This window comes from Paraflavitalea devenefica, from assembly GCF_011759375.1.
Taxonomy (GTDB): Bacteria; Bacteroidota; Bacteroidia; order Chitinophagales; family Chitinophagaceae; genus Paraflavitalea; species Paraflavitalea devenefica.
The window spans coordinates 1-57671 of record NZ_JAARML010000002.1; the positions used below are offsets into that span (position 1 = coordinate 1).

General features: G+C 47.9%; 34 protein-coding genes and 1 riboswitch (1 of these 35 running past the window's edge). Of the genes, 27 read left to right on the top strand and 7 right to left on the bottom strand.

Annotated elements, in window-relative coordinates:
• The first annotated feature begins 82 nt into the window (after window positions 1–82).
• The gene (locus tag HB364_RS09705) at window positions 83–397 is read left to right on the top strand and encodes a DUF3467 domain-containing protein (protein WP_167287794.1); all 315 of its coding nucleotides are present in this window, start codon (window positions 83–85) and stop codon (window positions 395–397) included.
• Between the two features lie 17 nt (window positions 398–414).
• Here HB364_RS09705 and radC read toward each other — a convergent pair whose 3' ends face one another.
• Complete coding sequence (gene radC, locus HB364_RS09710) at window positions 415–1107, bottom strand: RadC family protein (RefSeq protein WP_167287795.1); 693 nt, start codon at window positions 1105–1107, stop codon at window positions 415–417.
• A gap of 127 nt (window positions 1108–1234) precedes the next feature.
• On the opposite strand from radC, the gene HB364_RS09715 reads away from it, so the two are divergent.
• The 16 genes from HB364_RS09715 to HB364_RS09790 all read left to right on the top strand — a co-directional run bounded on the left by HB364_RS09715 (window position 1235) and on the right by HB364_RS09790 (window position 27904).
• Window positions 1235–1456, top strand: a complete 222-nt coding sequence (locus tag HB364_RS09715) for a hypothetical protein (protein ID WP_167287796.1) — start codon at window positions 1235–1237, stop codon at window positions 1454–1456.
• Window positions 1457–1651: 195 nt separating this feature from the next.
• Window positions 1652–2602, top strand: coding sequence for a ribose-phosphate pyrophosphokinase (locus HB364_RS09720; RefSeq protein ID WP_167287797.1), 951 nt, complete (start codon window positions 1652–1654; stop codon window positions 2600–2602).
• Between the two features lie 41 nt (window positions 2603–2643).
• Complete coding sequence (locus HB364_RS09725) at window positions 2644–3294, top strand: 50S ribosomal protein L25 (protein WP_167287798.1); 651 nt, start codon at window positions 2644–2646, stop codon at window positions 3292–3294.
• 125 nt (window positions 3295–3419) lie between these two features.
• Window positions 3420–3998: an aminoacyl-tRNA hydrolase gene (gene pth / locus HB364_RS09730; RefSeq protein ID WP_167287799.1), complete on the top strand. Its 579-nt coding sequence runs from the start codon at window positions 3420–3422 to the stop codon at window positions 3996–3998.
• 146 nt (window positions 3999–4144) lie between these two features.
• A complete protein-coding gene (locus HB364_RS09735) occupies window positions 4145–4756 on the top strand; it encodes a fumarylacetoacetate hydrolase family protein (RefSeq protein ID WP_167287800.1) in 612 nt (203 codons plus the stop codon).
• Window positions 4757–4931: 175 nt separating this feature from the next.
• A complete protein-coding gene (locus HB364_RS09740) occupies window positions 4932–6968 on the top strand; it encodes an alpha-ketoacid dehydrogenase subunit alpha/beta (RefSeq protein WP_246228458.1) in 2037 nt (678 codons plus the stop codon).
• Between the two features lie 190 nt (window positions 6969–7158).
• Window positions 7159–7869 carry a hypothetical protein gene (locus HB364_RS09745; protein WP_167287802.1) on the top strand — a complete coding sequence of 237 codons (711 nt, stop codon included), beginning with the start codon at window positions 7159–7161 and terminating at the stop codon, window positions 7867–7869.
• A gap of 538 nt (window positions 7870–8407) precedes the next feature.
• Complete coding sequence (locus tag HB364_RS09750; RefSeq protein ID WP_167287803.1) at window positions 8408–11524, top strand: SusC/RagA family TonB-linked outer membrane protein; 3117 nt, start codon at window positions 8408–8410, stop codon at window positions 11522–11524.
• Between the two features lie 22 nt (window positions 11525–11546).
• On the top strand, window positions 11547–13058 hold the full coding sequence (locus HB364_RS09755; protein ID WP_167287804.1) for a RagB/SusD family nutrient uptake outer membrane protein: 1512 nt from the start codon (window positions 11547–11549) through the stop codon (window positions 13056–13058).
• Window positions 13059–13270: 212 nt separating this feature from the next.
• A riboswitch (SAM riboswitch) is annotated at window positions 13271–13415 on the top strand.
• 409 nt (window positions 13416–13824) lie between these two features.
• On the top strand, window positions 13825–14379 hold the full coding sequence (locus tag HB364_RS09760; protein ID WP_167287805.1) for an RteC domain-containing protein: 555 nt from the start codon (window positions 13825–13827) through the stop codon (window positions 14377–14379).
• A 114-nt stretch (window positions 14380–14493) separates the two neighbouring features.
• A complete protein-coding gene (locus HB364_RS09765) occupies window positions 14494–15066 on the top strand; it encodes an RNA polymerase sigma-70 factor (protein WP_167287806.1) in 573 nt (190 codons plus the stop codon).
• Between the two features lie 11 nt (window positions 15067–15077).
• A complete protein-coding gene (locus HB364_RS09770; protein ID WP_167287807.1) occupies window positions 15078–16064 on the top strand; it encodes a FecR domain-containing protein in 987 nt (328 codons plus the stop codon).
• A gap of 39 nt (window positions 16065–16103) precedes the next feature.
• A complete protein-coding gene (locus tag HB364_RS09775) occupies window positions 16104–17960 on the top strand; it encodes an STN and carboxypeptidase regulatory-like domain-containing protein (RefSeq protein ID WP_167287808.1) in 1857 nt (618 codons plus the stop codon).
• 329 nt (window positions 17961–18289) lie between these two features.
• Window positions 18290–21088, top strand: coding sequence for an immunoglobulin domain-containing protein (locus HB364_RS09780; protein WP_167287809.1), 2799 nt, complete (start codon window positions 18290–18292; stop codon window positions 21086–21088).
• 113 nt (window positions 21089–21201) lie between these two features.
• Window positions 21202–26421, top strand: coding sequence for a T9SS type A sorting domain-containing protein (locus HB364_RS09785; RefSeq protein ID WP_167287810.1), 5220 nt, complete (start codon window positions 21202–21204; stop codon window positions 26419–26421).
• 82 nt (window positions 26422–26503) lie between these two features.
• Window positions 26504–27904 carry an autotransporter outer membrane beta-barrel domain-containing protein gene (locus HB364_RS09790; protein WP_167287811.1) on the top strand — a complete coding sequence of 467 codons (1401 nt, stop codon included), beginning with the start codon at window positions 26504–26506 and terminating at the stop codon, window positions 27902–27904.
• Between the two features lie 107 nt (window positions 27905–28011).
• On the opposite strand, the gene ppsA is transcribed toward HB364_RS09790, so the two are convergent.
• Both ppsA and HB364_RS09800 read right to left on the bottom strand, forming a co-directional pair.
• Complete coding sequence (ppsA, locus tag HB364_RS09795; protein ID WP_246228460.1) at window positions 28012–30672, bottom strand: phosphoenolpyruvate synthase; 2661 nt, start codon at window positions 30670–30672, stop codon at window positions 28012–28014.
• Between the two features lie 318 nt (window positions 30673–30990).
• Window positions 30991–31551 (bottom strand): helix-turn-helix domain-containing protein, encoded by a 561-nt coding sequence (locus tag HB364_RS09800; protein ID WP_208419923.1) that lies wholly within the window; start codon window positions 31549–31551, stop codon window positions 30991–30993.
• A gap of 132 nt (window positions 31552–31683) precedes the next feature.
• On the opposite strand from HB364_RS09800, the gene HB364_RS09805 reads away from it, so the two are divergent.
• The 10 genes from HB364_RS09805 (at window position 31684) to HB364_RS09850 (ending at window position 49855) form a co-directional block, all read left to right on the top strand.
• Entirely contained in the window at window positions 31684–32607 is a 924-nt protein-coding gene (locus HB364_RS09805) for a helix-turn-helix domain-containing protein (protein WP_167287813.1), read from the top strand.
• 149 nt (window positions 32608–32756) lie between these two features.
• Window positions 32757–34154 (top strand): TolC family protein, encoded by a 1398-nt coding sequence (locus HB364_RS09810; RefSeq protein WP_167287814.1) that lies wholly within the window; start codon window positions 32757–32759, stop codon window positions 34152–34154.
• 7 nt (window positions 34155–34161) lie between these two features.
• On the top strand, window positions 34162–37383 hold the full coding sequence (locus HB364_RS09815) for an efflux RND transporter permease subunit (RefSeq protein ID WP_167287815.1): 3222 nt from the start codon (window positions 34162–34164) through the stop codon (window positions 37381–37383).
• 98 nt (window positions 37384–37481) lie between these two features.
• Complete coding sequence (locus tag HB364_RS09820) at window positions 37482–38609, top strand: efflux RND transporter periplasmic adaptor subunit (protein WP_167287816.1); 1128 nt, start codon at window positions 37482–37484, stop codon at window positions 38607–38609.
• A 19-nt stretch (window positions 38610–38628) separates the two neighbouring features.
• Window positions 38629–39615, top strand: a complete 987-nt coding sequence (locus tag HB364_RS09825; protein ID WP_167287817.1) for an aldo/keto reductase — start codon at window positions 38629–38631, stop codon at window positions 39613–39615.
• A 253-nt stretch (window positions 39616–39868) separates the two neighbouring features.
• Window positions 39869–41530, top strand: coding sequence for a sensor histidine kinase (locus HB364_RS09830; RefSeq protein ID WP_167287818.1), 1662 nt, complete (start codon window positions 39869–39871; stop codon window positions 41528–41530).
• A gap of 383 nt (window positions 41531–41913) precedes the next feature.
• Window positions 41914–43266 (top strand): TolC family protein, encoded by a 1353-nt coding sequence (locus HB364_RS09835; protein WP_167287819.1) that lies wholly within the window; start codon window positions 41914–41916, stop codon window positions 43264–43266.
• Window positions 43267–43284: 18 nt separating this feature from the next.
• Entirely contained in the window at window positions 43285–44436 is a 1152-nt protein-coding gene (locus tag HB364_RS09840; RefSeq protein ID WP_167287820.1) for an efflux RND transporter periplasmic adaptor subunit, read from the top strand.
• 55 nt (window positions 44437–44491) lie between these two features.
• The gene (locus HB364_RS09845) at window positions 44492–47686 is read left to right on the top strand and encodes an efflux RND transporter permease subunit (protein ID WP_167287821.1); all 3195 of its coding nucleotides are present in this window, start codon (window positions 44492–44494) and stop codon (window positions 47684–47686) included.
• A gap of 234 nt (window positions 47687–47920) precedes the next feature.
• Window positions 47921–49855: a glycoside hydrolase family 97 protein gene (locus HB364_RS09850; RefSeq protein WP_208419924.1), complete on the top strand. Its 1935-nt coding sequence runs from the start codon at window positions 47921–47923 to the stop codon at window positions 49853–49855.
• Window positions 49856–50072: 217 nt separating this feature from the next.
• Here HB364_RS09850 and HB364_RS09860 read toward each other — a convergent pair whose 3' ends face one another.
• The 4 genes in view from HB364_RS09860 to HB364_RS09875 are tightly spaced (at most 39 nt apart) and all read right to left on the bottom strand, a layout consistent with a single transcriptional unit that may run on beyond the window.
• Complete coding sequence (locus HB364_RS09860) at window positions 50073–53723, bottom strand: glycosyl hydrolase 115 family protein (protein ID WP_208419925.1); 3651 nt, start codon at window positions 53721–53723, stop codon at window positions 50073–50075.
• Between the two features lie 21 nt (window positions 53724–53744).
• A complete protein-coding gene (locus HB364_RS09865) occupies window positions 53745–54494 on the bottom strand; it encodes an SDR family NAD(P)-dependent oxidoreductase (protein WP_167287822.1) in 750 nt (249 codons plus the stop codon).
• Window positions 54495–54533: 39 nt separating this feature from the next.
• On the bottom strand, window positions 54534–56681 hold the full coding sequence (locus HB364_RS09870; RefSeq protein ID WP_167287823.1) for an alpha-glucuronidase family glycosyl hydrolase: 2148 nt from the start codon (window positions 56679–56681) through the stop codon (window positions 54534–54536).
• 29 nt (window positions 56682–56710) lie between these two features.
• Window positions 56711–57671, bottom strand: partial view of a LacI family DNA-binding transcriptional regulator gene (locus tag HB364_RS09875; RefSeq protein WP_167287824.1) — the 3' portion only. Its footprint extends 71 nt past the window's final position; only the last 961 of its 1032 coding nucleotides appear in the window; its start codon lies off the right edge, out of view; its stop codon occupies window positions 56711–56713.

The window sequence follows — 57671 nt, forward strand, 5'->3', positions numbered from 1 at the left end:
AAAATGCCCGGCCGCAGGCCGGGCATTTTGCTTTAACAGATGTCAATAATCTATCCTACTTTTACAGCTTAATTGATAGGTAATGGATAATGCAAATCAGCAACCGAACCAGCTTAACATTGAGATCAGTGAAGAAGTAGCAGAAGGTGTGTACGCCAACCTGGCCATCATCACCCATTCCCATGCCGAATTTGTGATTGATTTTGTGAATGTAATGCCTGGCACACCCAAGAGTAAGGTCAAATCGCGGATTATCCTTACACCCCAGCATGCCAAGCGTTTTATGAAAGCGCTTACTGAGAATGTAACCCGCTTCGAATCGCTGAACGGTAAAATACAGGACCTGGAAGAAGTCCAGATCCCGATGAACTTCGGCGGCCCCACCGCACAGGCGTAATACTGCATGGATGCCCTTCACAAAACGCCTTCGTCTGCAAAGCTGAAATATCCTTCTTCGCTTACGATGATATGGTCCAGGATGGCGATATCAAAAAGCTTAGCTGCGTCTTTGATCTTCCGGGTCAGGAGTTGGTCGGCGGCGCTGGGCATCAGGCTGCCTGAGGGATGATTATGGCATAAGATCAGGTTTACCGCCTCTTCTTCCAGCGCTTTCCGGATAATCAGCCGTGGATCAACAATAGTACTGGTAAGGCCTCCTTCGCTCATAATGTGGAAGCGTTTGATCCGGTTCGACTGGCTCAGGTACAATACCGCAAAGACCTCCGCAGGACGGTCCCTGAGCAGCGTACGCAGGTAATTGGCTACATCCCGGCTATTGCTGACCACCGACCGGTCAAACGTCTCCAGGGCATGGCGCCGGCGGCCCAGTTCAAATGCGGCAGCAATGGTGACTGCCTTGGTAAGGCCAACACCCCGTACTGACATTAACTCCTTGACTGTCACCTTAAAAAGATCGTTCAGGTTATCGTTGTTAAACTTCAGGATATCCTGGGCCAGGTCTACAGCCGATTTGCCCTTACTACCCAGGCGCAGCAGAATGGCCAGCAATTCAGAGTTGCTTAGCTGACTAGGACTTTTACTAAGTAGTTTCTCCCTGGGCCGGTCGTCTTCGGCCCATTCGTGGATGGGGTAATTCTTCGCTTGCATGGATAAAAAGTATCTGTTAATTTTCGCCTTGTAATAGTAACCACAGGGCGTAATAAGCTTACCGTTTTGTCGTTATTGTTAAAGAAGATCCAATCCTTTTTTAGAAACCTTGTAATCCAGAATCCCCATGAAACGGAAAACTACCTTTTTAGCAATCGGCGGCTATCAGCCCTTTTTATTCTGCGCCGGCATGTATTTCGTAGCCCTTTTCTTCTCGATTTTCATTTGCTCGGCCATTTTCCATGTAGTCAATCCCAAAAGCTCTATCGTGCGTAAGAGCGATGCGCCTGTTCAGAAAACTGCTACCGGCAATGCTGGTAAACAGGTTCTGCTCACAGTGACCAAATAACCCTTAATAGCATATTTAACAGACCTGTGGCCGGTAATACCGCCCTGGTCAAAACTGTATCCTGATGCGGCTGACGGGCTTTTGTCCGGCTGTGTCAGGATATATTTTATTTATACCCTCACCGGGGAAAAATATTTCCTGCCCCTCATCTTAATTCCCTTTCCTTCGGTTTATCTTCGCCGCACATTTACGTGTATGCAAACGTCTGTCAAGGTCTTCTCCGGTACCGGGTCGCAATACCTGGCTGAAAAAATCGCCCGAAAATACGGGATTACATTAGGAAAAATTACTATTTCAAGATTTAGTGATGGGGAAATACAGCCTGTATTCCAGGAAAGTATCCGTGGCGACATGGTTTTCCTGATCCAGAGCACCTTCGCGCCTGCTGAGAACCTCCTGGAACTGTTACTGATGATTGATGCCGCCCGCCGCGCTTCTGCTTATAAAGTGGTGGCTGTCATTCCTTACTACGGCTATGCCCGCCAGGACCGGAAAGACAAACCCCGGGTGGCCATTGGTTCCAAAATGATCGCTAACATGCTGGTGGCTGCAGGCGCTGACCGGGTGATTACCATGGATTTACATGCCCCCCAGATCCAGGGATACTTTGATATCCCGGTAGATCACCTGGATAGCTCGGCTATATTTATTCCTTATATTCAGCAACTTCAACTGGAAAACCTTACCTTTGCGGCCCCCGACGTGGGAAGCGCCAACAGGATACGGGAAATCGCCAGTTATTTCAATGCTGAAATGGTGATCTGCGATAAGCACCGTAAACGGGCCAATGAGATCGCAAGCATGGTGGTGATCGGGGATGTTACCAACAGGGATGTAGTGCTGATAGATGATATCTGTGATACCGGTGGCACCCTGGCCAAAGCGGCCGGATTATTGAAGGATAAAGGCGCCCGCAGTGTGAGAGCATTATGTACGCATCCGGTATTAAGTGGCAATGCCTACTCTAATATAGAGAACAGCGTACTGGAGGAATTGGTAGTTTGTGATACCATCCCGTTGAAACAAAAGATCTCAAAGATCAAGGTGCTGAGTGTAGCAGAGCTGTTTGCGGTTGCCATCCGTAACGCTTACGAGAACAGGAGTATCACTGGCCTGTTCATACATAGCCAGAGAAGGAACCAATAATGGCTGTGATTTAAACCGGAAAAATTAAACAATCATAAACAATGAAATCAATTACAATCGAAGGCCAACTGAGGACCGGAACCGGGAAGAAAGCCGCCCGCCAACTCCGCTCTCAGGGTCTGGTACCCGGTGTAATTTACGGCGGTTCACAGGAGATCAATTTTACTGCTCCTGTGCTGGCTTTCAAATCGCTCGTTTATACGCCTGAATTTTTATTAGCCGACATCAAGGTGGACGGTAAGTCTTACAGTTGCATCCTGAAGGACCTGCAATTTGATACTGTTACCGATGCACTGGCCCACGTTGACTTCCTCCAACTGGTAGAAGACAGACCTGTGGTGGCTACTATTCCCCTGAAATTTACCGGTACTTCTGCCGGTGTAAAAGCAGGTGGTAAATTGATTACCAAGATCAAGTCCCTGAAAATAAAAACACTGCCAAAGTTCCTGAAAGAGAACATTGAAGTGGATATTACACCGCTGGAACTGAATGGCAACATCCGCGTAGAAGATGTTACTGTAGAGGGATATGAGATACTCAACTCCCCCCGTATTCCTATTGCTTCTGTGGTAATGACCCGTCAGTTGAAACAGGAAGAAGCTGCGGCACCTGCCACTGCTGCCAAGCCTGCCGCTGCTGCTGCTGCGAAACCCGCTGCCGCCGCTGCTGCAAAACCGGCTGCAAAAAAATAATAATGGAATTTTTATCTATATTAGCAAAGCCCGGTATCCCTTCCGGGCTTTTTTTATCTTTCCGGTATTATATGAATACTACTTTACGAGTATAGTCCGTACGGCTTATTTTAACTACTTTTTCCATGTCAAAATTTCTGGTCATTGGTTTGGGCAACATTGGAGCAGACTACGCCGGTACCCGTCATAACATCGGATTCGATGTAGCTGATGCCCTTGCCAGAAAACATGGCACCTTTTTCAGGGTGGACAGGCTGGCAGAAGTAGGAGAAATGAAGTGGAAGGGAAAGCAGTTGATAATTGTCAAGCCAACCACCTATATGAACCTTAGCGGAAAAGCGGTTAAATATTGGATGGATAAGGAAAAGATTCAGTTAGACAATCTATTGGTAATTGTGGATGAACTGGCCCTGCCTTTGTCTAAAGTTCGCTTACGTGCTTCGGGTAGTGATGCTGGTCATAATGGTTTGAAAAGTATCCAGGAAACGCTGTTGACAGACAAATACCCACGTTTACGTTTCGGAATTGGGAATAATTTTCCCAAAGGGCGACAAGTGGATTATGTATTGGGACGATGGGATGACACGGAACTGCCATTAGTGAAAAAAAAGATTGAAAAATGTGTTGAATTCATTGAAAGCTTTGTCGCTATTGGCATAGAAAGGACTATGAATGAAGCGAATAAATTGGAGTTTACACTATGATTTGTTAATTTCAATCTTTATTTTCGCCAATAATACCCACCGGGTATTATATTTTTAATATCTGATATTCCTGTGCACCTGTACCTCCTGCCTTTCCAGGCTATGAAACTTGAAAACAATTATCTCAGTTAAACCCTTTGTTGAGTATGAAAATTTTCTGTGTTGGCCGTAACTATGTGGCTCACGCAAAAGAATTGGGTAATGAGGTTCCGGACGAACCTATCATTTTTATGAAACCCAAGAGTGCTTTATTGCAGGCACACACGCCATTTTATTATCCGGAGTTTACTAACGAATTGCATTACGAATGTGAATTGGTACTGCGTATATCCAAAAATGGGAAATACATTCAGGATCGCTTTGCCAGCAAATATTACGATGCAGTAACCGTAGGTATTGACTTTACCGCCCGTGATATACAAGAGGAACTCAAAGAAAAAGGGCTGCCCTGGGAAAAAGCCAAAGCCTGGGATAATTCTGCTGTTATCGGTAAATGGATCCCCCTGCAGAACATTAAGAACAAAAAGGATATCAATTTCTGTTTATACAAAAACAAGGAATTGGTACAGCAGGGCAATTCCAACCTGATGATCAATAACTTCGATAAAGTAGTAGCCTATATTTCCAACTATTTCTCTGTCAACATCGGCGATCTTGTATTTACCGGAACACCGGCTGGTGTAGGCGAGTGCGTGGTAGGGGATGAACTGGAAGGGTTTATTGAAGACGATAGCTTGCTGAGCGTAGAAGTTAAGTAATTATACTGATCATATTCAGGAAGCCGCTCCACTCGTGGAGCGGTTTTTTATTGCCCAATAATCCTCACCGTTGGGGATGGACTATTTACTACATTTGCGCCCATATTTGTTGCTTGCTATGATCCATCCTGATATCTTGCTAAAGGCTTATCGCTTAATGTGTACCGCCGGAACAATGGCCCAAACCTATGAGGCTAACCGGCCGGTTTGCAAATATGTACATTCTACTTCCCGCGGTCATGAGGCCATTCAACTGGCCACTGCCTTCCAGCTTCTGCCCTGTGACTATATAAGTCCCTACTACCGGGATGAAAGCATCTTACTCGGACTGGGTTTTTCGCCTTACCAGCTAATGCTTCAATTACTGGCCAAAGCCGGCGACCCCTTCACAGGTGGCAGGGAGTATTATTCGCACCCCAATTACCGCGGGGCCGATAAGCCCGGCATCATTCACCAAAGCAGTGCTACCGGCATGCAGGTCATTCCCACCACCGGTATTGCACAGGGTATCCAGTACCTGGAAACGATCGCGTCGGCAAAGCTGAAAAAAGGGCCTAATGGAGAATTGCCGGTGGTGATATGTTCCCTGGGCGACGCCAGTATGACAGAAGGAGAGGTGAGCGAAGCTTTCCAGTTTGCAGTGTTGAAGAAACTGCCTGTTATATACCTTGTACAGGATAACAACTGGGGTATTAGTGTGAGCGCCGAAGAGGCCCGGGTGATGGATGCCTATGACTATGCGGCCGGTTTTCCGGGCATGGAACGGGTACGTATCAATGGAAGCAATTTTGAAGAGAGTTATGACAATATGCGCCGGGTAGTGCAATATGTGCGGCAACGCCGTATGCCTTACCTGGTACAGGCAAAAGTGCCGCTCCTTGGGCATCATACCAGCGGGGTACGCAAGGAATTCTACCGTTCTGCCGCCGACTGGGAAAAACACCTGGCTGATGATCCCCGTCCCAGGCTACGGCAGCAACTTATACAAAAAGGGATCCCGGAAGCTGAACTGCTTCAAATTGAGCAGGAAGCTGCTGCTTTGGTAGCGGAACAGTTTGAGCAGGCTGTACAGGCGCCGGAGCCTGACCCGGCCACTGCAGGCGATTTTGTTTTTGTGCCTACGCCGGTGACCGAAGAGAAAGGCCGGCGGGAGGGTACTCCGCTTCAGGGAACGTCGCCTGCTGTGAATGGCGGTAAGATCGTAATGGTGGATGCGGCATTATTTGCCATCCGGGAAATCATGGAAGAATATCCGGAAGCGATCCTCTATGGCCAGGATGTAGGCAGGCGCCTGGGAGGCGTGTTCCGCGAGGCGGCTACCCTGGCCGAGCAATTTGGTGACCACCGGGTATTCAATACAGCCATCCAGGAAGCCTACATCATAGGATCTACTGTTGGTATGAGTGCTGTTGGTGTCAAGCCCATTGTGGAAGTACAGTTTGCCGATTACATCTATCCGGGCTTTAACCAGCTTGTTACAGAGATCTCTAAATCATGTTACCTCAGTTGTGGCAAGTACCCGGTCCAAACCTTGATCCGGGTGCCTATTGGCGCTTATGGAGGCGGGGGGCCTTACCACAGTGGCAGTGTGGAAACTACCTTATTGTCCATAAAAGGCCTCAAAATAGTCTATCCTTCCAATGCGGCAGATATGAAAGGGCTCATGAAGGCCGCCTTCCTCGATCCTAATCCGGTCGTCATGCTTGAACACAAGGGGCTTTACTGGAGTAAAGTACCGGGTACCGACGAGGCTAAAACCGCTGAACCTTCCCGCGACTATATACTTCCCCTGGGCAAGGGCAATAGGGTGTTGCAGGCAGATGAGCGGGCCATCGGCCGGGGCGAATCCTGTTGTATTATCACCTATGGTATGGGTGTGTACTGGGCCAGGGCTGCTGCAGCAGCTTTTCCGGGACAGGTAGAAATAATTGATTTGCGTACTTTATACCCATTGGATGAAGAACTGGTGTACAGCACAGTGGCCCGCCATGGTAAATGCCTTGTACTAACGGAAGAGCAACAGCAGAACTCTTTTGCAGAAGCGCTTGCCGGCCGTATATCCCGCAACTGCTTCCAGGTGCTTGATGCGCCGGTCGAAATCCTGGGCGCTATAAATATTCCAGCCATACCCATGAATATGTTGCTTGAACAAGCTGCGTTACCTAATCCTGAAAAAGTAAAAACAGCCATAAGCAGGCTGCTGTTGTTTTAGCAAGCGATGCACTACAATACCATGACAATTCCTTTATCCTACCCAATTAGTTGGTTTTTCAAGATAAGTAAATTCGAATTTCATTGCATACATCCCCAGCTTTGGCCGCTTATAATATTTTAACAAACTGGTTATACTAAAAATTGTCTTATTTACGTAGAGTATCGTACTTAACCACCCAGCTAGCGCCATGAAAAACAAATACCTTAAAGGCGCCCACCTTTCCGAACGGAAAGTGAGGGAGCTATTGAAATTATTTTGCGAAGACCTCACCGCAACGCAAATAGCCAACATTTCCGGTATAAGCCGGATCACGGTGAATGCCTATTTTAAGCTCATTCGCACACACATTGCCAGGTTTTGCGAAGAAAAGAACCCGTTACGTTACCACAATGGCAACATCGCATTCCTTCCCATGGAAAATGGTGTGAGCCATGACACAGAAAAGAACGGGCAGGCAGGCAAGAAGTCATTTTACGGCATCTTTAAAAAAGAAGAGCGGATCTACACCGACAAAATGCCCTGCATTGAAACCAGTTGGTTATATGACTGGTTAAAAGGAAGGGTAGAAGCTGATCCCGACCTGTTGGAAAAACATCACCTGCATATTTACAACGGCATTGCAGACTTTAACAATGTGCGGTTATTGCGCCTTCATAATGGCGTAAACGGAACCAAAGGACGATCGCACATTGATGAAATTGACCTGTTCTGGGGAATGCTGAAAGCCCGGCTGGTTAAATTCAGGGGTCTCAATGGAAGCACTTTATACCTTCATGTAAAAGAAACAGAGTTCCGGTACAATTTCCGTGATGCGGACCTGTTTGAGCTATTATTGGATATTTTACACAAACAGCCATTACATTATTCAAAAACCGTTCGCCAGAAAGTGGACGGATAAAATGAACTCCGGGGATTTCTCGGTATATGCCTATCGCAACTCATCCCTGGATCACTACAAAATAGTTGCGGTAATAGAATTTTTCTCATGTGACTCGCGGGTGGTTTCTACCACCCGCTTTTTTTTAGTGCAATCTGTCAGGTTTCTTCATTTTACCGCCTGCTTCCTTCCTTTTATCAGTAGTATCTTCCACTGGTATAGTATAAATTTAAAATACAAGATAATTAAAATGGGTTACAAGTGCTTTAAGTGATTCATATACTTGATCCTATATTCATGATAATAATGTCATGTAAAATTATCTTGGAAAATAGGCCCATTATATTTGTATGCTGCTTCATTGGTAAGTTCAAATAAGCTCTCTGGTAGCTTATAATTACCATTCATCATTCGGGTAGTATAAATACGCCTGATGACTGGATAAGCAGAAGGTCCCTGCTGTCGTTTTCATCTTATCAAGCCCGTTAGTACAGTATGTAATAGCCTTTTAGTTGTTGTATGCAACAGGATAGCTTTGAAACAAACAAAAGCTAACTGTATGAGACGATTTTTATTGATTGCCATATGGCTGTTGCTGTTGGCTGGCGGCGCATGGGCGCAGTCCCGGACAGTAACAGGTAAAGTCACTGATAGAAATGGGGTACCCCTCCCGGGCGTTTCTGTTACTATTAAAAATTCTTCTACAGGAACACAGACCAATGATGCAGGAGAATTCTCCATCACCTTACCCAATAATGCCAGGGTGCTTCTCTTTTCATTTGTAGGATATAATCCGGAAGCGGTCACTATTGGCAGGAATAACACGATCAATGTGAACCTGACCACCGAAGAAAAAAAGCTGGATGAGGTGGTTGTAGTAGCTTATGGTACACAACGGAAAAGGGAAGTTACCGGTTCCGTTGCGGTAGTAGATGAACGGGCTATCAAAAGACAGCAGGTTACTACTGTAGGCCAGGCTTTACAGGGAACAGCCACCGGTGTGCTGGTGGTAAATAATTCAGGTCAGCCGGGTGATAACCCGCAGATCCGTATTCGTGGCATCGCTTCCCTCAACGCCAGTGCAGAACCTTTACTGGTACTGGATGGTGTGCCTTTCGACGGCAACCTCAACATGATCAACCCGAATGATATTGAAAATTTCAGCGTATTGAAAGATGGTACTGCCACATCGCTGTATGGTTCCAGGGCCGCTGCCGGTGTGATCCTCATCAATACCAAGCGGGGCAGGAAAGGCGCTGCGCCCACTATCACTGCCAGCAGCACTTTTGGTGTGGCTTCCCGCGCTCTGCCGGAATACGATTTTGTAAGCTCACAGCAAATGTTTGAACTGGCATGGGAAGCGCAACGGAACCTTAATGTGGATGCCGGCATAGCCAATCCTGAACAAACAGCTACGGATGAGTTAGTGGGAGAGATCAGGTACAACCCCTTTGGTATTGCCAAACCGGTGGGTACCGATGGAAAGCTGGTGCCTGGTACAGCGCTGCTGTGGAATACAGACTGGACCAAAGAGCTTACCCGTACCAATGCGCTCCGTAAGGACGTGAACCTTTCTATTGCCGGCGGTGGCGATCAGTCGAGGTACTTTCTTTCTGCCGGTTATCTTTCGCAGGAAGGATATGTGATCACTTCTAAGTTCAATCGTATCAATGCCCGTTTCAACTATACCAATAATCTCAATGACTGGCTGGAAATAGGGGCCCGCACCTCCATCGTATTCTCCAATCAGAACTATCCCGACCAGGGCGGTACTAATTTTGAAAATACCATTCAATACATACGTACCATGTCATCCATCTACCCGGTGTACAAGCGCGGAGAGAATGGAGAAGAACTACTGGGTCCCGATGGGAAACCAATCTATGACTTTGGCAATCCCGATCCGAACAGGACTGTCAATGTGAACCGTAACAGCCTGCAGCCTTCCAACCTGGTGGCCACTACCCTGGTAAATACAGAGTCCAGGAAACGGTACATGACCAACCTGAATACCTATGCAGATATCAGGCTGGCAAAAGGATTAAAATTCAGGAGCAGCTTTGGTATTGATAAATACTTCTTCGATGTGTTGAGCTACGAAACCCCTGATTTTGGCAATGGCCAGAATGTAGGAGGGCGGGCTGCGCGGCAGAACGATAATACGACTTCCTGGACATGGAATAATATGGTGAACTATAACAAGAGTTTTGGTGATCATACGATTGATGTAATGGCCAGCACCGAGGCCTATAAATATGAGCTGAAAACCCTGAGTGGTCAGAAAGTGGCTTTCCCTTTTTCGGGCCTCACCGAATTTAGCACAGCAGCCACTACTGAAGCGTTAAACAGCCTTACGACTACTGAGACCATCAATAGTTACCTGGGACGTATCAAATACGATCTTAAAGGAAAATACTTTGCAGAAGTAACGGTTCGCTGGGATGGTTCTTCCCGGTTCAGGGAAGGCAACCAGTGGGGCTTCTTCCCGGCAGTAGGCGTTTCCTGGATACTCAGTGAAGAAAAATTCCTGCAAAGTGTCAGCCTGATCAACTTCCTGAAGTTCCGCGCGAGCTATGGGGAAGTCGGCAACAACCGGCTGGCCAGGTATTTTCCTTATCTCAGTACATTCACCGGTGGTTATGACAACCTGAATAACCCGGGTATTTACCTCGATCAGTTGGCGAATGAAGATATACGCTGGGAGAAACAGGGTAACCTCGATATTGGTGTTGATTTCAGCGTATGGAACAACCGGGTGAACGGTAGTATTGACTATTTCCGGAAATCATCTATTGACCTGCTCTTCACAAAACCATTGGTATTCTCCGGTGGTATCCCTTCTATAGACTACAATATTGGAACGGTGATCAATTCCGGTGTTGAATTCATTGTCAATGTTAAAGCCCTCAGCAAAAAGAACTTTGAATGGAACTCCAGCATCAATGCCGCCTTTGTAAAAAATACGATCAAGAAATTACCACAGGAGAAAATACTCGCAGGCGCTTACCAGCTTGAGGTAGGCCGCTCTTTCTTCAACTTCTTTATTCCCGAATGGGCCGGGGTAGACCCTGCTACAGGCGCTCCGCAGTGGTATGCTGATGAACTGGATGGCAATGGCGATCCTACCGGCAAACGCGAGATCGTAAATACCTATGCAGAGGCAAGCCGTTATTATGTTGGCGGTGCTTTACCCAAAGTAACAGGCGGCTGGACAAACACTTTCAACTATAAGAACTTTGACCTGAGCGTACTCCTGAACTTCGCCCTGGGGGGTAAGATCTATGATGGTGAATACGGAAGTTTAATGCACGGGTTTACGGCCAGCTTCGGCGACCAGTTGCATTCCGACATACTGAACCGCTGGCAAAAAGCAGGAGATATTACAGATGTTCCCCGCCTCGACATCAACAATACCGATATCAACCAGCGTTCTACCCGTTACCTGTTTGATGGTGATTACGTACGCCTGCGCAACATCACACTCGGGTTTACTTTCAATCCTGACAAGGAAAAAAAGATCATTAAGAATGCCCGGTTCTATGTACAGGCAGATAACATCGGCACCTGGAGCAAGCTAAAAAAAGGAGCTGATCCGGAGGTGAATGTAGACGGCACTGCCCGTCCGCAATCCTCTGTATTCAAAATCATTTCTGCCGGCCTGGAACTTACTTTCTGATTAACGCTTAAACAAAATGGTCATGAAATCTATATATCAACAACTTTTTTTAATACTAGTGATATTGGGTATCACCGGCATAAGTTGCAAAAAGGACTTTATCACCGACCCCAAGCCTACGGATGCTGTTTCAGAATCTGATGTTTTCAAATCTGCCAGTGGTGTACGCGCTTATTTTTCCGGCATTTACCGCAACATGCGCAGGCAATGGGCTAACCTGGATGCTACGGCCGGTGGAGCAACGGATACCTGGGGGTATAACTCCATCAACCTGGCCCGCATCAATAAGGGAACTGACATGATCAATCCCGGCGGATGGTACCAGTTTGATTATCGCCATGAGAACCGTGAACCGACTTACCGGCGTACCATTTTTACCTGGGGTTTCTTCTATGAGCATATTAACCAGGCGAATACCATTATTGCCGGTGTTGCCAAATCCGGTACACTGCTGGAGGCTGATAAGAAGCTGTTTGAAGCGGAAGCACGGGCTTTACGGGCCTGGCTCTATTTTGAGCTGATACGTGAATTCCAGCATGCTTTTGCCAAAGACCAGAATGCACCCGGTGTGCCACTCTATACTGAGCCAACCAATGTTAACAATACGGGCAAGCCGCGCGGTACTGTAAAGCAGGTTTTTGATCAGATCAATGCGGATATAGAGTTTGCTACACAAAATCTCGGCACCAGCAGGCTGCTCAAAAGTGATGTCAATATCAACGTAGCCTGGGGCATGGCTGCCCGCATTTACCTGGAGCAGGGGCGTTGGGCCGATGCCAAAAACGCGGCGCAACAAGCCCGTGCGGGATATACCCTCGATGCGCCTTCTTACCTCAATGGTTTCAACGACCTGGCCTCCTCAGAGATCATTTGGGGATTTCCACAGGCTACAGATATCGGCGGACAATCCCTGTATTATGGCACGCCCAGCTCCTTTTATGAAAAAACAGGAAATGGATATGATAACCTGTTTGTTAATTCCACACTGGTGAACTCTTTTACCGCTACTGATATCCGCAACACCTTCTTCTTCTACAGCGGCAATCCCAACAGCCAGTTACGGTTTGCTACCAACAAATTTGGCAGTCCTTCAGTAGATGCCGTACAGCTCATTACCGGAGAAGTGGTGGCTTTACGGGAAACACATTTTAACGAGGCCCTTCCCATGATGCGGGTAGCTGAAATGTATCTCATTGAAGCGGAGTCAAAAGCAGAATTGGGTGAAGCAGATGCGGGGACTATTTTACTTACCGTTCAACAGGACCGCGATCCTGCGGCAGTGGCTTCGGGCAATACCGGTGCAGCATTGATCAGTGAAATACTGCTGGAAAGAAGAAAAGAGTTTTATGGTGAACTGGGGCTTGATTACCTCGATGCCAAACGCCGGCAATTGCCACTGATCAGGACCGGAAACCATCCGGCTGCTTACCGGTTCAATATTCCGGCCAACGATAACCGGTTCATTATGAAAATACCGCAAAAAGAATTTGATTCCAATAGTGCGTTAAATCCCCAAACTGACCAGAATGGGTAAAGGGGTGTCGGAGAAGAACAGACCTGACAGGTTTAAAATCTGTCAGGTCTCTTAGAATATGTTAGAATTACGCATTTTGATAAATGACAATTCCATGGCGTAAATATTCGTATTTATTCAGCTTTTCCACATTGGTTAGCAAAATATTTACGAATTCTCTACCTGTTTACACGGATGGATTGCCTATATTTGCTACGTTCTTTTTTATGTGTTGCTTATCAAGAAAGGCTGAGGGAAAACGGGCCCGATGACGCCTTGGCAACCCTTCTTTCGTTTCATGCTGTATAGACATTGTGCATGATCCTTAAGGATGAAGGTGCCAAATCCTGCTCTGCCAAAAGCAGAGGTAGATAAGTCTGTGTACAGCTTTGAAAAACATTACCATTGGTAATTGTATAATATTTCAGGCTCACCTGGCTTATCAGCAGGTGAGCTTTTTTTATGCCATCACCTGTATTATTTAGTAACCATTAAAAGACGCCTGATCGCTTGTATTCTTTGAATATGCTTCCTGAATACCGGCGCCAGGAATTCCAGGAGGGTTTTGTTTCTTCTTATATGTCAATGTCCGCTTTGTCCTTATCCCGGTCATGCCGGGATGGGACACGGGCAAGCCGGGAAGAACTGATCATTGACAGTAATCTTTGTTTCAAATAGTAGATTTTCTCATGTGACCTTTTGGTTAACCAGGGATTGTTTTTACTTTCCCTGCTTTTTTTTATTCCGGAACACTTTTCTATTCACCCCTATAAAACCCCCTGGACCTATGCAAGAACAATGCAAACTCTTGTACGAAAAGATGTTGGCAGAAATGGAGTCCTGCAGGCTACAGAATCCTTCTGAAAAAGAACAAATCGAATGCGCCTTCCGCACATGCGAAATGAGCTGGAAGAAATTGCAATCCTTCCTACACACCTACACTTTCCTCAGCGAATCCGAAGAAGCCTGGTTCTTTAAAACGGTCAAACCGAAATTTACCGGCCTCATTGAATACTATGCCCTCGTTTATAAAGCTACCCTCTTCCTCCCCGATGAAGATGAACAGGATATTTACAAGTTTTGGCAAAATGAACTGCTCCTGGCCAGGAGGTTCTTCTCCGAGCATGAATCTTTTTACCAGTACTATAAAGCCGGGATGACGGAGATGGACACCATTTATTTTGTGCGCGCCAATGGCGATCCCACCCTGCTGCCCACTTCAAAAGCGTATGATATTGCTCCCGAAGCCACTACTTCCCACGATCACCTGGTAGCCTCTATTATAGCCCGGGAGCGGTACATGGAATACGTAAACCGGCAACTACAACGTACTCATACTTAATGTCGTCACTTTAATTTACTGCCCGGATAGGGGTAAACTTGCTGCCGGTTGTCATATAATAAAGCGCAATTGACAGAAGCTGTTATATTTGGAGGTAGATATCAAACCGTTCGAATGGCAGTTAACGATGCGGGCAGCATTCAGTTACGTACTGAAGGCAGCACTACCCTTTTTGAAGATGTTTTTAAATCACATTTTAAAAACCTGCATGCCTATGCCTGTACAATTGTAAAAGACGATGTAATGGCAGAAGAGATGGTGCAGAATGTTTTCTATAAAATATGGGAACGTAAAGCACACCTCACGATTCAAACCTCCCTCACAGCTTACCTCTACCGCGCAGTATATCATGAGAGCCTGAACTATATTAAACACCTGAAGGTAAAAACCGCCTATCAATCCTATGCTACAGCGCGCATGAATGAACAATCCGATAATGCAGAAAAGAAAGTATTGCTTGGTGAACTGGAAGAACGCCTGCGTACAGCCCTGCAGGAACTGCCCGAACAGTGCCGCACCATCTTCCAGATGAGCCGGTTTGAAGAACTGAAATACCAGGAAATTGCCGACCGCCTGGGGCTATCCATTAAAACAGTCGAAAACCAGATGGGCAAAGCCCTCAGGCTGATGCGCCTGAAGCTGATAGACTTTTTACCTTTTGTGATCCTATCCTTATTAAACCTGTAAACCAGAAAAGCTTGAAAGATCATCTACATAACATGAATGATGACCTGCTGGTGAAATACCTGCTGCAGGAAGCTTCGCCTGCCGAAAACAGGCAGGTGGAAGGGTGGATCGCCGCAGATGCCACTAACCGCCGGTACTTTGAGCACTTTAAAATGATCTGGGACAAGAGCCGTGAACTGGCTGCCCAAAGTACCGTGAATGAGGAGAGCGCCTGGGAGCGTTTTCAGCAACGGGTAAGTGCAGGTAATACTTCTCAGGGCAGGGTAAGGTCATTGAACCGTGGACTTAGCGGTTGGCGGGTGGCTGCCATGCTGTTGCTTACAGGGGCCATTATTGCCATGATCTATTACTTTAACGGGAATGCCGGCAGGGATACACCGGTTACCCTGGCTGCCACGAATACCAGCCAGGTGGATACACTGCCGGATGGTTCCGTGATTACCCTTAACAGGCATTCATCGCTCAACTATGCAGGCGCCTTCAATAAGAAAAGCAGAACGGTTGAGTTACAGGGGGAAGCATTCTTTACTGTAACGCCCGATAAGAACAAACCTTTTATTGTAAATGTCAATGGCATTGCGGTTACCGTAACCGGTACCTCCTTCAATATTAAAACGCAGGGCACCAAAACAGAGGTGATCGTGGAAACAGGTACTGTACAGGTGAGCAATCACAAACAAACAATAACGCTTACTCCCAAAGAGAAAGTAACCGTGATACACCCGGATTCAGTGCTTACCAAAGAACAGGAAACCGACCAGCTTTATAGCTATTACCGGAATAAAATATTTGTGTGCGACCGCACACCCTTATGGAAATTTATACAGGTACTCAATGAGGCGTACGACTCCCATATCGTTATTGAGTCGCCCGAAAAAAGAAGTGAGCCTTACACAGCTACGTTTATTGATCAACCGCTCGATAGTATCCTGAATATAATGGCGCCATCCATGAATTTGACCATTACCCGAACAAACTCCACGATCATATTGAAATAGTTATACTACAGAACACACATTATGAAGCAGGCAGCAGCCATGAGATGCGTTATCTTGCTCTCCGGGATCTTATTGTTTTCTTTCACCATGTCAGCACAGAGTGTGCTGAACAGAACGGTTTCTTTTGCTGTAAACCGGCAGCCACTGGACCAGGTATTAGAGATATTAAGCAACAAGGCCGACTTTTATTTCTCTTATAATAGTAATATTATTAAAAGGGATAGCCTGGTTACACTGACAATAACCAATAGAACGGTAAAGCAGGTAATGGAACAGCTATTCCCGGAAGGATATGAATACCGGGAAAGCGGTAACTATATTATCCTCCGCCGTACGCCTATTAAGCTGACAGTGATTACTAACCGGACGGCGAGCGAAGAAAAGTTATATTATGTAAGTGGTTATATCCTGGACGACCAGACCGGTGAAACGGTAAGCAATGCCAGTATTTACGAAAAGAGCCAACTGGCCAATACTATTTCCGACGGACAGGGTTATTTTAAGATCAAACTAAAAAGCCGGTACGATAAGGCAGCGCTTACTGTAAGCAGGGAATTCTATGAGGATACTACCATTGTCATACAGCCTAAATACAACCAGCAGCTTTCCATTGCCATCATGCCGGTAGAAGTGTCGGATAAAACTATTACCATTGCGCCTTATACATTCGAAGCGCCCGATTCCATTGTTATTGCAGTGCGCAAGGCTGATAGTACACATTGGTTATATACGTACCGGAAAACTGATTCTGTAAAAGTAGAAAAAACAGCCATGGGTAAGTGGCTGTTACACACCTGGCAGAGAGTGCAAACGATCAATCTGCAAAAGTTCTTTGTAGCAAGGCCTTACCAGGTCTCGTTATTGCCATGGTTGAGTACGAACGGCCGCCTCAACAGCCAGGTTATTAATAACGTTTCACTCAATATATGGGGCGGCTATTCCGGCGGAGTGAAAGGAGTGGAGCTGGCAGGCTGGTTTAATATTGATAAAAAAGACGTACGCTGGCTGCAGGCAGCCGGCTGGTTTAATATTGTTGGCGGACAAGTGGATGGCGTACAACTGGCGGGTATTCATAATACGGTGCTGGACAGTGTAACCGGCGTGCAGGCAGCCGGTATTTCTAATTTTGTAAGGCGTCAGTTCATAGGGGCGCAATTGAGCGGTATTTACAACCATGTGGGTGGCAGCATGAATGGTTTGCAGGCTGCCGGTATAGGCAACTTTGCTAACAACGGAACCACAGGCGCCCAAGTCGCCGGTGTGCTTAACGTGAACCGCCGTAACCTCAGGGGCGCACAAATCGCCGGGGTACTGAACGTTAACTTCCAGGAAACGAAAGGAGCACAGATTGCCGGGGTCATCAATTACACCAAAAAGCTATCGGGGGTACAGGTCGGGCTGATTAATATTGCAGATACCTCCGACGGTTACAGCATTGGTCTTATCAATATCATCTTCAAAGGATACCATAAACTCTCCGTGTATGGTAATGAAGAGTTCCCCTTTAATGCGGCCTTTAAAACCGGCAACTCAAAACTGTACAGCATTTTGCTGGCAGGGGTAGAGCCTACTAAAGACAATAAAGCCTATACGTTTGGTTATGGCCTGGGCCGCGAATTCTATCTCAACAAAAAGCTGGCGGCGAATGGAGAGATCTCTGTGCAGCATGTTTATCTCGGTACCTGGGACTACCTCAACGTACTCACCCGGATGGAAGCGCACCTGAACTTCAGGCTGGGTAAATACCTTTCCGTCTTTGCCGGTCCGGCAATAGCTGTTTATTACTCCGAGCAAACGGCTAAAATTCCGGGCTACAAGCAAAACATACGCTCCATGGCGGCCGGTGATAAAGTGAAAGGATGGTTTGGTTTCAGCGCCGGCGTTAATCTCTTCTAAGGTTCATTATATGCTGCAGAATACTTATAAATAATGCCTGTAAATGTATACCCTTATACATCCCTGTGACAGACTACACGAAAACATTTTCGCATATTAGGTACGGCTTTAATACATAAGTTAAAAATGACGTAGGTCTAAAAAGACACATATTGCACATTGTGTGTCTCCTGTAAATTTGAATATTATATATATCTGGATTTGCTTGAGAGAAAAAATAACTTTCACTACGTTTACGTTTAGTTAACTGTATACCCTACACTCATTAATCAAGTACCTGCGAAAGCAAATAGGCGATCCATTTTCTATTTAAACTTATCCCGGTTCGTATGAAAAACTTTACCCCCTCAATCCAACAGGTAGGCTATTACCTGGTACCCAAAACAATTACCCGTTCGGTTTTGATCAGTATTATATTATTGGCCTCTGTGATAGGAGCCATAGCAGCACCTGGTTCGGGTACTGGTACTGATGATTTCCGGGTAGTTACTTTCTCTCAACATCCTTCACCCCGTAATATATGTGATGGAAGTGCTACTACTTTCACGGTAACAGCTTCGGGAGCAAGCGCCCTGACCTATCAGTGGCAGGTAAGTACCGATGGGGGAGGTTCATGGAATCCTACATTGGATGGCAGTACATACGCCAACTCGGGAACAGCTACCTTATCTGTATTGGTGGCTACCAGTTCCATGCATAATCACCAGTACCGCTGCCGGGTAACAGACAATTCGGGCAGCGTTAATTCCAATCCGGCTTTGCTTACGATCATTGCACGGCCAACTGTGAAAACTGGTTTTGGATCACAATCTATTTGCTCCAATGGAGGAGGTAGTATATCTGCACAAATTTTTGCAGGGCTCACCTATCAATGGCAGGTGAGCACCAACGGTACTACCTGGAGTAATCTTACTGATGTTGCTCCATATAGTGGAACCGCCTCCGGCTTGCTGGTCATCAGCAGTGGTGTTTCACTCGATGGTAATCTATATCGTTATGTCGCTACCAATACGGTTACCGGTTGCCAGGCTACCAGCGATCATGATACATTGAAGGTATTCCAGCCAGCCATTACCACGCCGCCTCCTGCTACTACAAATGCCTGCGCAGGCGGCAATGCTACTATCACCGTATCTGCTTCCAGCCCCCTGGCGCTTACTTACCAGTGGAGCCGTCCGGGGCCACCGGTAACGCCTCTTACAGAGACTGCTCCTTATAGTGGTACTACCACCAATACCCTGACCATTACGGGCGCTACCACGTCCCATGCAGGAGGTTACCTGGTAATTGTAACAGACGCGCTGGGATGTGCCACCACGGCTGCCTCTACTTTAAACGTATATAGTCCGCTTACGATCAATACGCATCCGCGCGATACCTTTGCCTGTGCCAATATAAATATCGGCAACGCATTCAGAGTTACGGTGGCGACCGGTAGTGGTCCGCTTACTTATCAATGGCAAACGGACAACGGAACCAATGGTGTTACCTGGTCCGACTACAACGCGCCTGTAAATACCAGCAGTACCACCAATTTGCTTTCCTTTACCCCTGCTACCATGGCTATGAACGGTTACAAATTTCGTGCATCTATAACCGGCGTCTGTGGAACTGTTTATTCCAACCCGGCCACCCTGCGGGTGCTGGCCGACGGGACCTGGAGGGGAACAACAAATACCAACTGGCATACAGCTTCTAACTGGTGTGGTGGTGTACCCACCAGTACTACAGATGTGCTGATACCCGCCTGGGCCCCCCGCATGCCGGTGATCAGTGCTGCTACCGGTACGGCATTTTCCCGCGCCCTTCATATTGAACCCGCGGCAAGGCTTACCATCAGTGGCGGAACTACTTCCATGAGCGGACCATTTAATATAGAAGGTACCGTGGCTTACACGGCCACCGCCGATCAGCCCATACTACCTGCTAATCACGGTTCACTGGAGATCAATGGAAGTGGTAACAAGTATATGCAAAGCAACATTGACATCAGCAATAACCTCGTACTGGGCGGCAGCGCCAAACTGGTTACAGGTACCAATATCCTGACCATGAAGACTGGCAGCAATCCTATCAGTGGCGCTACTTTCAATGGTACTACCATTACCAGTTGGATCGTTACCGGTAACGGAGGCAGTGGAACCGGCAATACAGGATTAGGAGGATTGCGCATTGAACAGGTAAATGCTGCCGATGGTGCTGTATTGTATCCTGTTGGCGCTACTCCTGCTGCGTATAATCCGCTGCTGTTAACCAATACAGGAACCATAGATAACTTTACCGTTGCGGTCAATGACCAGGTGATTCCCGGCGGCATTCTCCAATCGGGTATTGACCGTACCTGGCTGGTAGGCGAAGCAACGCCCGGCGGAAGTAATATCTCCCTCGAATTGAGATGGGCAGATACCGAAGAGTTGTCGCTCTTTAACCGCACAGTTTCTGAAGTCATACGCTCCGATGGTTCTACCATAGTGCAAACCAGCACTACGGCTGCAGCCAGCGGTACTGATCCCTTTACACGCGCTGCCAATGCATTCACGGTACTCACACAGTTCAGTGTGGCCAGCCATGCCGCGATGCTTCCCATATCATTAACTGCCTTTAATGCACAGATAGTTAATAAAACCACGGCCAGCCTTAACTGGAAAACGGATGGAAATGATGCGGGGGGCGTTTTTGTGGTGCAGAAACTGGCTAAAGGTCCCGCTTTCGCAGACATTGGCGCGGTGAACCAGGAAGCCGGTAAAACAAACTACAGCTTTACCGATTACCTCCTGGGCACTGGTATCAGCCAGTACCGCCTGAAAATAACTGAACCCGGCCATCAAGAGAAATACAGCAAACCTATACAGGTAAACAATCCGCTTACCAATCAGCAGATTGAATTAAGGCCATCTGTTACCAATAAAGAACAAACCAGTCTATACCTTAACCTTTCATCAAAAGACCGGATATCCGTTGCCATCATTGATATGATGGGACGTGTGCAACTGAATAAAGTAGTACAACTGGATAAAGGTGAACACAACCTGCCTTTATCCATTGGCCACCTGGCCAAAGGTGTCTACCACGTTCGCGTTACCGGCAGCTCTACCATTAACCAATCCTTACACCTGGTGAAGCAATAAACCAGCCATTATTCAAACCTGTTGTTGCCAAATCAGAACCACTATGTCCAAATAGAAATACCGGGAGTAGCCATACTCCTGGTATTTCCTTACACCGTAAAAAAACAATACTCATGAATGTACCTCTACAGAAATGGTATAAGCGCATTATACCGTTGCTACTTATCTTTTGCTTGCTATGCAACCAGTTGGCAGCTTCGCCGGATTGTCCCATCATATCGGGCAACTTTTCCGGTTTGTCTGATGGCACAACAGTAAACAACAGTTCTACCGGCTGGTACCTCAATGCCACCAATGTGGCGTCCGGTTCGATATTCTGGGTAAAATCCAACCGCTTTCATGCCCAGGAACTGGGTGGTGAAGGCGTTTGGTATTCCAAAGTGTTTTCTGTGGCAGGCTATACTGATTTCCAGATAGCCACCAAGATCACTGCGGAAGGGGATATGAACAGCTCAGAATACGTAAAGGTCTATTACAAGATCAACGGAGGCGCCGAGATATTGCTTGATCAACGTACCGGCAACTTTGGTACTGTTGATTTTATTTCTCCTTTACTGAATGGCAGTAACGTTCAGTTTGTTATCAGGATCTATAACTACAATAACGGGGGCTCACAAACCTCCAAATATTACGTTGAAGATTACCGCGTGTTTAAAGAACATGGTCCCTGTGCGGGTGGTATACCTGTATCTGTTTCGGCAGGTAATAATGGTGTGCTTACTTGTACCAATGGTTCTTTAACCCTGAGTGCCAGTTCTTCTGCATCCGGTGTTAGCTATAGCTGGACAGGCCCCGGCAGCTTTACTTCTAATGCCCAGAGCCCTGTTATTAACGTGGCAGGTACGTATAATGTAGTAGCCACCAATAGCTCGGGTTCCGGATCGGCCAGTATTACCGTTACTGAAAACAAAGCGGCCCCCGGTGTTACGGCCACAGGCGCTTCATTGGGATGCGCCAGCAGTGTTACCATCAGCGCTACTTCACAGGTAGCCAATGCACAATATTCATGGTCTGGGCCTGGTTTTTCCAGTACCCTGCAAAACCCGGTGGTTTCTACTGCAGGAACTTACACGGTTACAGTTACCAATCCTGCCAACGGTTGTACTTCTTCCCAGCAGGTACAGGTTACGGCTGGTAGTGTTACCGCTTCTAGTTTCTGGCTGGAAGATTTTACTTTTGGCAATGGTACTACAACAGATGCGGGCGCTACTCCCTGGACGCTGGAGAATTCCGCCGCCGGTACTTTCTCAGTGCAGAGCAATGAGCTGATGGTTTCCTTTAATGCTGGTAACGAAGGCGTATGGAAATCAGGGGTTATTAATATTGCTTCCAAAAGTAACGTGGTATTCTCCCTTCACCTGCGCAGCGGCACTGCAGGGTCCAGTGATTTCTTTGAAGATGATGATTATATCAGGGTTTACTATAAACTGGATGGCGGAACAGAAACACTGCTTTTTAGTGATATTAATGGGTTGAAGGGAACCAATACTGGTACAGCCCGTGATACCGTTGTTTCGCCTGTATTGAATGGCAGCAACCTGCAGATCATTGTAAAGCTGAGGAATTCCAGTAATACGGAGCGTTATTATTTAGATAATGTAAATCTTACCGGCTATAATACAGGAACGTCTCCCCTCAGTGCTTCTGTAACAGGTGTGGCTACCTGTACAGGTACTGCCCAACTGAATGCCACTGCTACCAGTGCGGTATCTTCCTGGTCGTGGACTGGCCCCAATGGATTTACTTCTGCGCTGCAGAATCCTGCAGTAAGTGCAGGCGGGCAATACGTTGTAACGGCTAACTTCACTGATGGTTGTTCGGCCTCAGTACCGGTAACCGTTACGGAGAATAAGACCGCGCCAGGCGTTACAGCCAGCGGCGGCAGCCTGGCCTGCTTTACCAGCATTACCATCAATGCCAGCTCACCATTGGCTACAGCGCAATATAGCTGGAGCGGTCCCAATAGCTTCACCAGTGCCCTGAAGAATCCTTCAGTTACTGCTGCAGGCACCTATACCGTGACCGCAACCGATCCGGCCAACGGATGTACATCCGTCCAGTCTGTACAGGTAACCCCTGCTTATGGAGTGGCGGGCACGTTGTGGCAGGAAGCATTCCCCACCAACGGTATCAGCGTGGATACCGATGCCACGTCCTGGTCAATAACAGCTCCGTCTGGCGCTGTAGCGGCTACCAACGGCAACCAGTTCAGGGTAAGCAATGTGGGTACTACCAGTGAAGTGGTATGGACATCGGGCAGCATCAACATTGCCGGTAAATCCAATGTAAGCATTAGCGCCGGCGTAAGGAGTTCTGTCATCAACAGCGCCGTGATGAATCCTGACGGCGAGTTTGGCGACTACCTGCGTTTCTATTATCAACTGGATAATGGAACTGCCGTATTATTCAACGAAAAGAAAGGCATCATCAATAGTCACAACACTACACTCACTGCCATATCGGTAGGATCATTGAGCGGTAGCAGCCTGCGTATCATTGTACGCGCCAGGGCTACCGGTAATGATGAGTTCTATTATTTTGACAATGTAACCGTGACCGGCACAGACCAAAGCACGCTTACTGCGCTCGCCTCCGCTAATGGGGCTATTAGCTGTAGCAGCGGTACAGTTACCCTGGCGGGCAGCTCCAATACCGCGGGTGTAAACTATAGCTGGTCTGGTCCGGGTAGTTTCTCTTCCCCCCTGCAAAACCCGTCAGTATCTGTTGCAGGTACTTATACACTTACTGTAACCGATCCTTCTACTAATTGTACGGCTACAGATACAGCGTTGGTAAGCACCAACCTGGTGGCTACCAACCTGTGGCAGGAACAATTCCCCACTAACGGTATCAGTGTTGATACAGATGCTACGCCCTGGTCAATTGCAGCCCCGTCCGGTGCTGTAGCTGCTACCAATGGCAACCAGTTCAGGGTGAGCAATACAGGCACCACCGGCGAAGTGGTGTGGACATCCGGCAAGATCAATATTGCGGGTAAAACCAATGTTACCATCGCTGCCGGTATTAGAAGTGCTGTTACAGGCAGCGGCGTGATGAATGAAACCGGTGAGTATGCAGACTATATCCGGTTTTATTATAAACTCAATAATGGTGCTGAAACCCTGTTCCATGAAGATAAGTCGGATGTGAACAGCCACAGCACTACGCTGAAAGCGCTGTCCAGTGGTGCTTTGAATGGCGACAGCCTCCGCATCGTTGTACGCGCCAGGGCTACCGGCAATGACGAGTTCTATTACTTCGATAATGTACTCATTACCGGTGTATCACAAAGTGGCCTTGATGCAAGCGCTTCTGTAAACGATACGCTTGATTGTATGACCAGCTCAGTTACCTTGTCGGGTAGTTCAACGGCGACGGGTGTAACTTATAGCTGGACAGGTCCTAACGGATTTACAGCTGCTACACAAAATGCCTCTACATCAACACCTGGTACTTATACGTTAACAGTGAGCAATGGAAGCTGTTCTGCAACGGCGGATGTTACAGTAATACAGGGAGGTACCCCACCGGCCAATGTACAGGTAGGTCCTGCTGATCCTGATAGTGTACTTACCTGTAACAGGAACCATGTGTATGTTGTTGCCAGCTCTTCCACACCAGGTGTGTTCTATAGCTGGTCAGGTCCCGATTGGTCTGGTGTTTCGGGTAGTACCATCACTGCCTTTAACCCGGGCGTTTATACAGTAGTAGTGACCGACCCTGCAAATGGTTGTACGACTACCAGGACTTATACTGTGAAGGAAAACAGGGCATTCCCGGGAGCGTCTACAACGCCCAACCTGGCGCTGTTGACCTGTACAAATCCCAGCATATTGATCACAGCAGGTGCTACCAATTCCACCGCGGTTACATATACCTGGACAAGGCCCGATAGCACCACTGCAACAGGTGGTACCATTACGGCTACTACACCGGGTAATTACGGGTTACTGGTTACAGATACCACGAATGGTTGTACCACCTGGACCGGAGCAAGTATCATTGAATACAGAATAGTGCCATCTGGTCTCAGCATTACGGCTCCCGCCAATGCCGGCGCCCTTACCTGTACCAATCCGCAGGTAACGCTTACCGGTAATGCCACTTCCGGCAATGTGAACTATAGCTGGAGTGGTCCCGGAGGTTTCAATGCTACTACTTCTGCAATTAATGCTTCTGTACAGGGTGAATATACCATGACAGCTACCCATACAGTCAGCGGCTGTTCTGCTTTTGTAAACTATAATGTTGTACAGGATATGGAAGCCCCGGCTGCTGTAGTTATTACGCCTGTACCGGCCAACGCTATGATCACCTGTACGGCGCCTAATGTAAACCTTAACAGTAGTTCTACTACACCTAACGTAACGTATAGCTGGAGTGGACCTTCTTTCTCATCAGCTATTCCCAATCCTGCTGTGGATGGAGGTGGTACCTATACAGTAACGGTTACCAATCCGGCCAATGGTTGTACCACGATCGATAGTATAGCTGTAACGGAGAACACTACACCTCCTGCCGGTGTAACGGCCTTTAGTTCTGACCAGTTAACCTGCTTTAATGAAACCGTTAACATCAATGGTAATTCCGGTTCATCGAATGTTTCGTATAGCTGGACAGGTCCCAACGGGTTTACAGCCAATTCAAAGAACGCCGCGGTATCAGTAGCCGGTCCTTACAATCTGACGGTAACCGACAATGTCAATGGTTGTAAGGGGACCGCTGTTGCCAATGTGATCCAAAACATCACACCTCCTGATATTACGGTGTCTAATACAGGACCGCTTACCTGTGAGGTATTCGATGCGGAAATACATGGCTCTTCTACTACCCCTAATGTAAGCTATAGCTGGACGGGGCCGGAAGGCTTTGCGTCTAACTCGCCTGATGAACTGGTATTCTTCCCGGGTGATTATATCCTGACCGTGCTTAACCTCAACAACGGTTGTACGGCTACCGATACTACTACGGTAGAGCAGGATCTTACCGGTTGTGAAGCCGTAAAACCAGGCAATGTAAAAACTGGAACCGTGCAGTCCGAAACTGCCGCTACCCAATCCGGCAAAGCTGCGTTGGAGTACAGAGCCTATCCGAATCCGTTTAGCGACAGGATCAATGTAGAGTTCAAAACACCGGAAAATGCGGTAGTGAATGTTGGCATCTACAATACGGTAGGGGCCTGCAAAAAAGTGTTGTTCAACAACACCGTGCAGCCCGGACAATTATACAAACTGCCGTTTGATGCTACCTTACTGCCGCCGGGCGTATACTATTGTGTGATCAGAATAAATGGCAAACCATATACTATAAAAATGATTGCCATTAAAAAATAGGTAATTCTAATGGGTCAACAGCCGGGCATGAAGCGTAATGCCGATTGCCCGGCTTTTTTAAAATCCAAATCCAATGGTGTATATGTATACAACTTTACCTAAGCATCCTACATACCTGTTACCGGTCTTACTGGCGCTTTGCTGTGGCCGGGTTTGGGCTGGGCCGGGTATGCCGGTGGGCAGCGGGAAACAGTCACCGCACACCCTAAAAACAACCCCTGCTGACTTCTGGGCAGAGCAATTTGCGCTGTCCAATGGTACCCTTTCAGGGACCGGCGCTACGCCCTGGACAACGCAGTATACCGGGCCCGGACAGGCATCACAAAGATTTGCTGTATTCAGCAATGAATTCAGGATTAACAATATTACTGTAAATGGTACCGGAACCTGGACATCCGGCAGCATCAATATTGCAGGCAAAACCAATGTTGCCATAGCTATTGATGTACGCAGTGGCGTTACCGGCAATGGCTCACTGGATGATGATAACAGCGAGCATTACGATTACCTCAGCCTGTATTATAAAATTGATGGTGGCGCCGAGCAGTTGTTCTGGGAAAAACGTGGAGCTATCAATAATAACAGCTCCATTAATACTACGATTACAAAAGATTCACTGAGCGGATCAATGTTACAGATCATTGTGAGGGCAAGGGCCACTGCTACCGATGAGTTCTACTTTTTCGATAATGTAGCGGTATCTGGTACCGACCAGGTAACCATAGATGCCGATGCCACGGTGAGCGGCATACTTACCTGTACAGATACTACCGTATTACTATCCGGTACTTCTTCTGTTGCCGGTGTAAGCTATAGCTGGACAGGTCCTAATGGCTTTACTGCTGGTGATCAGCAAACGGCTGTAAACGTTCCGGGACTCTATACCTTAACGGTGACAGGCGCCGGTGGCGCTGTTACTACAGATACCGTTACGGTAATGCAGGATATAGTACTCCCTATCAACCTTACGGCTTTTGCCAATGACCGGCTTACTTGCTTCATACCTGTGGTAACGATCAGGGGCAATTCCGGTACGCCAGGTGTTACTTATAGCTGGGCAGGGCCCGGAGGATTTACGGCTTCCACGGCCATTACTACTGTAACAGTTAGTGGTCTCTATGCCTTAACGGTCACCAACCCGGTGAATGGTTGCTTCCGCACCATACCGCTTACAGTAATGGAAAACAAAACGCCTCCTGCTGATGTAACAGCTACCGTTTCAGGTATACTTACCTGTACGGAAACCCTGGTGACTATTACAGGCAGCTCTTCCACGCCTAATGCAGGTTATAACTGGATAGGTCCCGAAGACTTTGCCTCCTCTTCATCTGAAGAATGGGTGAGTGCGCCCGGTAACTACATCCTTACTGTCATGAACCAGCAGAATGGTTGTGTGGCGTCTGCCACGGTTACCGTACAACAAGACCTCAGTGAATGCCAGAGTCGGAAAGCTAAAACTGCTTCCCCCAAACGTAAACAATAACAGGACAATTCGCAGGCCTTGATGCCTGCCTTAAAATAAAGGTGGTAAGCGTCTCTGATTAGTACATCCCCCTGCGTTTGCGGGGGGATTTATTTTAGTAAAACACTTTATAGTATTTCTACATATCCGTCTGTTCCATTCACCCGGATCCTCTGTCCGTCTTTGATCAGCCTGGTAGCATGCTCCACGCCGACAACTGCCGGTAAGCCATATTCACGTGCGATCACTGCTCCATGGGTCATCAGTCCACCTACTTCGGTGACCAGTCCTTTTATGGATACAAACAAGGGTGTCCAGCTAGGGTCAGTAAAGGAAGTGACCAATATATCTCCGGCTGAAAGATCAGCATCTTCCATGTTTAAGATCACACGTGCCCGTCCCTCTATAACTCCGGAAGAAACGGCCAGACCTGCAATAGCTCCGGCCGGGATATTTTCCCGTTTGTACGCACTTGCAATAATTTCACCATCAGACGTGATAACGCGTGGGGGAGTTAGTTTTTCATATAGTTTGTATTCGTCTTTTCGTTTGTTGATAAGCTGGTAATATAGCTTATGGGTGTCTACGACTTCGTGAAGCTCTTCAAACGTGAGATAGTATATATCTTCTCTTTCCTGAATAACCCCGGCCTGTACGAGTTGTTCCGCTTCTTTCAGGATAGCCTGCTTATAAATGAAATACCTGCTAACCATGACGTATTTTGGATATTCACGATAACCGGCGAAATTCCGGACCAGGTCGATCATTCGTTTTGTTGCTGTGGCTTTTTGTTCACCATCCGGTAATGGCGCCAACCGTTCTAATAACTCCTGTTCTTTTTTTAAAGCCTCCTGTCGCCCTTGTTCAAATTTCCGGTTGCCGGCACCAGGATCAAAATTTTTGATATGACTAAGGATCATGGGTACAAGTGTAGCAGGGTTTTCACTCCAACGGGTTCTTGTAATATCAATTTCTCCCGCACAGCGCATTCCATATTTGTTAAGATAGGCCTCGATCGCGTCCCGGGTTTCCTTTCCACCATCCAACTTCTCCAGTTTATCCAAAAAGTTATCATCTTTCACCTGTTTCAAATAGTCAATTACTTCCGGATATGGACGAATCACATCTGCGACATCCAATAGCTCCAGGCCCATTGCCGACGTAATATTGTTGGGCACAGATTGAGAAAGGGTGTCTGCCGCATTTTTTTCACCTAACCATTCGTTCATTTTTTCATTGATCCATGAGGAAGCATTCATACCAGTCATGACCACACCAAAACTTTCCGAGCCAGCCGTAGTTTTCCTTAATTCCTGGATATCTTCCAGGATAAAATCAAATAGTTCCGATCCGGATTTTGTTTGGATGTTTTGTTTTAATGCTTCTATCGATGCTTGATTACTCCTGATCAATTCAGAAACGATTGCCGGGTCGTATTCTTTTAGTGTTTGATAATCCCGATGCAACATACCTTTATTGTCTTTACCGGGACCTTGCTCTTTTTTGTCATCCGGCAAAGGTGTTATAACATCTTCCCGGTCTATGAGGGTTGTCAATGCGTCTTTTATGAGCGGGTCGTTTTTTCCCAGAACATTTATTATTGTGTCTCTGCCGGCAGACGAAGCCAGCATCGGTGCAACATCAACAAACAACCTCCCAGCAGCGGTACGCATAGGTGCAGGAGTTGTTAACAGCCAAAATGACAATCCCAATGGTTTCAGGGCGTCGGTCATCATTTGCTGATGACCCACAGATATATATACGTGATAGCCATAGCTATAGGGATCCTGATCATTCTCCGACCGGGTCAATAGGCCGGGGATCGGGTATAACGTAGTGATTGGCCGGCTCTGGACAATATAAAAAGTATCATCAACCAGGCACCATTCGATGTCCTGGGGGCGGCCGAAATGTTTTTCGATCTTTCTGCCCATGTGCTCAAGCTGTAAGATCTGCTCATCCGTCAGCGCCTGCCGGTTCTGCTGCTCAGGCCCGATCTCCTGTTCTTGTGTACCCCCGTCTTGTAAGGCATAAATAGCCAGTTTCTTGGCGGATATCTTCTTGTCAGTAACCTTTCCGTTGCTCACTTTATAGTGGTCAGCATTCACGAGGCCGGAGACCATGGCTTCACCAAGCCCGAAGCTGGCGTCAATGGATAGTACTTTCCTGTTGGAAGAGACGGGATCAGCAGTGAATAAAATTCCTGCCGCCTGCGGGAAGACCATCTTCTGTACAACCACAGCCAGGTACACTTTACGGTGGTCGAAGCCGTTTTGCATCCGGTAGATTACCGCACGATCCGTAAATAGAGAAGCCCAGCACCTGCTGATATGTTGTAGGATGGCTTCCTTTCCGATAACGTTCAAATAGGTATCCTGCTGGCCTGCGAAGGATGCCGTCGGCAGGTCTTCTGCCGTAGCGCTGGACCGCACAGCAAAGGCATCTGTTGAATCAAACTTTGTGAGATAACCCGTGATCGCTGAGGTTATATCCTCAGCAATGGGTATGCTTTCGATGGCCATACGGATCTTTGCGCTGATCTCGCTGATAGCTGACCGCTCTTCTGCCTTAAAATGCGTTAATTCATCCAGCAAGCTGTTGAGCTGCTGATTATTTTCGGTTATTTTTTTATACGCTTCGGTGGTAACGCAAAAACCCTCCGGTACCCGTATCCCCTTGATCCTGGACAGTTCGCCCAGATTAGCGCCCTTGCCTCCTGCAGCTATAAACTTTGATCTGTCGATCTCCTGAAAACAGAGCACATACGAGTTCATATTTTTTTCCTCCATCTTTTCTATTTTGAAAGATTAAATGTAATGATTCTGTATACTTTTAAATTGTCCTGTTTTCGAGTATGGATTCAGGTGTATTTACATACGCATCAGGTTGGGATATAGCCTGAGGTACAGTTGGGCGCATCCCATTTTTCACCACCTCTCACTCCCTTATTGCCAATATCCTGTTTATTATAACGGAGGAATACATTCCCATGGATCATATACATCCATTTCTTTGAATGCAAAACTATTGCCCGGAGCAGGCTGTGCTGTTATACGATTTCAGGTATTGTTTATATAATTCGGTGTTACCTGTTAAAAAATGTTGAATTATACGTTATCCAATGGCTTGCGGTGGTGGTCTTTCTGTTTCCTGAATTCCGAAGGGTTAAAGCCTGTTGTCTTTTTAAACTGGGCCGAGAGGTGGGCCACGCTGCTATAGCCGAGCTGGAAGGCGATCTCGCTGAGGCTTAATTCACCATACGTCAGCAACTCTTTTACCCGTTCTATTCTTTGCAGGATCACGTATTTCTCAATGGTGATGCCTTCCACTTCCGAAAACAGCTTGCTGAGGTAAGAGTAATCTTTATGCAGGGTATCGGACAGCAGCACGGAAAACTTATGGTTATCATCCAGTTCCCCGGCATGGATAAGTCGGATAATGGTAGTGCGTATTTGCTCAATGGTCTTTCGTTTCTGGTCGTTCAGTATTTCAAACCCCAGGGAGGTCAGGTTGGTCTTAATGGCTTCCAGTTGTTTGCTGTTGGGCGTTTTTTCCAACTCTACTTCTCCCAGTTTCACATTCACCGGGTGAAGGCCTTCCTGTTCAAATACCTGCTTTACTACCAGGATACAGCGGTTGCAGACCATATTCTTGATGTATAATTCCATGATGCGCAAGGTAATAATATTGTGGAGAGTTAACCGTCGAAAAGAACTTACCGGCTATCTTAACATACCAGCAATCCGTCTAATTTAAAGACATTTTAATCCCGCCATTGTTTGAATTTCATAATTTCGATTATGGGTAAGGCGGAATCAATCAGCGACTTTTACAAACGGATCGGCAGTCCTGCTTCCGGAACCGGGCGGGTAATTTATGATAAACAACACCAGCGCCAGGAGTTGGGCCACCTGAATGTGTACAGGCGCAGCGACTTCTACTGCAAAACCTATTCTCCGTATAACCGTCGTGACTTTTATAAGATATCGCTTATTATAGGAGAGGGCATGTTGTATTATGCCGACAAGGGGATCAAAATAGATAAGCCGGCTTTATTATTCTCCAATCCTACTATCCCTTATGCCTGGGAAGCTTCTTCTTCCCGGCAGGAAGGATTCTTCTGCCTGTTTGATCAGCAGTTTGCCGACCGCACTACCCGCAATGAAGGCATCATGGAGTCGCCATTATTTAAAATAGGCGGCGATCCCATCTATTTTGTCACTCCTCAACAGGTGGATTTCCTGTGCGACATATTCGCTAAAATGCAGGTGGAGCTTGAATCGGAGTACATTCATAAATATGACCTGCTGCGCAATTATGTGAACCTGATCATTCATGAAGCATTGAAGTCAAAACCTGCCGACAGTTATTTCCAGCATACGAATGCTTCCTCCAGAATAGTTGCTTTATTTATTGAATTGCTGGAAAGGCAGTTCCCTATTGACTCGCCCGACCATGTGCTGAAGCTGAAAACAGCGGGTGATTATGCCCTGCACCTATCGGTCCACGCCAATCACCTGAACCGCGTAGTAAAGGAGGTCACCGGCAAAACAACTACCGAGCATATAGCCGATCGTATTGTGAAAGAAGCGAAGGCCCTGTTGCTGCATACCAACTGGAACGTGTCTGAGATAGCCTATAGTCTTGGTTTTGAATACCCCGCCTACTTTAACAACTTCTTTAAAAAACAAACGCAACAAACGCCCAGATCATTCCGGGCATAGCTTGTTTGAATTTTATAGCTTTTTGTTTGAAATGTATAACGGTTGTGCTGGTGTCCTTGGATACCTTTACATATACATACTTTAATCAGTACCCTTTTTAAACGTTCGCCTGCCATCTCTGAAAATCACACAGATTGTAACTCATAAGCATGTCAAGAAATCAACTGGTTAGCCTGACAGGGCTGCTAAGCATCTTCTGCTTCCAGGTAGCGGAAGCGCAGGTGCTTACCCTGAAGGAGGCTGTACAAACAGCCCTGCACAATTACAGCGCTATTAAAGCAAAGGTCAATTATGTCAATGCTTCCAAAGCTACCGTTAAGCAAAGCGTTAAGGAATACCTGCCCGATCTTAGTATTTCCTTTCAGCATGACTATGGAACAGTGAACGGTCAAACAGGCCCGTTATACGCACTTCGTGGAGCAAGCGCAGCCTCTTCTTCCGGACAACCACTGGCAGAACAAAATTGGCATGCGGCCTTCGGCGCACTATACCTCACCAATGTCAACTGGGACTTCTTTTCCTTTGGCCGAGCGAAGGAAAAGATCAAAACAGCACAGGCAGTAGTGGCCCGGGATGAAAGTGACCTGGCGCAGGAACAATTCCAGCATGAGATACGGGTATCGGCTGCTTACATGAACCTGCTGGCGGCGCAACGGCTTACCCAATCCTGGCAAAATAACCTCGACAGGGCAGTGGCTTTGCAGGGAATCGTGACCACGCGTGTAAAGAACGGCCTGAATGCGGGGGTAGATTCTTCCCTGGCAAATGCCGAAGTATCCGGCGCCAGAATAGTATTAACACGGGCAAAGGATTATGAGCAGGAACAGGCCAACCAACTGGCTATATTAATGGGTGTGCCTATGCAGGACTTCATACTGGATACCCAATTTGTGGCCCGTATACCGGCAGCTTTTTATGATACGGCTACCAATCGCCAGCAACACCCGTTGCTTGCTTTTTACCAGCGCCGTATTGACCTGAGTAATGAACAGGCAAAATATTTCAGGACCTTCAATTACCCCACGTTCACCTTGTTTGGCGTTTTTCAGGGAAGAGGTTCCGGCTTCGACCCTAACTATGGCATACAAGGCCTGGATAAATACAGCCAGAGTTACGGGAAAGGGATCGACCCGGTGCGCGCCAACTACCTGCTGGGCGTGGGCATGGTCTGGAACCTTACCACTCCTTTACGGATACAGCAGCAGGTAACTGCTCAGAAATTTATATCACAGGCATTGAAAGATGAATATGATCTTACTGATCAGCGATTAAAGGCCCAGTTGGTGCTGGCCGATAACAAGATCACCAATGCATTGGACAACTACCGGGAGGCGCCGGTGCAGGTAAAAGCTGCTTCCGATGCGTACCTCCAGAAATCGGTATTGTATAAGAACGGGCTTACGAATATGGTGGATGTAACGCAGGCCCTCTATGCACTGAACCGTGCTGAAACAGACCGTGCCATTGCCTATAACAATGTATGGCAGGCACTGTTATTGAAAGCAGCCGCCACCGGAGATTTCGCTTTATTTTTTAATGAGTTTTAATTGAACCATGGGACTGATAAGAACCGCACTTAGAAAACCTATCTCCATACTGGTATTGGTAGCCGGGTTATTGTTTTTTGGTATCAGCGCTGTACGTACCATCAAGGTGGATATATTTCCGCAGATGAACCTGCCGGTAATCTATATTTCACACCCTTTCGGTGGTTATACACCTTCACAGATGGAAGCCTTCTTCGGCAAGCAGTACATTAATATATTATTGTTTGTAAATGGTATCAAGACCATTGAGACCAGGAACTCGCAGGGACTTACCCTGATGAAGATCACTTTTTATCCCAACACCAACATGGCGCAGGCCGCTGCAGAATTGAGCGCCTTCTGTAATCGGGCGCAGGCCATCTTCCCACCGGGATCACAACCGCCTTTCATCATACGCTTTGATGCTTCCACCCTGCCGGTAGGGCAACTGGTATTGAGCAGTCCTACCCGCACCAACAATGAATTGATGGATATGGCCAATGTGTATGTGCGGGCTGCCTTTACTTCCATTCCGGGCTTGGTGGGTTCACCTCCCTTTGGTGGTAATATCCGCACCGTCGTTATCAAAGCCGATCCTGAACTATTGCGTTCACACCAGCTTACACCCGATCAACTGGTAGAAGCATTGCGGGTCAACAACCAGGTATCGCCCGGTGGTAATGTGCGCATTGGTGATTATAATTATATAACGCCGGCCAATACGGTCATTAAAACAGTAAAAGACTTTGAGAACATGCCTTTGTTCAAAGGTGGCGTACAGAACCTGTACCTGCGGGATGTAGCTACCGTGGAGGACGGCGCTGATATTACTATGGGCTACGCCCTGGTGAATGGAAAACGCTCTGTGTATTTAAGTATTGCCAAGTCGGCAGATGCCTCTACCTGGGAAGTGGTGCAGAAACTGAAAGCTGCCCTGCCTAAGTTCCAGGCACAGCTTCCCGAAGATGTAAAATTGTCCTATGAATTTGATCAGTCGGTATATGTGATCAATGCGGTAAAGAGCCTGCTGAGTGAAGGAGCCATCGGCGCCATCCTTACGGGATTGATGGTGCTAATGTTCCTGGGCGATGCAAGGGGAGCGCTCATCGTGATCCTCACCATCCCTACATCTATTATATCGGGCGTATTATTCCTGCAACTGTTGGGTCAAACGATCAATATCATGACGCTGAGCGGTCTGTCACTCGCCATTGGTATTCTTGTAGATGAATCGACGGTGACGATCGAGAACATCCACCAGCACCTCGATATGGGCAAGCCCAAGGCCAAAGCCATCTGGGATGCCTGTAAGGAAATAGCTTTCCCGAAACTATTGATCCTTTTCTGTATCCTCGCGGTATTTGCACCGGCCTTTACCATGCAGGGCATTCCGGGTTCTTTGTTCCTGCCACTGTCGCTGGCCATCGGCTTTTCTATGATCGTGTCTTACTTCCTCTCGCAAACCTTTGTGCCAGTCATGGCCAACTGGATCATGAAAGCGCATAAGGGTACGCCTGTGGTGGCAACGGAACATCAGGAAGACTGGGAGCTGAAGGCCGCCATGGCCGAAAGGGCCCATGCAAACAGCAATGGTAAGCTCACCCGCTTTGAAAAATTCCGCGGACGCTACATGCGCTTCCTCGATCGTTTGTTACGGTTCCGCAAGCCGGTAGTGGCAGCTTCTTTGATAGTGACTATTGGAGCGGTGATGCTATTGCTCTCCAATATCGGGCGCGATGTATTGCCCAAAGTAAATGGCGAACAGTTCCAGGTGCGGTTGCGGGCGCCGGAAGGCATGCGGATAGAGCGTACCGAACAAAAAATGGTGAAGTTGCTGGACATAGTGGGACAGATCGTAGGCAAGGGCAATATTGCTATTAGTTCGGCTTTTGTGGGCCAGCACCCGGCCTTATTTTCCATCAGTCCCATCTACCTGTTCACCAGTGGTCCGCATGAAGCGGTATTGCAGTTGGCCCTGCAGGAAGATTATAAAGTGAACATGGATGAGCTCAAGGAAAAGATACGGGCTGAAGTAGCCCATGCCATGCCGGACGTAAAACTGTCGTTTGAGCCTATTGAGCTTACCGATAAAATATTGAGCCAGGGATCGCCTACACCCGTGGAAGTGCGGCTATCCGGGCGGAATAAAAAGCTCAATGAAGAGTATGCTTATAAGCTGATGGATAAGCTGCGTCAGATCAGCTACCTGCGTGATATACAAATTGCGCAGCCAATAAGATACCCGGCGCTTAACATTAATATCGACAGGATAAAAGCCGCCCAATTGGGTGTTGACATGTCGGATATCTCCCGCTCACTGATTGCTTCCACTTCTTCTTCGCGCTATACAGAAAAAAATGTGTGGCTGGATGAAAAAGCCGGATTGAGCTACAGTGTACAGGTGCAGGTGCCTGAAAATAAGATGGCCAGTATTCATAGCATTGGTGAGATTCCCGTATTCAGGAACGCCCCACGCCCGGTACTGAGTGATGTAGCTACTATTGAAACCGACACTACTTATGGCGAAAATGATAACCTGGGCGCTATGCCGATTGTATCAGTAACGGCCAACCTGGTGGATATAGACCTGGGCACTGCAACTACTGATGTAAAAGCGGCCATTGCTGCGCTGGGTGAACTGCCCCGCGGCCTGACCGTTGAACCAATAGGAATGGGGCAGGTACTGACAGAAACATTGGATAGTTTACAGTCGGGTTTGATCGTAGCCATTGTGGTGATCTTCCTCATGCTGGCCGCCAACTTCCAGTCGTTCAAAGTATCACTGGTGGTGCTGACAACAGTGCCGGCGGTATTGCTGGGTGCTTTGCTGATGTTGCTGGCTACTGGCTCTACATTGAATCTGCAGTCATACATGGGTATCATCATGTCGGTAGGGGTATCTATTGCGAATGCGGTATTACTGATCACCAATGCCGAGCAGTTGCGCAAGCACAATGGCAATGCCCTGCAGAGCGCCCGGGAAGCGGCGGCCCTGCGGTTACGTCCTATCCTGATGACCAGTGTGGCGATGGTAGTGGGAATGGTCCCCATGGCAGCCGGGCTGGGTGAGGCAGGCGACCAGGTATCGCCTTTGGCAAGAGCGGTGATCGGTGGTCTGATCGCTTCTACGTTTGCTACCTTGCTCTTATTGCCCTCGGTATTTGCCTGGGTACAGGGGAAAGCGTCTATCGCTTCTGTTTCCCTCGACCCGGAAGATAAAGAGAGCAGGTTTTATGTGGGCGATAGCTAAGCATTGCCCCTTTAGGGGCTTCCGCTTTGTAGAAATTAACGTCAATAGGTTTTCACAGCCCTGTAGGGGCTGCCCCTCGTGCCTTAAAACAAAATATTATGAAAGCAATAAATGTTTCACCCGTTGTATTTATCAGCCTGTGCATGATCTATATAGCCTGCAATTCTTCTCACGGAGAGAAGAAAAAAGATGATGCCGTAGCGGCTTTACCGGCAGCTATTGATGTATTCCCTTTAGAGAAAGACAAATTGTCTACTGCCTTCCAAACACCTGCAGAGTTGATCGCCTGGCAGCAGGTAGATCTCTATGCCAAAGAGAACAGCTTTGTGCGCAAGTTGTATGTGGATGTAGGTGCTGAGGTAAAGGCCGGACAATTGCTGGCTTCACTGGAAGCGCCAGAGCTCAATTCAAGGCTGGCTGCGGCAGAGTCGAGACTGAAATCACAGGAGGCAATCTATACTGCCAGCAAATCACAATATGACCGCCTGTACGAAACGAGCAAAACGCCAGGCACTATTTCTCAGAACGACCTGGACCAGGCAGCCGCCAGAAAGAATTCCGACCTGGCGCAATGGGAAGCGGCCAAAGCAGCGCACAAAGAAGTCATGATCACCCGGGGATACCTGGAGATCAGGGCGCCCTTCAATGGCGTGATCAGTGCGCGCAATGCCAATACCGGTGCGTATGTAGGTCCTTCCGGCAAGGGATCGGAGTTCCCCATGTTCACCTTGCAGGAGCAACGCAAGTTGAGGCTGGTGGTAGCAGTACCCGAAGCCTATATTGGATACCTCGATCATAAAAACCCGGTGGAGTTCACAGTGAAGGCCATACCCAATGAAACATTCAAAGGTCATATCAATCGTTTATCGGGCGCGTTGGACAACAGGCTGCGTTCAGAACGCATAGAAATAGATGTGGAGAACAACAATAAAAGATTATTGCCTGGCATGATCGCAGAAGTCAACATCCCGTTCCCGGCCAAAGACAGTATTCTGATCGTTCCGAAAACAGCCCTGGTCAATTCACCGGAAAGAACATTCGTGATCCGTATTGTGAACCATAAAGCGGAGTGGGTGGATGTAAAGAAAGGCCGTGAGTCCGGTGGTAAGATCGAGATCTATGGGGCAGGCCTGCAACCCGGTGATCAACTGGTGAAGAAAGCCAGCGAAGAAATAAGAGAAGGATCAGATGTGCAGCACGTGAAAGCGGTAGCTGCGTTTAAATAAACATACTAAATTGAATCTTATGCAGTACAGAACACTCGGAAAAACAGGCGAGCAGCTATCAGCTATTGGCCTGGGTTGCATGGGTATGAGCTTTGCCTATGGACCAGTCGACGACACAGAATCTATTGCTACCCTGCATCGTGCGTTGGACCTTGGTATCAACTTCTGGGATACCGCCGATATGTATGGATATGGCAAAAATGAAGAGCTCATCTCAAAAGTGCTGGTGCCCAACCGTGATAAAGTTTTCATTGCTACCAAGTTTGGCTTCCGCTTACGCGAAGATGGCACCAATTACTTTGATGGGTCGGTGGCCCATCTTAAAAATGCGGTGGAAGGCAGCCTGAAGCGTTTGAAAATTGATACCATCGACCTGTACTATGCCCACCGTATTGATCCCAATGTGCCTGTGGAAGAAATGGTAGGAGCGATGGCCCAACTGGTGAAAGAAGGTAAGGTGCGTTACCTTGGTTTGTCAGAAGCCTCTGTCGCCTCTATCCGCAAGGCGCATGCGGTACACCCTATTGCAGCCCTGCAAAGTGAATATGCGGTGGTAACACGCGGGGTGGAAAATGAGATACTGCCTGTGGTCCGTGAGCTGGGTATTTCATTGGTACCCTATAGTCCGTTGGGAAGAGGATTGATCACTGCCACTGTACAGGATAAGGATCAACTGGCGGCAGATGATTTCCGCAGAACATTGCCCCGCTTCAATGATGAAGCCAACTGGGATAACAACCAAAAGCTGGTAGCTGCCTTTGCTGCCTTCGCAAAGGACAAAAATTGTACGCCGGCGCAACTGGCGCTCGCATGGGTATTAGCGCAAGGAGATAATATCATTCCTATCCCCGGTACCAAAAAGAGAAAATACCTGGAAGAAAATGCCGGTGCGGTGAATGTGGTGTTAACACCTGCCGACCTGCAGGAGATGGAAGGATTGTTGAAAAAATACCCCGCTGCCGGTGAGCGTTACAGTGAAGGCGCTATGAAGCTGGTCAATAAATAGCAAGTAGCGAGTAGCTAGTGGCTAGTGGGCTGTTGCCGCGCATAAGCCCACTAGCTACTCGCCATTTACCACTTGCCTGCCTTCCCCCACTTGCCATTCCTTTTAATATTGTTCTGCGGCAAGAATTCGTGTAATTCGCCTCCAATTCGTGTAATTCGTCCTAAAATCTTCGTACATTTCTACGTGATTGCTATCATTCACGTAAAATTCCTATACCTGTAAAAAGAACCAGGGCTCGTCTAAATCACTCAACATGAAAGGAATCTCCATAACCCGGTGGTTCAGGAATGTCTCGATTGCCAGAAAACTGTACTTCACCGTAGGCATCATGGCCCTGCTGATTGCGATTGAACTGGGCGCACTTGTATTTTCCATTAATACACTTTCCTCTGTAAGGGCCTATGTGAATGGGGAAGGACTTTGGTCCAAGGCCCAGAAAGATGCCATGTACCAATTGCTCAAATATGGCCGCAGCAGGAATGAGGCCGATTACCTGGAATTCAAAGAGTTTATGAAAGTGCCCATGGGCGATCATAAAGCATTGGCGGAATTGGCCAAGCCCAACCCGGATATGCAGGTAGCGAGACAGGGCCTGATAGAAGGACGCAACCACCCGGATGATGTGGACGGCATGATCAAACTGTTCCGGAGGTTCAATAACAATTACTACATCAGCAGGGCCATTAAAGCATGGGTTGACGCTGACAACCTGGTGCCCGGGTTTTATGTGATTGGCGATAAACTGCACCGGGAGATCAATGCTCCCAATCCATCTGTAGAGCGTATCAGTGCCATATTGCAGGAAATTGATCCGCTGAATGAAAAATTAACGCCCATCGAGGATAAGTTTTCCTTTACACTGGGAGAAGGCTCCCGCTGGCTGGAAAACCTGGTATTGCGGATACTGTTCATTATTGCCCTCACAGTAGAACTTACCGGGCTGGTATTGGCTATCCTGGTGAGCCGCAGTATCCAGAAAGGATTGAATGAGATCTTACATACAGCGCAGGCTGTTACACAGGGCGATCTGAGTAGCCGGGCAAAAGCATTTTCCAAAGATGAGATCGGGATACTGGCCAATGACTTTAATAAAATGACGGCTGAGCTGGAACGTATGACAGACGTGATCCAGGAAACGAATATCAACCTGGAGCGCAAAGTACAGCAGCGTACAGCCGAACTGGAGCGCAAGAACAAGGAACTGGAACAATTTGCCTACGTGGCTTCCCATGATCTGCAGGAACCATTAAGGACTACTACCGGATTTGTGGAGGCCCTCCGCAAACAATACCGGGGAATGCTGGATGAACATGCCGACAGGTACCTCGATTATATCGCCCAGTCATCAGACCGCATGAAAACACTGATCAAAGACCTGCTGGATTATTCCCGGATAGGACGGGAAAAGCAGTTTGTGAAAGTTGACTGCAATGTGGTGTTGAGGGAAGTGCTGACCGACCTGGATTCGGTGATCAGGGAAAGCGAGGCTGTCATTAAAACGGATGAACTGCCGGTGATCAGTGCTTTTCCCACAGAGTTTAAACTGTTGTTCCAGAACCTCATTACCAATGCTATTAAATTCAGAAGGCCCGGCGTATCACCCATGGTAGGTATTTCTGCACGCTCCGAAGACGGGCATTGGAAATTTGCTGTCCGCGATAATGGCATCGGTATTGATCCCGGTCACCAGGACAGGATCTTTATTATTTTCCAGCGATTGCATAACCGGTCCGACTATGAAGGATCGGGTATTGGCCTGGCCCACTGTAAAAAGATCGTTGAATTACATGGTGGCACGATCTGGGTAGAATCGTCGCCCGGTAAAGGCAGTACCTTTTACTTTACCATTGCCGACCAGCCTGTTCATACCGAAGATGCGCCTATCCAGGGTAGCCGGCAGCCTGTTAACTCCTGACCCCATTTTTACATAACAATACAATAACAAAGCTCCGCTTTATACAACCTATCCCTGAAAGTGGCCATTGTGTCGAACTTTTTTGGGTGGGACCTTCGTGTTGTTCAACAGGATACCCTGCCCATACAAAGAAGGGGGATGATTGGTTCGCCCGTTAGTAAAATATTGGAACCGAACAAATTAAAACCGGGAAGCTAAAAATTAATGGCATTGTTCCGGTACAGTTTAATAATTTTGCGCCATCTCAGGAAAAATCCCTGCAACTCTCAGGCAGGTATTATCCCAGGATTGACGCCCCCTTGTCATCCCTGCTTTTGCAAAGCAGCCAGGTTACCGTGCATGTTATTTGCATGTACCGGTGTATCAATAAATAAATGCGCATTATGAACAACCTATATAAAGAAAGGCTTTCTGAAAAAAAGAAGATCCTGCGGGCATTTCTGTTGGCACTGGCCATGCCGCTATTGTTGCCCGCACAGCAATCAACCAGTGATAGCGTATTACAACAGGCTACGATAGAAAATGTCATTCAATATGCCATTAAACGACAGCCCTCGGTACAGCAGTCGCTGATTGACCAGGAAATTACAGAAACAACCATTAAGAGTAAACTGGCCGATTGGTATCCCCAGGTAAACTTCGGTTACAACTTCAACCACATCTTTCAACTGCAAACATTTGTGGTGGGCGGTGAGGTACGCTCCGCCGGTTTAAGGAACACTTCTGCCTTGCAGTTTACAGCTACCCAAAACATCTTTAACCGGGATGTTTTACTGGCCAGTAAAACAGCGAGGGATGTACGCCAACTGTCCCGGCAGAATACCAGCAGCACGAAGATTGACGTGGCTGTTAATGTATCCAAAGCATTCTATGATGTGCTGGCTACCGAGCAGCAGATCAGGATAGCCACGCAGGATATCACCCGCCTGGAACGTAGCCTCAAAGATGCACAGGCGCAATACAATGCCGGCGTAACCGATAAAACGGATTACAAAAGAGCTACCATTGCACTGAACAACACAAAGGCCCTGCTGAAAAGCAATCAGGAAGTGCTGAAGGCAAAAGTGGAATACCTGAAGGCCCTCATGGGATATCCTGCCAGCCAGCCGCTGGACATTATTTACGACAGCCTGCAGATGGAAAAGGAGGTGACACTGGATACATTGCAAACAGTGAATTATACCAGCCGTATAGAGTTCCAGACATTGCAAACGCAACGCAGGTTGCAACAGGCCAATGTAAAATATAATAAATGGAGCTACCTGCCCAGTGTAGCTGCCAATGGCGCTTATAACCTGAACTACCAGAATGATGAGTTTTCCAAAGTGTATAACAGGAACTATCCTTATTCTTTCGCCGGCCTTACGGTGTCTGTTCCTATTTTCCAGGGTGGTAAGCGGAAGTACAATATTCAACAGGCCGAATGGCAATTGAAATCCATTGACTGGCAGGAGATCAACCTGAAGAATAGTATCAACGCAGAATATTCGCAGGCGCTGGCTGTTTACAAAGGTAACCTGGCGAGCTACCTGGCGCTGAAAGAAAACATGGAGCTGGCGCAGGAGGTGTATGATGTCATCAACTTACAATACCGGTCGGGGGTTAAAACTTATCTCGAAGTCATTACCGCCGAGTCGGACCTGCGCACGGCAAGGATCAATTATTACAATGCCTTGTACCAGGTATTATCCGGTAAAATAGATGTACAAAAAGCATTGGGTCAAATCAATTACTAATATCAAACATCTCAGTATATGTTGTTCAAAAGGATAGGATATTTTACAAGTGTAGGTTGTATGTTGGTCATTGCTTCCTGCGGGGGTAATAAACAGCAACCTGCTGCACAGGGCCCGGCCCCGGCTGTTCCTGTAACAGTAGCCAAAGTAACTATTACCGATGCAGTTTATTTCGATGAATACCCCGGCACCGTTACTGCCCTTAACCAGGTAGAACTGCGTGCGCAGGTAAACGGGTATATTACCGGTATCTATTTCCAGGATGGCGCCCGTGTGAAAAAAGGGCAACGCCTTTATTCAATAGATCAACAGCAATATGAGGCCAATTACCAGCAGGCAGTGGCCAATCTGGCCGTACAGGAAGCCAACCTGGTGAAGGCACAGAAGGATGCCGACCGTTATCATGAACTGGACAGGCAGGATGCCATTGCCAAACAGCAGGTAGACAATGCCGATGCTGCACTGGAAGCTTCCAAAAAACAGGTGGATGCTGCGAAAGCCAATATCCGCGCGGTACAAACCAATGTAAAGTATTCCACTATCTACGCGCCTTTTGATGGCACCATTGGTATTTCACAGGTAAAAGTAGGCGGACCTATTTACGCAGGACAAACCATATTGAATACGGTATCTTCCGATCACCCGATGGCGGTTGATTTTGCCGTCAACCAGCAGGAACTGTACAGGTTTGTGCAACTGCAGCAGCAGGGAACCAAACCGAAGGATTCGCTCTTTACCATTGCTTTTGGCAATGATGTATATCCGCAGCCAGGTGCTATCAGCCTGATAGACCGTGCTGTTGATCCGCAAACCGGCAATATCAAAACAAGGCTGGTATTCCCCAATCCTAAGAATATGCTGAAAGCCGGTATGACCGCTACCGTGCGGGTGAAGAATAATACTGCTACTGCATCTGTTATTATTCCTTATAAAGCAGTGGTAGAGCAGTTGGGTGATTTCTTTGTGTATGCTGTAACGGATAGTAATACGGTTACACAGCGTGAAGTGGCCCTGGGCAGGCAGATTGGTACCGATGTGATTGTGAAGGACGGCGTTAAAGCCGGTGAAACAATTGTGGTGCAGGGGGTACAGAACTTGCGGGAAGGTTCTAAGATCACTACGGCGCCACCACAACAGCCGGGAGCAGGTGCAGCACCCGCTAAGAAATAAGGAAATGCCTGTTGCCCATTATTATTTGAACAGAGGACTTTAAAGAAGATAACTAATGATAGCAGATACTTTTATAAAACGCCCGGTAACGGCCATTGTTATATCGATCGTGATTGTACTGGTGGGGTTGATATCACTGAGTAACCTGCCTATTGCGCAGTACCCGGATATTACCCCGCCTACGGTTTCTGTAGCGGGTAGCTTTACCGGCGCAGATGCCCAAACGGTGGAACAAACCACTACCACGGCCATTGAAACGCAGATCAACGGTACGCCGGGCATGACCTACATGTCCAGCAACAGTACCAGCAGCGGCCAGAGCAGTATTACCGTAAACTTTGAAGTAGGTACGGATATTAATATTGCTACGCTGGATGTACAGAACCGCGTGAGTGTGGCCGAGCCTACTTTGCCCGATGCAGTAAAGCGGTTGGGGTTAACAGTGCGTAAACGTAACCCCAGCATCATGGTGGCCCTGGCACTGTATTCGCCCAATGGAACAAAAGATGCCACTTTTTTGGGTAACTACTCCAACATCTACATCAAGGATGCCTTATTGCGGGTGAAAGGGGTGGGTGATATTGTTACCCGTGCAGATGATTTTGGTATGCGTATCTGGCTCGATCCACAAAAGCTGGCTGCCATGAACCTGACCACTGCAGAAGTATTGGCGGCTTTGGCCGAACAGAACCTGCAGGTCGCCGCCGGTACAGTGGGTAGTAACCCCCAGCCCAGTGCGCAGGCATTTGAGTATAGTGTGCTTACCAACAGCCGCCTCAATACCAAAGACCAGTTTGAGAATATCATTGTGCGTACCCGCCCGGCGGATGGCAGCATTGTGTACCTGAAGGATGTAGCCCGCGTGGAGCTGGGTAAGTTTGATTATGGTAATAATGCCTTTGTAAAAGGGAAGCCGGCTGCTTTTATCCTGATTTACCAGGCGCCGGGCGCCAATGCCATTGAAACCTGGGAAGGATTGCAGACAGCCTTGACCGACCTGAAAAAGACTTTCCCCAAAGACGTGGATATTGCCGTTCCGCTGGAAACAGTTACGGTGGTGAAGGTATCTATCAATGAAGTAATGCATACGCTGATAGAAGCGCTGATACTGGTGGTATTGGTCGTATTTCTCTTCCTGCAGAACTGGCGTGCTACGCTGATTCCTGTACTGGCCATCCCGGTATCACTGATCGGCACCTTCATCTTCTTTATTCCTTTCGGATTTACGATCAATACGCTTACCCTGTTTGCGTTTGTATTGGCCATCGGTATTGTGGTGGATGATGCCATTGTGGTGGTGGAAGCGGTACAGCATTACATTGACCATGAGAAACTATCGCCAAAAGAAGCTACGCAAAAAGCCATGGCGGATATCTCCGGCCCGGTAGTAGCCATTGCGTTGATCCTCGCCGCAGTATTTGTGCCGGTAGGTTTTATCCCCGGTATCGTAGGGCGGCTGTACCAGCAGTTTGCGATAACCATCGCGGTCTCGGTCATCATCTCGGCATTCGTGGCGCTGTCCTTAACACCGGCTTTGTGCTCCATCATGCTCAAGCCTTCCAAAGAAGAGAATGCCCGCAGGAACATCCTGGAAAAATTCTTTGCCTGGTTCAACAGGATATTTGGCCGCCTTACCAATTCCTATACAAGAGGGGTGGGCAAATGGATCAAAGGTGCACCGTATGTCATCGTCATGATGGTCTGCCTTTTTGTTGGCCTCTTCTTTATGTTTAAAAATAAACCTACCGGGTTCATTCCATTGGAGGATGAAGGCCGTTTGTACGTGACGTACGAAATGCCCGAAGGTACATCCACCACCCGGAGCGTAGCCATGATAAAAGATGTAATGGCCCGGATACAATCCATGCCGCAGGTGAACATAGCAGGTGGCCTGGCAGGTTTGAACATTATCAACTTTTCTTTCAAGTCCAACTCGGGAACGATATTCGTGAACCTGAAAACATGGGATGAACGTAAAGGGCCGCAGAACCATGTGCAGGCAGTAATAGCGGAGATACAGAAGCGTACGGCCGACATCAAGGAAGCACGTATCCGGGCGATAGCGCCGCCGGCCATTCCCGGCCTTGGCGCTACGGCAGGTTTTACGTTTGAATTACAACAAACCACCAGTACCGATAATGTACAGGAGTTTGAAAAAGTAGCGCAGAAATTCCTGGGCGCCCTGTACCAGCGGCCTGAGATTGGCGTAGCCTATACTTTCTTCTCTACCAAAACACCCAGCTACCAGGTGAATGTGAACCGGGAGCAGGCCATGAAGTTGGGCGTGCAGATCTCAGATGTATACAGCACCATGTCTACCCTGCTGGGTAGCAGCTACGTCAATGACTTTAATATCTACGGGCGGAACTTCCGGGTTATGGCCATGGCAGATAGTAGCTTCCGTTCTTCGATAGATGACTTCCGCAACTTCTATGTGCGCAATACACAGGGGAATATGATCCCGCTGAGCTCACTGGTGACTGCGAAGGTGATCGAGAACCCGGCGGTAATATCACACTACAATATTTACCGGTCTATCGAGATCAATGGTTCGCCCAAACCTGGTTTTAGTAGCGGACAGGCCATACAGGCCCTGCGCGAAGTAGCTGGTCAGGTGTTGCCGGCCGGTTATGGTTATGAGTTCTCGGGCATGAGCCGGGAAGAGATCAAAGCGGGGGACAGTACTACCACCATCTTTGCTATTTCTATTGTATTCGTATTCCTCTTCCTGGCAGCCTTGTATGAAAGCTGGTCGGTACCGTTCTCTGTGCTGTTTGCGGTACCCATTGGATTATTTGGTTCTATCCTTACTCTCACATTATTGCCCAATCTTTCGAATAATATTTATGCGCAGATTGGTATGATCACGCTCATCGGTCTGGCTGCCAAGAATGCCATCCTCATTGTGGAGTTTGCCAAGGAACGGGTGGATAGGGGACTTGATGTAGTGCATGCTACCCTGCAGGCCGTGCAGTTGCGTTTGCGTCCGATCGTCATGACCTCCCTGGCCTTCATATTGGGGGTGTTGCCATTGGCATTTGCCAGCGGTGCGGCGGCAGAATCCCGGAAGACCATCGGCTGGACAGTATTTGGCGGTATGCTGGCAGCTACCACACTGGCCATCTTCGTAGTGCCGGTACTATTTGTACTCATCACCAAACTTTCCTACGGTCGCAAATTGAAACGACTGGAGCAAAGCCAGCAGGTGCAGAATGAAATAGACAAAAACATTGCAGCCCGCGAAAGCTGATTAGCCCCAGCGGGGCTACCGCTTTGTAGCTCAGGTTTTGTGTATAGGCCACGGCGCCTTTAGGTGCCGCCCAAGCAGAGCGAAACAATAAAAAACAGGAAAGGGAGTACCCCTTTCCTGTTTTGCTTTTTAACGTTTTATATTTAGTGTAAAAATGACAATAAAAAGCTATCTTTCCCCCGTTAAATACTTACGGGCGTCATTCGCCGCAACCAAATTAATGCTCAAGCTATTATGAAAAGTTTGCTTTGGCTGGCATTTACAGCCTTTTACCTGTCGTCCTGCGCTCAAAAGACACAACAGGCACAACAAATTCTCAGTCCGGATAAACAGATCATTGTTACAACAGGCGTAACGGCCGGGAAGGCCTGGTACCACGTTCAATACCAGGGGGCAGCAATCCTGGATACCTCGCTGTTGGGTATTGAACGGCAGGATGAGCAATTTGCAAACGGGCTGGTACTGAAAAGCGTGTCTGCCGTTGAAGAAGTAAAGGACAGCTACCAATCGGTCAATGCCAAAAAGAGCCATATCACCTATAGCGCCAATAAAAGAATTGTGCATCTGCAGAATGCCACCGGTAAGGGGATGGACATCATCTTCCAGGTATCCAATGATGGCGTGGCTTTCAGATACTACTTCCCCGATGCTTCCACCGATCGTAAAACGATTACTGCTGAACATACTTCCTGGCATCTGGGCAATGAGGTGCAGGCCTTCCTGCAACCTATGCAGGAAGCGCAGAAAGGCTGGGAACATGTATTTCCCTGCTACGAAGAACATTACCTGCAGGGCATCTCACCGGCCACCGCTTCTCCTACAAAAGCCGGATGGGTATACCCTGCCTTGTTCAAAAAACAGGATACCTGGGTGCTGCTCACCGAAGCATCAGTAGACAGTACCTGGTGCGCCAGCAGGCTGCAGGCCACCGCGCCGGGCGGTGAATACAAATTAGGCTTCCCCGATCCGCGGGAAGTATTTACCGGTAAAGGATCATTACCCGAATCTGCCTTGCCCTGGTATTCCCCTTGGCGTATCATCACCATCGGTAGTCTGAAAACAGTTGCAGAATCTACACTGGGTACCGACCTTGCCAAACCTGCTATTGCGATAGACACCTCTTTTATAAAACCAGGCAAAGCTTCCTGGAGCTGGGCATTGCTGAAGGATAACTCAGTAGTCTATGATGTGCAGAAACGTTTCATTGACTATGCGGCTGATATGAACTGGCAGTATTGCCTCGTAGATGTGGACTGGGATACAAGGATCGGGTATGACAGGATCAAAGAGCTGGCAGACTACGCGGCTACTAAGAAAGTGGGGCTGATCCTTTGGTTCAATTCTTCCGGCAACTGGAACACCACCAAATACCATCCCAAGAGTGCGCTGCTTACAAAGGCCGACCGGGAGGCTGTATTCAGTCGCCTGCAGGGAATGGGCATTAAAGGCGTGAAAATTGATTTCTTCAATGGTGATGGCCGTTCCATGATGCAGTATTACCTCGATATTTTACAGGATGCTGCGAAATACAAATTACTGGTCAACTTTCATGGCGCTACGTTGCCCAGGGGATGGCAACGTACTTACCCACACCTGGTGAGCGCGGAAGCGGTGAAAGGCTTTGAGATGATCACCTTCAGTCAGGCAGATGCAGATGCGGCGCCTAATCATTGCACCATGCTGCCTTTTACACGCAATGCATTTGACCCGATGGATTTTACACCCATGTGCCTGTACAAGATACCGAAGATAGAAAGAAAGACAACCAGCGCATTTGAGCTGGGCCTGTCAGTAGCGCTCTTATCCGGCATACAGCATTATGCAGAAACGCCGGAAGGCATGAGCCATGTACCAGCCTATGTGAAAGACTTTTTACGTACGCTGCCCAATCATTGGGATGATGTACGCTTCATAGATGGCTTTCCCGGCAAGCTCTACGTGGTTGCCCGCCGGTCTGGCAAGAAGTGGTACATCGCAGGATTGAACGGTGAGAAAATAGCCAAGAAAGTCAACATTGATCTGTCTTCCTTCAATGCAAAGAAAGCAACCATGATCACAGATGGCCAGGAACCACTTTCCTTTATACAACAAAATGTATCCTTCACAGCCGGCAAGCCAACAACCGTTGATATGCTGCCGAATGGCGGGTTTGTGATGGTACTGGAGTAAATAATTTATTGATATTCATTAAACTAGGGAAGTTTTATCTCTTCCTGCCAGGTGATCTATATTAGCCGGTAGGTATTTTCTCAGATAATCAGTGAGTTATAATAGGATGCAGCGTAGACGCAGCGTATACCCAGCGTTGAGCGAGCGTAGATGCAGCGACTATATATAGATACGCTGCATCTGCCTTTAGCATTCGCTGAATTTATTAATGTGCTATTTAAAAGTTTACGACAGCCTGAAAGGCTTTCTTGGGTTGCAACTGCTGATCAAAGAGCAGGGGATAATCTTTTCTGCCTCTTACCGGAAAATTATCCAGCCAGCTATGACGATCAGCAATGTTCCAGAAAGTAACGCCTGTAATGTGTTGCCTGTATTTTCTGAACAGCTCAAAGGCTGTTGTATATTTTTCCAATTGCTGTTGTTCCCGTTCGGGGGTGAAAGTTGTATGGGCATCTTCCGGTTTTCTTTCCCTGGCTGTATGTTCTTTGGGATAGACTGATATATCCAATTCTGTGATCTGAAGCCGGAGGCCGAGGCCGGCAAATTGCTGCAGGGTGCTGTCCAGTTGTTCCCTGGAAGGTTCATTGATGGCCCAATGGCCCTGCAGGCCCACACCGTGAATGGGAATACCTTGTGCCTGTAAAGATTTAATGAGGCGGATGATCTTTGCTCTTTTAACGGCGCTGATCTCATCATAGTCATTGTAGAAAAGCAGCGCGTTGGGATCTGCCTCATGCGCCCATTGAAAGGCTTTGGCAATGTATTCTTCACCGGCTATCTGCCACCATTTGGAAGGGCGGAGGTACTCGCCGGGCTTATCGGAAATCGCTTCATTCACTACATCCCAGGCATATATCTTTCCTTTATAACGTCCCACAACGGTGGTGATATGTTCCTTCAGCCGTTGCAGCAGTACATCTTTGCTTACGGGCGCACCATTATTGTCAACAAAAAGCCATGATGGCGTTTGGTTATGCCAGCACAAGGTATGCCCGCGTACTTTCAGGTTGTGCTGTTGTGCAAAGGTGATGATAGAGTCGGCATCTTTCCAATTGTATTCTGTTTCCTTTGGATGGATAAGGCCTATCTTCATGGCATTCTCTGGTGTGAGGCTGTTGAACTGCTGCACAATCAGTTTGGCCTCATCCGTTTTGAGCGCCCGGGGTGATACGGCTACGCCGATAGGAAAATAATTGCTGTAATAATCTTTAAGTCCCCGGGCTTGTTGTGTAGCATCGGCCGCTGGTGTATCCATCTTCGAAGAGGTGACTCCTCCTTCCCGCATCATGACATTACCGGCAGGGCGGGCTGTTTCCGGCGGGCCCAGGTAGGTTTCCTGCAGGCCGCCGAAATTGGCTACCAGTTTTTGTAATACCACTGCCGGGCTTACCATCCAGTATTTAATAACATGCTTTCCGGGCTTCGTGATCCTATGGGTAGATGTTTTAATAATAATATTATTCGCCACCCATTTCTCCCAGGTCCTTACATGGTTGTCTTCTTTGTTGATGCTGATGATCTGTGGGGCTTCATTGTCAATGGAAATGGCATATTGAAGCCCTTCAGGACTGTTATGAAAATTGAGCGTAGGCGAGAAATAAGCCTGCAGGGTTACCCGGCCGGCATCATAGGTATAGCATTCATACTGCAGGTGCGGACTGGCGCCACCCGGTTTGTGTGTGTGGGCTGTTACCGGAAAAGGGGTAACAGCATCACCTGTTCTGCCATGATCCGGCAATACTTTCCATCGTACGTTGCCGGTATTAACGGCCTGGGTGAAGTGGGCCGCTTCTATAGAGATATAACCATCCAGCTCAAAAAAGACATGGCGCTTACTGTTGTTGGGAAGCAGGTGAAAGGCGCTTAGAGAACTACTGTCTACCAATACCGATTCGGGGAGGATGGAATCCCGTGGTATATACTTCACCGCCGGCATACGGTTGGCCGGTGGTTGCTGCCAGTACGTATAACCAATATGGGTTTGGTCCATCATGTGGTTCCATTTACCATTGCCGAGGGCATGGTATTGGAGGCTGATGAGTGAATCTTTTAAGTACAATTGTTTGGCGGTATCTGCATACTGATTGGCAATAGCCTGCCTTTCTGCTGCATACTGCTTGTTATTGGCCACTGCCAGGTAGAGACTGTATAAATTGGCGCCCGCTTTTACAGGATGTAATACCAACTGGAAATAGGCGTCCCTGTATTGTACAGGCAACTGATCATTGATGGTTGTTGCTTCTGCCAGCAGGTCATTGTATGCTTTGGTGACCCTTTCTGCTTCCTGGTAATGTTGCAGGCTATACGTATTGGCGTCTAACAACTCCGGTTTGCGCTGCCCATTGTATTTGGTGTATTTAGAAATAATAGCTGCTATCTGTACAGCATATTGGGGGCCGAATTGTTGGATGCACCATTGTTCGGTATAGCGTTGCAGGTCGTTGGCGCCAATGGCAGCCGGGTTCCAGGCATAATCGAGAAAGAAGGAGATAGGGAATTCCATAGGCTTGATATCGCCTACATTCACGATCCATATTTGCCGGGCTTTATATTCCCAGGCCAGGTGCATTTGTTCCCATACCCGGGCAATAGGATTGGTATTAACCCATTTATAATTGCGGGGGCCGCCTACATAATCAAAGTGGTAATAAATGCCATAACCACCTTTCCGGGGTTGCTCATCAAGCCTGGGAAGTTTCCGGATATTGCCCCAGTTGTCATCACACAGCAGCAGGGTTACATCATCCGGCACGCGCATGCCTTTATCATAATAGTCCTGCACTTCTTTATACAGGGCCCATAACTGGGGTGTTTCACTGGCTGGTTTATGGGTTACTTCGGCGATGATCTCCCGCTGGTCTTTTACAATCCTTTCCAGCAGGGCGGTGGCTGTTTCGCGGCTCATGGGTTCATCACCATCGCCCCGCATGCCAATGCTCACGATCTTTTCATTGGTGGCCCGTTGCATGCCACCCCGCCAAAATGCTTTTAACTTTACCTCATTGCTGTCATAATTCCATTTTCCCTGGCCATACCTTCTCCATTCATCATGCGCCCGCATCAGCGGTTCATGGTGGGAGGTGCCTATCACGATGGCATATTCATCAGCCGCTTTTATATTGAGGGAGTCATCATCATAAAAAGCATTGCCCCACATGGCCGGCCACAGGTAATTGGCTTTGAGCCGTAATAGCAGCTCAAATACCTTTTCATAAAAGCGATGGTTGAAGCCGCCAAACTTTTCCTTCGACCAGCCCGAAAGGGCGGGAGCTTCATCATTGATGAAAATGCCGCGGTATTTAACGGCAGGAGATTGTGCAGTCAGCATCGTTTTTGTAAGGTAGAGTTGGGACTGTTGTTGAACCGGCACATCGGCCCACCAATACCAGGGAGATACCCCCATTTGTTTAGACAATTCCAGTACGCCATAAGCAGTACCCCGGCGGTCACTGCCGGTAATAACAAGCGCTTTGTTGATGCCCGGAAGAGGTGTAATGACTGTCTGCCACTGGTAGGCTTCCCATTGATTCTTTAACGCACCAGCTTGTATCTTTTTAGTGTTGATCAGCTTATCAATAATAGTCGATTGACCGGCAGCGCCAATGATAATAAGGTTATTGGCAGCCGCCGGGAGTGCAGTTAACAGCGCGGGTTTCTTACCGGTCACCCTTTCTATATCTTCCTGTAATAACTGCGCTGCTTTCTTTACCACGGCAGGGGAGATGGGATCTACATAAATTGGGGTAGATTCCTCTTTGCCGGTAATGGTAAAGGAACCTGTTGCGGGCTGATTACTGATAAGGTGCTGCGCCTGTGCAGCCACCATGCTTATGGCCATCATGGCCAACAGGAATATTTTCTTTTTCATATGCAATCGTTGGGCAGGTCTTTAGAAACCTACGGAGTTACCGCCATCCACCGGCAGTATTACGCCTGTAATGTAACGGGCGGCACCGGAGGCAAGGAATACGGCTGCATCACCAATATCGGCAGGCGTACCCAATTCTCCCATGGGGGTACGGTCAAGGGCTTTGTGCTTTCTTTCGGGGTCATCATTCAATGCCTTGGCCGACATATCCGTCGCAATAAAGCCGGGCGCAATGCAATTCACCCGTATTCCCTTGGGCGAAAGTTCTACTGCCATCGCCTTGGTCATACCTTCTATAGCCGATTTGGAAGCCGTATAGGCAATCACTTTCGGAATACCATACTGCGATGCCATGGAGCTGATGTTGATGATAGCGCCGCCACCATTGCCCACCATGTACTTCACCACTTCCCTCGATAAAGCAAAGACGGCCGTTACATTGGTTTGCAATATCTTCTGGAAATCTTCATCGGTCACTTCCGTAAACTCCTTCTTCATATTGATGCCGGCATTGTTCACCAGGATATCAATATGGCCATAATCATCCAGTATCTGCTTTACCAGTTTGGGTATAGAAGACAGGTTGGTGAGATCACAACTAATGGGTACGCATAACTTCCCCAGCTTTTCTTTTGCCCGGTTTAATTTCTGGGGATCGCGGCCTACGATAATGGTCAGGATGTTTTCCTTCACAAACTTCTGTGCAATAGCCAGTCCAATACCTGAACCTCCTCCGGTTACGATAGCTACTTTTTGTCGGGTTGTTTCCATGGATCGTTTTTATTTCTTGTACTGAAAATTGTGATTATATCATATGCCCGGCGCATATGGGAACCGTAAGCCCATATAATATTCCAAGGTCTGGCCGGGCTGTTCATAACCTGCCGGAATGGGCATACGGGAATACGTTTGGAAATACAGCAGGCAGGCATTGCGCCACCACACCGCTTCATTTTCCTGTACAGCCATGAGCTGACGTACCTGCTCAAAGCGTTGCGGGTCTACATAGGGCTGCAAACTGTTCCAGGTTTGCTGCATATGACGAACGGCTTCCACACCGGCATAATATTGTGCGCATAGTTCCTCCCATAATGTTTTTCCGGATGCCATGCGGTGATCCCATTTCACCCGGTGAAACCATAACAGGTATGCTTCCGGGCAATTGGCCAGTGTTTCCCATTGTTTACGTACTTCCGGCCTGTACTGTGCCAGGGCATTGCTGCCATTGGCTGTTCTGTCAAAACCGATACCGGTACTATCCGCTTTGTGATAATACACAGGATCCCAGTCGGCCCGCGCTGCTTTATTCGTCCACGGAGCAGGGCCATAATGATGGCTATTGCCCATGATATGGTGCAGGCCGAGCGGCGTCATATATTGAACCGTATGTTCACGGGACGCTAATAGGAGCTGCTGTGCGGGGTTGATAAAATTGGCGTTGTTGGTAAATGTTTGCCGCAGCCATTCATGGGCAATGGTAGCCGATGACAGGTCATGGTCCCAGGCCAGCCGTCCGAATGCATACCAATTGGATTGTGCAAAAGGATGACCGCACCAGTTAACATCATTGCCAATATTGGCCACGCCGGCTATACCTGATAAGGTATGACCTTCCAGTGATCCGTTGATGACCCTGGAAACAGTAGAACCTTTTCCTTTAGCATACGTGTCACTGTCGAGGCATTCTTTAAAAAGGGGCGCCAGGTAAACGAGGTTGGTGGCAAAGCCCAGGTATTCCTGCGTGATCTGAAATTCCATCATGAGCGGTGTGGCGGGCATGGCGCCAAACAAAGGATGGAAAGGCTCGCGGGGTTGAAAATCTATCGGGCCGTTCTTTACCTGTACCATTACATTCTTCCTGAACTGTCCGTCCAGTGGCTTAAACTCATCATACGCCTGTTTAAAACGGTCGTCGGGTTTTTCGTTGCTGTATACAAAGGCGCGCCACATCACAATACCATGGTGTGGTGCTACCGCATCCGCCAGCATATTAGCGCCATCAGCGTGGGTGCGACCATAATTCTGGGGGCCGGGTTGTCCTTCTGAATTCGCTTTTACCAGGAAGCCGCCGAAGTTGGGAATATAACGATAGATCTCGGCTGCTTTCTGCTTCCACCATTCCCTTACCTGCGGATCGAGCGGATCGGCTGTTTTCAATCCGTCCAGTTCCACCGGGGCGCTGAACCGTGCAGTGAGGTATACTTTGATACCATAGCGGTGGAATACACTGGCCAGCGCTGCTACTTTCAAAAGATAGGGTTTGGTAAGTACGTTGGCATTGGCATTTACATTGGTGAGCACCGTACCATTGATGCCGATAGAGGCATTGGCGCGGGCATAATCAATGTAACGGGGATCTATATAGCCGGGCAGCCGGTGCCAGTCCCAGATGGAAAAACCGGCATAACCACGCTCAACGGTCCTGTTCAGGTTATCCCAGTGGTTGAGGAGGCGGTGTTGTATTTTGGGTGTGCTGGTAATGGATAATGCCTGCAGGGGCTGATGGGTTTGCAACAAGCGCAACAGGTGAAATACGCCATACAGTACACCGGCATCAGAAGCAGCTGTAATAATAATAACAGGCTGCTGATTGATGTTGACGCTGCGTATAATAAACCCTTCACTGCCTGCCTGCTGCAGCTCACGGGCAGGAATAGCAGCCCGGATGAGGTGGGAAGTGGTATACGTACCGGCTACAATAGTGCCGGTGGTAATCCGGTCCTGCAGGGGTATTTTTTTGCCCAGCAATCCTTGCAACCCTGTTAACAGCTCCTGCCGAGCGCTGACCAGTACCGGGCTGGCGCCAGGAACATGAATGGAAGTAATGAGCGCCTGGTATTGTTGTAAAAGCGGTTTATTATCAATCCTGTCATAACGCAACCAAAGCCGGTAACCATCCTCTGCCAGAAGGCTGTTGAGTACAGTGAGGAGCAGGAGTGTGCAAATGGTCCTTTTCATACAGAATAATCGTTGAATAATAACCAGGGCTATGTCTTTGTCTTTTGGGATGATCCGCGTATGATCAGTTCGGAACGTAACAGGATGGTATTGGTAGAAGTGATGGTCGCAATACCAGTCAGGTGGTTGATCAGGTTGCGGGCCGCTACTTCACCCATTTCATAACCGGGATAATTGATCGTGGTAAGGTTGGGTTCTATTACTTTGGAAACAGGGTCATTATTGAATCCTGCAAAAGCAATGTCATCCGGGATGCGGATGCCTGCCTGTTTAAGGGATAGCATACACCCGACAGCACAGTTATCGTTGGCTACAAAAACACCATCAGGCCTTGGCGACATGTTGATAATGTGTTCTGCCGCTGCTGCGCCTGCTTCCATACTAAGGTTACCAATAATGAGCAGATCATCCGTAAAAGGCAGGTTATGTTCGGCCAATGCCTTTTTATAGCCCTCCAGGCGGTCTATATACACGTTTCTTTTGGGGGTGGCGGTAATGTGTGCGATCCGGGTACATCCCTGCTGGATGAGGTGCCTGGTGGCTTCATAGGCGGCCTTACGGTTGTCTATGAGAACATTGGTGTACATATCCTGTTCTGCTACCCGGTCAAAAAATATAATGGGAATATTCTTGCGGTAAAAAGCGTCAAAATGCGAGATATCTTCTGTGTCATAAGCCAGTGATACCAGCAGGCCGTCCACCCGGTTATTGAACATGGTCCTGGCGCTGTTCATTTCTTTCTGGGCCGACTCTGAGGACTGGCTGATGATCAGGTTATAGCCTTCGCTGTTGGCCACCTGCTCAATACCTGCAATGACAGTGCTCATGAAATAACTGTTCAGCCGGGGTATAATTACGCCAATGGTATTGGTACGCTGATTGCGCAGGTTACGGGCAAAATGGTTGGAACGGTAGCCCATTTCCTCTGCCAGTTCAAATATCTTCTTCTTTGTTTTTTTGCTCACTACAGGGTCATCTTTCAATGCCCGG

Excerpts from the sequence above, each read along its gene's own strand:
- HB364_RS09705 (WP_167287794.1), top strand. The coding sequence starts at position 83 with ATGGATAATGCAAATCAGCAACCGAACCAGCTTAACATTGAGATCAGT.
- radC (WP_167287795.1), bottom strand. The coding sequence starts at position 1,107 with ATGCAAGCGAAGAATTACCCCATCCACGAATGGGCCGAAGACGACCGG.
- HB364_RS09715 (WP_167287796.1), top strand. The coding sequence starts at position 1,235 with ATGAAACGGAAAACTACCTTTTTAGCAATCGGCGGCTATCAGCCCTTT.
- HB364_RS09720 (WP_167287797.1), top strand. The coding sequence starts at position 1,652 with ATGCAAACGTCTGTCAAGGTCTTCTCCGGTACCGGGTCGCAATACCTG.
- HB364_RS09725 (WP_167287798.1), top strand. The coding sequence starts at position 2,644 with ATGAAATCAATTACAATCGAAGGCCAACTGAGGACCGGAACCGGGAAG.
- pth (WP_167287799.1), top strand. The coding sequence starts at position 3,420 with ATGTCAAAATTTCTGGTCATTGGTTTGGGCAACATTGGAGCAGACTAC.
- HB364_RS09735 (WP_167287800.1), top strand. The coding sequence starts at position 4,145 with ATGAAAATTTTCTGTGTTGGCCGTAACTATGTGGCTCACGCAAAAGAA.
- HB364_RS09740 (WP_246228458.1), top strand. The coding sequence starts at position 4,932 with ATGGCCCAAACCTATGAGGCTAACCGGCCGGTTTGCAAATATGTACAT.
- HB364_RS09745 (WP_167287802.1), top strand. The coding sequence starts at position 7,159 with ATGAAAAACAAATACCTTAAAGGCGCCCACCTTTCCGAACGGAAAGTG.
- HB364_RS09750 (WP_167287803.1), top strand. The coding sequence starts at position 8,408 with ATGAGACGATTTTTATTGATTGCCATATGGCTGTTGCTGTTGGCTGGC.
- HB364_RS09755 (WP_167287804.1), top strand. The coding sequence starts at position 11,547 with ATGAAATCTATATATCAACAACTTTTTTTAATACTAGTGATATTGGGT.
- HB364_RS09760 (WP_167287805.1), top strand. The coding sequence starts at position 13,825 with ATGCAAGAACAATGCAAACTCTTGTACGAAAAGATGTTGGCAGAAATG.
- HB364_RS09765 (WP_167287806.1), top strand. The coding sequence starts at position 14,494 with ATGGCAGTTAACGATGCGGGCAGCATTCAGTTACGTACTGAAGGCAGC.
- HB364_RS09775 (WP_167287808.1), top strand. The coding sequence starts at position 16,104 with ATGAGATGCGTTATCTTGCTCTCCGGGATCTTATTGTTTTCTTTCACC.
- HB364_RS09780 (WP_167287809.1), top strand. The coding sequence starts at position 18,290 with ATGAAAAACTTTACCCCCTCAATCCAACAGGTAGGCTATTACCTGGTA.
- HB364_RS09785 (WP_167287810.1), top strand. The coding sequence starts at position 21,202 with ATGAATGTACCTCTACAGAAATGGTATAAGCGCATTATACCGTTGCTA.
- HB364_RS09790 (WP_167287811.1), top strand. The coding sequence starts at position 26,504 with ATGTATACAACTTTACCTAAGCATCCTACATACCTGTTACCGGTCTTA.
- ppsA (WP_246228460.1), bottom strand. The coding sequence starts at position 30,672 with ATGGAGGAAAAAAATATGAACTCGTATGTGCTCTGTTTTCAGGAGATC.
- HB364_RS09800 (WP_208419923.1), bottom strand. The coding sequence starts at position 31,551 with ATGGAATTATACATCAAGAATATGGTCTGCAACCGCTGTATCCTGGTA.
- HB364_RS09805 (WP_167287813.1), top strand. The coding sequence starts at position 31,684 with ATGGGTAAGGCGGAATCAATCAGCGACTTTTACAAACGGATCGGCAGT.
- HB364_RS09810 (WP_167287814.1), top strand. The coding sequence starts at position 32,757 with ATGTCAAGAAATCAACTGGTTAGCCTGACAGGGCTGCTAAGCATCTTC.
- HB364_RS09815 (WP_167287815.1), top strand. The coding sequence starts at position 34,162 with ATGGGACTGATAAGAACCGCACTTAGAAAACCTATCTCCATACTGGTA.
- HB364_RS09820 (WP_167287816.1), top strand. The coding sequence starts at position 37,482 with ATGAAAGCAATAAATGTTTCACCCGTTGTATTTATCAGCCTGTGCATG.
- HB364_RS09825 (WP_167287817.1), top strand. The coding sequence starts at position 38,629 with ATGCAGTACAGAACACTCGGAAAAACAGGCGAGCAGCTATCAGCTATT.
- HB364_RS09830 (WP_167287818.1), top strand. The coding sequence starts at position 39,869 with ATGAAAGGAATCTCCATAACCCGGTGGTTCAGGAATGTCTCGATTGCC.
- HB364_RS09835 (WP_167287819.1), top strand. The coding sequence starts at position 41,914 with ATGAACAACCTATATAAAGAAAGGCTTTCTGAAAAAAAGAAGATCCTG.
- HB364_RS09840 (WP_167287820.1), top strand. The coding sequence starts at position 43,285 with ATGTTGTTCAAAAGGATAGGATATTTTACAAGTGTAGGTTGTATGTTG.
- HB364_RS09845 (WP_167287821.1), top strand. The coding sequence starts at position 44,492 with ATGATAGCAGATACTTTTATAAAACGCCCGGTAACGGCCATTGTTATA.
- HB364_RS09850 (WP_208419924.1), top strand. The coding sequence starts at position 47,921 with ATGAAAAGTTTGCTTTGGCTGGCATTTACAGCCTTTTACCTGTCGTCC.
- HB364_RS09860 (WP_208419925.1), bottom strand. The coding sequence starts at position 53,723 with ATGAAAAAGAAAATATTCCTGTTGGCCATGATGGCCATAAGCATGGTG.
- HB364_RS09865 (WP_167287822.1), bottom strand. The coding sequence starts at position 54,494 with ATGGAAACAACCCGACAAAAAGTAGCTATCGTAACCGGAGGAGGTTCA.
- HB364_RS09870 (WP_167287823.1), bottom strand. The coding sequence starts at position 56,681 with ATGAAAAGGACCATTTGCACACTCCTGCTCCTCACTGTACTCAACAGC.